We start from the raw sequence: 56,935 nt of genomic DNA, 5'->3' as shown, positions 1-56,935 counted from the left end.
AGCTGGCCCCCTTCTGGCGCCCCTTCCCCGTTCCGCAATGGCGGGGCGGGAGCCTGGCAGGCAAGCGCCTGCTGGTGTGGGGGGAACAGGGCCTGGGGGATGAGATCCTGTTCGCCAGCCTGCTGCCCGACCTGCACCGGCGGGTGGCGGCGGAGGGTGGGCAGCTGGTGGTGGAGTGCGCGCCGCGCCTGGTGGGCCTGATCGGCCGCGCCCTGCCGGGCGTGGTGGTGCGGGCCCCAACCTCCGCCCCCGGTGCACCCACGCTCACGGACATGGACCTGCACCTGCCCATGGGCAGCCTGGCTGGATTGCTGCGCCCCCGCCTGGCCGACTGGCACGGTGGCGCCCCCTTCCTGGCCCCGCGCCCGGATCTGGCCGCGCTGTGGCGGGACCGGCTGGACCAGCTGGGTCCCGGCCTGCGCGTGGGCATCAGCTGGCGCAGCGGCATCCGGCGCGGCGACCGCGACGGCGCCTACACCACCCTGGCCGACTACGCCCCGGTGCTGACCCTGCCCGGCATCATTCCCATCACCCTGCAATACAGCGCGCCGGAGGAGGAGCTGCGGCCGGTGGAGCAGGCCCTGGGCCTGACCCTGCACCGCTGGCCCGACCTGGATTTGCGCGAGGATATCGAGGGGGTGGCCGCCCTGACCGCCGCACTGGACCTGGTGATCACCGCGCCCACGGCGGTGGGGGAACTGGCGGGGGCGCTGGGTGTGCCCTGCTGGCGCCTGGGCACCGACCATGACTGGTCCATGTTTGGCGCCGGCGCGCGGCCGTGGTTCAACACCATGGCCGTCATCCCGGCGGCGCCGCAAGGGCCGGCGGCGGCGGGCTGCGTCGCCCTGGCGGCGCAACGTCTGCTGGCGCTGACGGGGATGCGGGCAGACCACCTTTTCCCTTGCCCCTCGGACGGCGTTCCTATATAAGCCCGCGCTTCAACCGCTCCTTGCCGGTGCCTTTGCCATGGCGCCGGCTAGGTCCGTGCGGCTGGCCCACCCCCTGGTCCCCGGAATGATCCGGCGCCCCGGGCGGGAACAGCGGCGGACCATGTAACAGCCATGAGGAGTATCAAATGGCTTTGTACGAGACCGTGCTGATCGCACGGCAGGACATCACGTCCGCCCAGGTGGAAGGCCTGACCGAAACCTTCACCGGTATCCTGAAGGAGAACGGTGGCCAAGTTGCCAAGGTCGAGCAGTGGGGTCTGAAGACCCTCACCTACAAGATCAAGAAGAACCGCAAGGGCCACTACGTCTACTTCGCCCACGATTCCGCCCCGGCCGCCGTCGCCGAGATGGAGCGTAACATGGGCCTGAACGAAGACGTCCTGCGCTTCATGACCACCCGCATCGAAAAGATCGAGGAAGGTCAGACCGCGATGCTGTCCAACAAGGGCGATCGCGGCGAGCGTGGTGAACGCGGCGAGCGTGGCGAGCGCGGTCCGCGCCGCTTCGAGGATCGTGGTGACCGCGGCGATCGCGGCCCCCGTCCGCCCCGCCGCATGGAAGCCTCTTCTGAAGGAGACCGGGCATGAGCTTCGGCACCCAGGGTAACGCCGGCGCCCCGCGTCCGGCCGGTGGCGGCGGTGGCCGTCGTCCGTTCTTCCGTCGTCGCAAGACCTGCCCCTTCTCCGGTCCGAACGCCCCGGCGATCGACTACAAGGACGTGAAGCTGCTGTCGCGCTTCATCTCCGAGCGGGGCAAGATCGTGCCCAGCCGCATCACCGCGGTTTCGGCCAAGAAGCAGCGTGAGCTGGCCCGCGCGATTAAGCGCGCCCGCTTCCTCGCCCTGCTGCCTTACATCGTGAAGTAAGGAGTAGGAACGATGGAAGTCATTCTGCTGGAGCGCGTCGAGAAGCTCGGCCGCATGGGCGAAGTGGTCACGGTGAAGCCCGGCTTCGCCCGCAACTACCTGCTGCCCCAGAAGAAGGCGCTGCGCGCCTCCAAGGACAACCTGGCTTTCTTCGAGAGCCAGAAGGCCAAGCTGGAAGCGCAGAACGCCGAGCGCAAGGTCGAGGCCGAGAAGGTCGCGTCCAAGATCAACGACCTGTCGGTCATCATCATCCGCCAGTCTGCCGAAACCGGCATCCTGTACGGTTCGGTGAGCGCCCGTGACGTTGCCGAGGCGGTCACCGCCGCCGGCACCGCCGTGGAGCGCAACCAGGTCGCCATCGACACCCCGATCAAGACCCTGGGCCTGTTCAAGGTCCGCCTGGTCCTGCATCCGGAAGTGTCGGTGAGCATCACCGTGAACGTCGCCCGCACCACCGAAGAGGCCGGCCTGCAGGCCGCCCGCGGTGGCATGGTCGCCGGCCAGCGTGATGACGAGGACGAGGAAGAGGTGGTGGAAGCCGCCGACGAGGCCACGGAAGAGACCGAGGCCTGATCCTTCGCCGGATCATCTGAATAACAGGACGGCGCGGTTCTTCGGGACCGCGCCGTTTTGCTTTTGCGCTTCCGCCAGTCGCCGTCTAGCCTGCGCTGAATTCTGATGGGGATGGGGATCATGGCAACGGAAGCGGGCGGATTGCGCCAGGCGGCCAAGTGGGTGGCCATCATCGGCTTGGCCGGCAACCACGTCCTGGCCTACCAGCAGGCGGTGGACCGCATCCGCGCCCCGTCCCGCGCCCTCGCCGACATGGCCGGCGCCATCGGCCAGATCTTCGGCCAGTCGCCCGACCGCTTCAAGGCCGGCGACCTCAGCCTCGGCGACAAGATCGACCTGTTCGTGAACCCCTACACCTCCGTGCGCGACATGGCGCATTGGGAGGGGTTGAACCACCTGCTGTTCTGGCCGGGCCTGGCGGCGTTGATCCTGTTCCTGATCCTGACCTTCGGTGGCAAGCGGGCGTAACGCATCCGGGCGTAACGGCCCTCAGCCCGCCCGCGCCCGCGCGAACAGCTCGCCCATGCGCCAGTGCAGGTTGGCATGGGCGGGGTCGCCTTCCCATTCGTTCCAGCCGGAATCGCGGCGGAACTGGCCCAACAGGCCGGACGCCATGATGGATGCCGCATCCACGGCCACCGGCTCATCGCAATTGGGCGCCACGTACAGGGCGTCGGCCTGGCAATACAGCTCACACAGGAAGCAGGTTTGACAATCCTCCTGCCGGGCGATGAGGGGCAGGCCATCTGTGCCGCGCTCGAAGACGTTCGTGGGACAGACCTGGACGCAGGTGTCGCAACGAGTGCAGCGGTCGTCGACCACCAGTTCGATCATGGTCGTTCCCCTCAGGCGACGTTACTGCGCCGGGCCGGGCTGCGCTGAGCTGGGCCATCGGCGCGCACCCAGACGGTGTCCAGGCCGCCCGACAGCAGGCGATGAGCCAGGTCGGGGTTGAGGCCGGGCGCATCCTCCCGCCGGTGCAGGCCGCGCGTCTCCCCCCGCGCCAGGGCCGTGGCGGTGCTCCAGCGGGCGCAGGCGACCAGGGCCGCCGCTTCGCGTGCCCGCACCCGGGCGGTGGCATCGGGTCCCGGTGCCAGGCGGTCACGGGCATCGCGCCACAGGCCATCCAAGGTCGCCAGCGACTGGGCCAGGACGGGCCCGCGCCGGAACAGGATCTTGTCATAGGGCAGCATCTCCGCCCGCACCCCCTCCGTCAGGTGGCGGGTCAGTGCCGCCGCGTCCTTCAGGGCGCCCGCGGTGGGGCGCAAGCCTGCGCCGCCAGCGGCTTCCACCCCCTGGTGGGCGCGGCGCCCCCGGGCGCTGGCCAGGCGGGCGGCGGCCTGGCCGGACCAGGTGCCCGACGACACCGCCCAGGCGGAGTTCTGCGCCCCGCCGCCGGAGGTGGCGCCGGCGATCAGTTCCCGCGTTGCGGCGTCGCCGGCGGCATAGAGGCCGGGCACGTCGGTCTGGCAGTCATCGTCCACCAGGCGCAGGCCGCCGGTGCCGCGCACCGTGCCCTCGCCATGCAGGGTAATGGGGAAACGCTGGGTGAAGGGGTCGATGCCCTGGCGTTGGAAGGGCAGCAGGATGGCGGGCTGGATCTGGGGCAGGATGGCCCGCAGATCCGCCGGCATGCGCGCCAGCGTGGCATAGACCGGGCCGGCCAGCAGGGCGCGGGCCAGCGGCAGCGTCACGTCGGGGTTGCCGCCGGTGTCGATCTGCCGGCCGTCGGCATCGAAATAGTCGGCGAAGGCATAGGAGGCGGAGCGGGTCTGGGTGGAATGCCGCTCCGCCACCGTGTGGTAGGTAGAGAACTCCATGCCCGACAGCCGGGCGCCCGCCTCCGCCGCCATCAGGTGGCCGTCGCCGGTGTTGGTGCGGCTGCCCAGCAGCTTGGACAGGAAGGCGCAGCCGCCGGTGGCCACCACCACGCCGGCGGCGCGCACCGTCCAGTTCCCGCCCTCCCCCTGCCGGCGCAGCCCGCGCGCGCCGGCGACGGAGCCGTCGGCATGCAGCAGCAGCTCCAGGGCTGGACTGTGGTCCAGGATGCGCACGCCCGAGGCCTCGGCATAACGGCGCAGGGCCCGCAGGTACTCCGGCCCGCGCAGCGACTGGTAGTGCGGCACACCACCGGCGGTGACCGAATGCCGGTAGTAGTCCGCCAGCGTGGGCAGCGTACGCCAGGTGGTGTCGATGATGCGCGCCATCCAGCGCGGGTCGGCCAATCCGAGGGCGCGTGCGTCCCGGTCCCGCACCGCCTGGGCGCGCTTCTCCGGGTCCGGCGGCACCCACCAGTGGTTGGGCCCAGCGGTGGCGGTGACGCCGCTGGTCCCGCAATAGCCCTTGTCGGCCAACACGACCTCGGCCCCGGCCCGCGCGGCGGCCACGGCGGCCCAGCATCCGGCCAGGCCGCCGCCGATGATCAGCACATCGGCTTCCAGATGAAGCGACATGCGGGCGGGTCTCAACGCAGGGGGCAGCCGAAATCCAGCAGCGTCTGGCGCAGGCGGTGACGCCCGGTCAAGGCGGCGGGTCCGCGCACGCGGTTCGTCACCGTCTCGCTCCAGTCCGGGGCGGCGATGCCCTGCTCTGCGTAATAGGCGCGCACCTGGCCGTCATAGTCGGCGATGGCGGCCTCGGCCCCGGTGGCGTCGTAGCGTTCGTGATGCAGTACCACGCTCTGCGGCAGGCGGGGCTTGATGCCCGTGGGCCGGGCGGGATCGGCATAGCCCACGCATAGGCCGAACAGGGGCAGCACCTTGGGCGGCAGGCCCAGCTCCTGCGCCACAGCCTCCGTCTCATTGCGCAAGGCTCCGATATAGACGGTGCCCAGGCCCAAAGATTCCGCCGCCACCACGGCGTTCTGCGCCGCCAGGGTGGCATCCGTGATGGCCACGATCAGGGTTTCCAGATAGTCGAGCCCCGCCGCCTCCCCCACCTTGGCCTTGGCCAGGGTGTCCAGGCGCGACAGGTCGGCCAGCCAGACCAGGAACAGGGGCGCCTGCTCGATATGCGCCTGGTTGGCCGCCCAGGCGGCGAAGCGGCCTTTACGCTCCGCATCGGTCACCGCCACCACGCTCCACGCCTGCAGGTTCGACGAGGTGGGGGCCGACTGCGCCGCCGCCACCAGGGTCTCCAGCGTGCCCTGGGGCAGCGGGTCGGGCCGGTAGGCCCGCACCGACTTGTGCGACAGCAGGCCGGTCAGCAGGTCGTTCCACTGGTCCGGGCCCAGCGCTTCCGCCTCCAGCGGCACAGCGCTGCCGTAGCGACGGCGGAGCAGATCGGCGACCGGGTGGTGGGTGCGGTCACGGCGCTGGGCGAAGGCCGGAACAAGGGTGACAACGCTCATGGGATCGGTCTCCGCGACGATTAGGGGTTCAGCGAGAAGCTGCGGTCGTAGGTGGGTGCCACGTTCACGGGACGGGGAATGACGCCGGCCTCGAAGTACAGGTCGGCCACGGCCTGGTGCACGGCAACGGCGTCGTCCGTCACGGCCGGCAGCACGATCACCTGCTGGCGGGAAAAGGTGAGGGTGGCCACCTCGATGGGCGTGCCGGTGTCCCGGGCATAGGCCTCCGCCTGTTCCTTGCGGTGGGCCTGCGCCCACTGATAGGCGCGGCGGACCCGGGCGATGAAGTCGGTCAGTTGGGCGCGCTTGGTGGCGATGGCGCTGTCGCTGGCGACGCCGCATTCCACCTCGCGCACGGTGCCCTGGCTGCCGACCAGGATGCGCATGTGGTCCTGCAGCTGGGCGGCGGCGACGTAAGGGTCCCAGATGGCCCAGGCGTCGATGGACCCGCTGGTCAGAGCCGCCTTGGCATCGGCCGCCGTCAGATAGACCAGGGTGACCTCGGCCAAAGGCACGCCCGCCTGCTTCAGTGCCGCCACCACCAGCAAATGCCCGGGCGAACCGCGCACTAGGCCGACGCGATGGCCGCGCAGGTCGGCGACCGTGTGGATGGGCGCCTTGTCCGGCACCACGATGGCGCTGCCCCCTTGCCCGAAGTCCCAGACATTGATGGTCTTCAGGCGGGCACCGGCCGCCAGCGCGAAGGTCGTGGTGGCATCGCCGACATAGCCGAAGTCGATGGCATCGGCGTTCAGCGCCTCCACCAGAGGCGCGCCCACGGGGAACAGCGCCCATTCGATGCGGTAGGGCACATGGTCCAGTTCCCCCGCCGCCTTCAGCAGCACCTGCACGGCGCCGCGCTGGTCGCCCACGCGCAAGGGCGCCAGCTCAGCCGCCGACGCCGGCACGGCGAAGGCGGCCAGCAGCGCCGCCAGGACCAGGCCCTTAAAGATCCGCATAATGAGCCTGGTCGGCGATCAGCACGCGCTCCACCACGCGGGGGAAGTCGCCGTAATTGCGCACGGCGTAGTGCACTGCGGCGCGGTTGTCCCAGAAGGCCACGGAATTGGGCCGCCAGGAGAAGCGCACCTGGTATTCCGGCCGCTTGTATTGGGCGAGGATCAGGTCCAGCAGCTCCCGGCTTTCCGCCAGCTCCACGCCCAGGATCTGCGGCTTTTGCGAGTAGTTGACCCACAGGATGGTGGCGCCCGTCTCGGGATGGCGGCGGGCCACGGGGTGGGCGACGATGGGATAGTCCTTGCCCGCGCGGTTCAGCGCCTCGCGGAAGTCGTGGGTGACATGCAGCCCTTCCAGCCGGCGCTTCACCGCCTCCGGCAGGCCGTTGTAGGCGGCCTCCGCATCCACCCAGATGGTGTCGCCGCCTACTTCCGGAATGGTCACACCGCGCAACACGGCACCCCAGGCGGGGACCAGGCGCCAGCTGGTGTCGGTGTGGTATTTGTCTTCGTACGGCGTCGCGACCTTGCCGGCCTTGGCCGCGGCGGCCGCCCGTTCCTGCTCGTACTTGGCGAAGTCCGCCGCCGTGATGCCGTGCACCTGCGGGTTCTTGTCCACGCCGGCGGTGGTGGGGTGGGTATAGATGGGGCCGAAGCGCGCGGCGAAGGCCACCTGCTGGTCGCGGGTGATGTCCTGGTCGCGGAAGAACACGACCTTGTGGCGCAGCACGGCCGCCTTGATGGCGTCGCGGGTGGCATCATCCAGAGGGCGGGACAGGTCCACGCCGCTGATCTCCGCCCCGATGGTGGGCTGCAGGCGGCGAATGACCAGGTCGCCCGCCTGGGTGCTGTCGGCTTGCTTCAACGATACTACGCCCATGTCATGCCTCCGGCTGGGCGGCGGCAATGGATCTGCCGCCGTCGATGGGAAATCGGGGTGAAGGGATGTCGTGAAGGGGAGTGTAGGACAGATCAGCCGGTGAGAAATTTTAGAAATGGTGCAGGCCGTCTTTCGATTTCTTAAATGCCCGTCTTGGGTTAAGGCTCTGCCGTCCCCAGGTGCTATCGGGATGCCATCTATGCCGCGACCCCGTTTTTCCTATGTCGTCCTACTGGCGCTGACGTTGCTTTTCAGTGGCCGGGCCGGGGCCGCGTCCAATGCTGCCTTCATCACCCTGGTTCCCGAGAGCGATGGGCTGACGGCCGCCTATCACCTGGACAGCCCCGTCACCAGCCTGATCCTGGGCCGGGGCCCGGTCGCCTGGCAGAACCCGGTATGGCGGGTCGAGACGCCGGGAATGGAAATACGGGGCCCGGAGGTGCGGGCGACCGACGGCCACGCCTTCAGCGACTTCACCCTGCGCATCCAGGAGGACCGCCGCTTCGTCGACCGCACCTATCCCGTGCTGCTGCGCCTGGGGGATCGCGGCTTCCTGGTCTACGGCCCCTTCCTGATGGCGCGCTCGGCCGGCATCGGCACGGGCCTGAAGCATGGCATCGTCACCACCCTGCCGACGGGCAGCCAAGCCCTGGGCGGCTATTTCTTCGCCGGCCCCGCCGACTATGTGACCCCCGTCGATGCCAAGCGGCCGGATCTGGGGCGCCTCATAGCCCGGCCCGATCTTCCTGACGCGTGGCGGGCGGAGGTGACGCCGGGCCTGTCCCGTGCGCTGGCCTATTACCGAGCACGCTTGGCGCCGCGCGACGCCGTATCCCCCATCATCGTCTACCAGGACCGGCCGGCCCCCTTCCTGCGGGGCAGTGTCACCGGCGGCGGCATGCTGCTGCTGCAGATCGGCGGCGTCTGGCGCGTGCCGCGCCTGGAACTGAAGCCGGAGCGGAACCGCCTGCTGGCGCACGAGGTCTTCCACCTGTTCCTGCGCCGCCACGATGCCGCCGACTTCCCCGACTGGATGAACGAGGGGGCGGCCGACTACGCCGCCGGCCTGGTCAGCCGCCATGGCGCCCTGCCCACCTTAGGCGAGGTGCAGATACAGCTGGACCTGTGCGTCACCAGCCTGGGCGACCGACCGCTGGACAGCCCGGCCACGGTGGCGCGCAACCGCATGCCCTACGCCTGCGGCTTCATCGCCCACTGGCTGGTGGACAGGGCCTTGCGGCAGGGACGGACGGACAGTGACGCCGCCCTGTTCGCCCTGTGGGCCGACATGGCGACGCGTGACGATGTCACCGCCGGCGACAGCCTGCGCCAGGCGGCGGCCGGGGTTCCCGCCGCCGCCCGGGCACTATCCCTGCTGTTGACAGGGTCTGGCGGCGGCCGCTGGGCCTTGTGGGCGGCCGCCGTGTCGGAAACGGGGGTCCCGGCCCGCTACACCGACGGCCCGGACCCCCGCGTTCTCCTATTGCCTTAGGCCGCCCGGATGCCCGCCAGGAAGCGGTCCACCGCGTCGCGCAGGCGGTCGGCGTCGCCGGTCAGGCCCTGCGCCGCGCCGTGCATGTCGGCCACGGTGCGGCCCGTCTCCCCCACCGCGGCCGAGACGTCGGCCACGTTGCGCGAGACATCGCGGGTAGCGTCAGCGGCCTGGCGGACGTTGCGGCTGATCTCACCCGTGGCGGCGGCCTGCTCCTCCACCGCGGCGGCAATGGCGGTCGATACCTCGCTCATGTTGCGGATGGAATGACCGATGGTGCCGATGGCGCCCACCGCCTGGTCCGTCGCCTTCTGGATGGCGGTGATCTGGGCGCCAATCTCATCGGTGGCCTTGGCCGTCTGGCCGGCCAGCTGCTTCACCTCGTGCGCCACCACGGCGAAGCCCTTGCCGGCCTCCCCCGCCCGGGCCGCCTCGATGGTGGCGTTCAGGGCCAGCAGGTTGGTCTGGCTGGCGATGTCGTTGATCATCTTCACCACGTCGCCGATGCGCTGCGCCGCTTCCGCCAGGCTGGCGACGGTGCCGTTGGTCTGCTCCGCCTCATCCACCGCCCTGGACGCCATGGAACTGGAATGGGCCACCTGCTGCCCGATCTCGCGGACGGAGCTTTCCATCTGTTCCGCCGCCGCCGAGACGGTCTGCACGTTGCCCGAGGTCTGCTCCGCCGCCTCGGCCGCCGCCGCGACCTGGGAGGAGGTGGCGTCCGCCATGCCGCCCAGGGCGCCGGCGATCTGGGTCAGCTGGTGGGACGAGGCCTCCACCGATCGCAGAACCTCGCGCACCTGGGCGTCGAACTCGCCCACCAGGGCGTCCACGGCGCGGGCGCGGCGCTCGCGCCCCGCCTGCTCCGCCCGCTGCGCGTCCTCAAGCCGCTGGCGCTCCAGCGCGTTGGCGCGGAAGGTGCCCAGGGCGCCGGCCAGGTCGCCGATCTCATCCTGGTTGTCGGCGTAGGGGATCTCCGCCTCCAGATCCCCCCGCGCCACGCGCAGCATGACGCCGGTCATGGCCGTCATGGGACGGGTCACGCGCCGGGCCACCATGACCACGCCGCCAGCCCCCAGGCCCAGGCACAGCACCAGCAGCACGCCATCGACGATCAGCCGCCGCAGGGCCGCCTGCCCCTCATCCCGGGCCAGGTCGCGGGCGGCGTCCAGCGCCGCCATGGGCACGGCAGCCAGCACCTCGAACGAGGCGTTGCTGCGCGCCATCCACTGGTCGAGCGAGACCGGTGAGGGCGTGCCCGCCAGCACCGCCTTCTCGATCTGCTCATGCAGCCCCATCACCTCCTTGAAATAGGCGGCTTCGGCCGCGGCCATGGCCTGACGCACGCCATCGGGCACGTCCTCCCGCAGGCTCAGCGCCTTGGTCAGGCGCCAGCCGGCCTCCAGCTGGCCGCGCAGGCCGGCGGACTGGGCCTGCATGGCCGGGGCATAGGTCTGCCCCTGCAGCACGAACATCAGGATGTTGCGCTCCAGCCCCGCCGCGTCGCGGGTGACGTAGGAGGCGTCCTTCAGCGCGATCAGGCTGGCGAAGGCCGGGCTTTCCCGGCTGATGCGGGCGCCCAAGGTGGTGCCCACCGCCTCCAGCTTGGCGACCAGGCCGTCGGAGGCGGCGTTCCAGGTTTTGAACAGGTCGGCGGGGCGCTGGTCCTGCGGCTGCAGGACCGCCTTGTCGGCGACGGCGCGCACGTCGTTCAGCGTCTGGCGCGCGGCCGTCAGATCGGCCACGCCAGCCCCGGCGCCGCAGTCCAGGTCCGCGCACGCCGCCAGCACCTTGTCCATGGCCGGGTTGGACTTGGCCCGCAGGCCCGCCACCTCGGCCAGGGCCGCGGGGGAAGCCGTCGTCTTTTCCGGAATCAGGCGTTTGAACGCGCCCCGTTCCAGCCGGGTATTCTGCAGGGCGCGGAAGACGTCACCCACGGCATCGCCCATGCGGGCCGTGCGCGCGGCGCGGCGATAGTCGGCGTACGCGCCCGTCGTGGCGATGCCCAGCACCACCACCAGCACGGCCAACAGAATGCCCAAAACGGCGTTCAACAGAACGGCGATGCGCACGGATTTCAGCATGCCAAACACCAGACCCCCCCCTGTCCCGCCGGCGCCGACACGGGCCGGGCCCTCCTCGCGGGACTACAGGGTTATGGTGGGCGTCGCCTCACCCTTGGAATAGATATCCTGATGTATTGCTATCAAAGGCGAAGCCCGGTTCGGAACGCGAGCGGTCGCATCCAGAACGGCATCCACCACGGCGCGCGACCAAGCCTGGCGCGGCTGTTTCCTTAGGCTCGGACGCCCGGGCGTGGAGCGTTTGGGGACGCGAATTTCCGGGCGTGGGACGGCCCGGTACACTGACGCGAGTGACCACCCGTAGTCACGGAGGAATATCTTGGCCGACACCGCGTCTTGCAAGCAGCCCCCAGGCATCATCGTCCCGCGCATCGACCGCAACCGCTGCGAGGGCAAGGACGACTGCGTGCGCGTCTGCCCCTATGACGTCTTCGAGATCGGCGTGCTGCCGGCGGCGGAAAGGGGGGAACTCAGCCTGGGTGGCCGGGTGAAGGGCTTCTTCCACGGCTATCGCCAGGCCTTTGCCGTGCGGGCGGACCAGTGCCGCGCCTGCGGCCTGTGTGTCAGCGCCTGCCCGGAACATGCGATCACCCTTATCCGCGCCGCGTGAGGTGGGGCGCCCTACCCCTCCAGCCGGTCGAACAGGGTGCGCAGCAAGGGCGAGAGGCGCCGGATCTCATCCCGGTGCACCCGCGACAGGCCGGCCAGCAGATCCTCCGCCGCTGGGGTCAGGCTGATGACCACCTGGCGCCGGTCCTCCGGCCCCGGGGCGCGGCGCACCCAGCCGTTGCCCTCCAGCCGGTCGATCAGGCCCACGGCGCTGTGCGGGCGCACGCACAACCGCTCCGCCAACTCCCCCACCGTGACATGGTCGCGGCCAGGATACCCCTTAATGGCCAGCAGCGCCTGGTGCTGCTGCGCCGTCAGGCCGGCGACGGCGGCCGCATCCTCGCTGAACGACAGGAAGCGGCGCAACACGTGGCGGAACTCCGCCAGCAACTCGTAATCCGCCTTCTCCAGCGGATCCGCCCGCTCGGGCACGGGGGGCGGGGTGGACATGGGGCGGTCGCTCCTTACAAGCCTTGGCACACCAAGAGAGCGCCCCTGGACCGGGAACGCAAGGCAGGGCTGAGGGAAGGCCTCTTCATAAATATCGTATTGCGATATATTAAGGCCACGGCCGCCTACCGGTGCTGTGACGCGACAGTAACCGGCTGGCACGGCGCGACCTGCTGGCGGTCCGCACCGTCAGCCACCTTCACGAGCAGCGGCGCGAGGCGCTGCTGCGCCTGGGTGGGCGGCAGGCAAGCTGACGCCGCCTCTCAGACCGTGAGTTCCACATGGTGGATCTCACCGTTCTGGGCCATCAGGGCCTGCAGATAGGTGGAAATCTTCCGGGCGCCGTCGCTGTGCACCGCCAGGCATTGCCGCAGGGCGTCGGCCAGACGGGCATTCTCCAGCCGTTCCGCGTCGCTGAGGTGGGCATGCTGGGGCGCCAGGTGGTCCACCACATGGTCCAGCTCCCGGCCGGCGGCCGGCGACGCCACTGGGGCCCCGCTGCGCACCAGCCCCCGCAGGTTCTGGCGCAGCCGTTCCTCATGGTCCGGTTCCAGCGCGCCGGTGGGGTCGACCTCATCCACGATATCGTCGAACAGGGAGCGGCCGTGACGCGCGCCCTCCTCCGGGGACTGACGACGGCGCCGGTCACGCTGCCGCGCCTCACGCTCCTGCACCGCGCCCACACGGTCGATATGAAGGGTCGCCGCCGGCGGCTGGGCGGGGGCAAGGTCCAGAACGGGCAAGGGTGCGACGATCATGATGCCTCCACGGTACAGCGAATCGGGCATGTCCACAAGAGAAGCACTTTTCATCGTTAGTAGAAGATGATGATTACGGCCAAAATTCGTCAATATCGCCGGCATGGTTACTGACCTCCGCCAAAGACATCGGCCTTGGCGCAGAAATCATCCCCGTGCTTTTTTAGGAGGCGGACCAAGCGGCGCCTATGCCCATTGGGGAACATAGACGGCGTTTCCCACCGCGCCGCGACCGGATCACCGGCCCTCCGGGAACCCGTCGCGCCAGCTGGAGGTTGCAAGCGCGCGGTATATCGCCCACGCGGTATATCGCCCACGACGGCTGCCCGCGGTGATTGATAGCCATTTTCCATCAAGGGGCTGTGCTGTACCGGACGAGGGCTTGCCCCGGTGGCCGGTGCCCAGTACGGTCGCGGGAAACGGCAGAAAAAGGACGTCCAGGATGGACATTACCGGCGAATACTTGGTCGCGGCCCCGCTGGATCTGGTGTGGGTGGCGTTGAACGACGCCGAGCTGCTGCGGCAGAGCGTGCCGCCGGGCTACGACAGCACCATCACCCTATCCGACCTGGACCCGCCGCAGGGGTGCGTCCTGCACGGCGATGGCCAGCAGGCCGCCGTCCGCCTGGTGGACGCGGGGGACGGTCAGACCCGGCTGGTGTTCAGCGCCACCGTCGATGCGGACGCCGAAGCGGACACCCGCGCCTTTTTCGCCCATCTGGCGAGCCTGCTGGCCACGGCCGCCACCACCAACCCCGCGCTGGTTGCCGATGTGGCCCTGGCCGAACCCGCCGTGGACGCCGCCGCCATCGCCGAGGCGGTGCCGGAGGAGGTGCCGGCGGATGCCAAACCCAAGCGCACCCGCACCAAAAAGGCGGTCGAGGTTCCCGCAGCCGGGCCAGCGACCGGACCTGAAACAGCGCCCAAACGCGCGCGCAAGCCCAAAGCGGAACCGGCGCCCGCCGAAGTACCAGCCGCCGACCAGCCCGCGCCCGCCGAGTCCATTCCCCTGGTGGAACTGGCCCCCTTGACCGAGGCCATGGCCCCCACCCTGGTCGCGGCGGCCCAGGATGGCGCCGCGCGCGACGAGCTGGCGGCGCAAACGCCCGAACCGGCCGCCTTGCCGCTGGAACCGGAAACCCACGCCCGCGCCATCGAGCACCAGGTGCGGCCCACGGAGGCCGAAGCCCTGGGTTCCGCCGGCATCTCCCTCCCGCCGGAGCCCGCGGCGCCCGAGCCCTCGGCGGACACGGCGCAGCCGGCCCCGACGATGGCCCATCCGGTCACCCACGCCGGCCTGCGGCCCATGATCTGGATCCCCCTCCTGGTGCTGGTCCTGCTGTTGCTGATCGTGCTGATCCGCTAAGCCGGCGTCATCAAGCCCCCCAGGCTGGTCCCGCAGGCTGGCAATCCTCGACCCCGCGTCCTATCTGGGAGGGGGCCCGGGCGCCCGCCCAAAACCGCGTCGGTATACCCATGACCTTCGATTCCACCATCCCCCCTTCCTCCCCGGATGCATCGCAGGATGCCGAGCGGGTCACCGCGCCGGTGGACGAGCTGTCCATCCTGCGCACGGTGGAGGGCTGGCTGGCCCAGGGCCAGGCGGCGGCCATCGCCACGGTCATCGCCACCTGGGGCTCTTCCCCCCGGCCGGTGGGCAGCAAGCTGGCCGTGGACGCCCGGGGCGGCATGATCGGCTCCGTCTCCGGCGGCTGTGTCGAGGGGGCGGTGGTGGAAGAGGCCTTGCGCGCCCTGGTGGATGGGGAGCCGCGGCTACTGACCTTCGGTGTACCCGATGAGCGGGCGTGGGAGGTTGGTTTGGCCTGCGGCGGTACCGTGCGCATCTATGTGGCCCCCATGGGCCCCGGCCACGGCGCCTCGCGCCGGCGGCTGCTGTCGGCCCTGCTGGCCGCGGCCGACGCCAAGCGACCGGCGGCCCTGGTCACCGACCTCGCCACCGGGCAGCAGACCCTGGTGGACGCGGAGCGGCAGCAGGGTGAAACCGCCTTGCCGGAGGCCGTGCGCGCCCAGGTGCTGGAGGCCCTGACCCAGGACCGGTCCGTCCTGATCGCACCGGAGGAGGCCGAGGGCGAATGGTTCGCCCAGGTATGGAACCCGCCCCTGCGGCTGATCCTGGTGGGTGCCGTGCACATCGCCCAGGCGCTGACCCCCATGGCGCGGCTGGCGGGTTATGAGGTGACCGTGGTCGATCCCCGCGCCGCCTTCGCCAGCGCCGCCCGCTTCCCCACGGGCGACGGCGTCACCCTGGTGCGGGAGTGGCCGGACGATGCCGTTGCCGCGCTGGCGCCCGACCGGCGCACTGCTGTCGTCACCCTGACCCATGACGCGAAGCTGGATGAGCCGGGCCTGCGCGCGGCCCTGGAAAGCGACGCCTTTTTCATCGGCGCCCTGGGCAGTCGCAAGACCCACCAGCGCCGCCTGGAACGCATGGCCGATTTCGGCCCCACCGCGCTGGAGCGCATCCACGGCCCGGTCGGCCTCGACATCGGCGCCCTGACGCCGGCGGAGATCGCCGTGTCCATCCTGGCGGAGATGACCCTGGCCCTGCGCGGCGCCAAGACCGCCCGGCGCCAATGCCAGGCGCCCCAGGCAACCGGACGCTGACACCATGCGCTTCGGCCCACTGCCCGTCGCAGATGCCGAGGGGGCCGTTTTGGCCCACAGCCTGAAGGCTGGCACGCTGCGCTATCCCAAGGGTCGCCGGCTGTCGGCGGCCGACCTGGCCGATCTCGCCGCCGCCGGCGTGACGGAGGTGGTCGCCGTACGGCTGGATCCCGACGATGTGGGGGAGGACGCCGCCGCCGCGCGTATCGCCCGCGCCGTCGCCGGCGCCGGCCTGGCCCTAACGCCCGCCACCACCGGCCGGGTGAACGTGATGGCGGAGACCGGTGGCCTGCTGCTCGTCGACGCCGCCCGCCTGAATCGCCTGAACCAGGTGGACGAGGCGGTGACCGTGGCCACGGCGGCGGCATTCTCTCCCCTGGCGCCGGGCGCCATGGCCGCCACCATCAAGATTATTCCCTTCGCCGTTCCCGACGGCCTGGCGGCCCGCGTGGAGCAGGCGGCCAGGGGCGACGTGCCGGCCCTGCGCCTGGCGCCGTGGCGCGGCGTCCGTGCCGGCCTGGTGCAGACCCGCCTGCCGGGCCTGAAGACGGTGACCCTGGACAAGACGGTGGCCGTCACCGAGGCGCGCCTAGCCCAGGTGGGCGGCACCCTGGTGGCGGAGCGGCGCCTGGCCCACGACCCCGCGGCCGTGGCCGGGGCGCTGGCGGAACTGTCGGCCCTGAACCTGGATCTGCTGCTGGTCATCGGCGCCTCGGCCATCACCGACCGGCGCGACGTGCTGCCCATGGGCATCGTCCAGGCGGGTGGCGAAGTGCTGCATTTCGGCATGCCGGTGGATCCGGGCAATCTCATGCTACTGGGGCGGTTGCGCAATGTGCCGGTGCTGGGCCTGCCGGGGTGCGCCCGGTCACCCCGCATCAACGGGTTCGACTGGATCCTGCAACGCGTGGCCGCCGGGCTGGAGGTCACGCCCGCCGATATCATGGGCATGGGGGTCGGCGGCCTGCTGACCGACATCCCCAGCCGCCCCATGCCTCGTCACCGCGCCATCCCCACACCGGGGCCGCAGGCCGCCCCGGCAGTGGCGGCGGAGTTTCCCGTCACCACGCTGGTGCTGGCGGCGGGATCGGCCCGCCGCATGGGCGCCAACAAGCTCTTGGCCGACTATGCCGGCCAACCCCTGGTGCGGCACGCGGTAACGGCGGCGCTGGCCGCCAACCCGAGCCGCGTGACCGTGGTGCTGGGCCACCAGGCGGCGGAGGTGCGCGCCGCCCTGCGCGGGCTGGACGTGCGCTTCATCGAGGCGGTGGACCATGCCCAGGGCCTCAGCGCCTCGCTCAAGGCCGGGCTTGGCGGCGTGGCCGGCGGCACGGGCGTGCTGGTCTGCCTGGGCGACATGCCGCGCGTCACGGCGGACACGCACCGCCGCCTGCTGGCCTGTTTCACTGCGGCGGCGGGCCGGGCCATCGTCGTCCCGGTGGCGGAGGGGCGCCGGGGCAACCCCGTGTTGTGGCCGGCCGACCTGGTTCCCGCCATGGCCGGCATCACCGGTGACCAGGGTGCGCGCAGCCTGCTGGCCGCTCATGCCGACCGGGTGGTGGACGTGCCGTCCGACGGCGGCGTGCTCCTGGATGTGGACACGCCCGACGCCCTGGCGGCCCTGCGCACGCTGGAACCGGTGGCCTGAGGCTCAGTTCAGGCGCCAGCCCAGGCGGAAGTCCTGCTCGAAGGGGTCGGCGTGGGCGATGGCCGCCGCGAGGATGGTCAAGCGGCCCAGCCGACGCTGAAGGGCCTCCCGCCCCGGGTCGCCCACCACCTTCAGCCAATCGGCAACCCGGGTGGCATCGACCACGTTGCAGGACAGGACGTGCAGGATGGCGCTGTCCGCGTCCATCGTGGTTTCAGGCGGCATGCGGTAGATCAGGCCGGCGCTCAGCAGGCGCAGCCGCTCATACTCCTCCCCCGTCAGGGTGCCGTTGCCGGAGCGCTGGGAAACCAGGCCGGCGAGGAAGGCGTCCACCGCCAGGATGCGCTCAACCCAGGGGGCCCGCAGCAGGGCGTGGCGCGCGGCCTCGTCCATGGGTTCCAGCAGATCCGACAGTTGCTGGTCCACCATCAGCGGCGCCTCGGCATAGTGGGAAAAGTCCAGCTTCTCCACCAGGTCGGCCGGCAAGCCCGCGTCCGCGTACTGCTTCCACGCCGCCGCCTTCCGGGCGTGGATCATGGGCAGATCGGTCAGCTTGTCGAAGGGCAGATCCTCCTGGCCCTCGCGCAGCAGGGTGACACGCAGGGGCGCCTGGCGCACCGGCACCATGGCCACCTTGTCCAGATACTGCCGCAGCGCCGCCTCCGGCTGGAACACCGCCCGGTCATGCCCCTCCATCCCCCGGGGCAGCCAGGTGGCGAAGGCGGCGTAAAGCCGCATGAAGGCGGGGCGGCCAAAGGCGAACTGGTCGTTGTAGCCATCCGCCGGCGTCCAGCTGTCCGGCGTGATCAGCCCGGGCGTGCGGAACCAGTCCTCGGGCAGCGTGTCGTCGAAGCGGCTGTCGTAGCGCACCCGCACGATGGCGTCGAAGGGGGCGGCCTTGCCGTCCGGACCCTTGTGCCCCAGCGCCAGGTTCAGGCAAAGCTGCACCGCGTGGAACATGTCGAAGACGGAAAAGGGCGGGCGGTAGTGCCAACGCTCCGCCATGCGCCGCTTCTCCGCCGCAAAGGGGGGACGCGCCGTCACCAGGTGTGCGGCGGGCTGGTAGGCGGCCAGCATCTCCACCCGTTCAGCCTCCGGCACCTCATCCCACAGATGCAGGAAGGTGGTGACCTCATGACCGGCCACCAGGCGACGCAGGCTGTCGATGCAATGACGCCAGGTCCGCGGCTGACCGCTCAGGCACAAGGCGACGCGCATACCCATCCCTTCCCTTGGAAACCGACGCCGCCAGCCTGTCGGGGCGGCGGCCGGACCTCAGAATGGATTTATCAACCGCCCCGAACAAGCATATTGACACAGGCCCCCCGTCCCTCTACAAACCGCCCCCACGACGGATGGGCGCGTAGCTCAGCGGGAGAGCATCGCCTTCACACGGCGGGGGTCGTAGGTTCAATCCCTACCGCGCCCACCATCCGTTTTCTCTAGGCTTATCAAGTGGTTAGCTTGATGTCCCGGCCCTAGGAAACTCCCTTGGCAACGTCAGCGCGTCACACTGGTGTCACACCCGTGAGGCGATCATGGCGACTATTCGTAAGCGCGGCGACGGCTGGCAAGCCCAGATTCGGCGACAGGACCAGCGTCCCCTTTCCAAAACCTTCAAGTTGAAATCGCATGCTGAGGCCTGGGCCCGGCAAATGGAAGTCAAGGCGGATGGCAACGACCTTCCCCAGGACCCCACACCGCTGACCACGGTGACCTTCGGGATGCTCATGCGGCGGTATCGTGAGGAAATCACCCCGGCCAAGCGTGGGGCCCCGCAGGAAGCCGCCCGGCTGAAGGCCCTGGAGGCCACGGCGCTGGGCAGGCTGACCCTGGTGAAGCTGTCCCACATCGACATTCGGAACTATGTGGAGGGCCGCCAGAAGGCCGTCAGCGCGTCCACCATCAACCGCGAACTGAACATCCTCAGCCACGTCCTGGAGGTTGCCCGGCGGGACTGGGACCACCCCATCACGGAAAATCCCGTGGCCCTCATCCGGCGCCCCAAGGTGGCCGATGCCCGGACACGACGCTTGGCGGGTGCGGGCGAAGCAAAGCGCCTGGAAGACGCCTTCGCGGGCTGTCGCAATCCCCTGATCCCCCAGGTCATCCGGTTCGCCATGGAAACCGGCATGCGTCGGTCGGAAATCCTGGCGGTCCGCTGGGAACACGTTCAAGGCCGCACGCTGCACATTCCGGTGACCAAGACCGGCATGCCCCGCACCATTCCCCTATCCGCTGGCGCCCTGCGCATCCTGAACGCCCTGAAGGCCAACGGCGGCCCTGGCCCCTTCCCCCTGTCCGCGAACGCCGTCCGGCTGGCCTGGGAACGTGTCCGCAAGCGCGCCAGGGTGAAGGACCTGCGGTTCCACGACCTGCGCCACGAGGCCATCTCCCGGTTCTTCGAGAAGGGCCTAACGATGCCCGAGGTTGCCGCCATCAGCGGTCACCGCGACCCGCGCATGCTGCTACGCTACACCCACCTACGGCCCGAAACGCTGGCCGACAAGCTCATGGGCCTGGAGACGACCGGAGGTGCCTGGTGATGCGCGGAACCTATCTGGCGGCCGCCGCAGCGGCGTTATGGGCATCCCTGGCAGCCTACCCCGCCCAAGCGGCAACGGTGATCGCCACCTGTGGACCGTCGAAGGGCACCGCCTACTTCTTTCCCAACCCCCAAATGAAGGGCCCAGACACCGGCTGGCACGATGACGGCATAGACGGCGGGACCGTGTCCCTAGTCATGCTGGGCGACAAACCAGGGGCCGTGGAGGATAAGCCGGACCTGATCTTTAAGGATAGTTACGGCACCCGCAGCGCCACCCAAGACGGGGCCACCGTCAGCATCCTTGCGGCCAACACCCTCAACCGCATTGTGATCGTCCAGGCCTTCTACAGCGGTTCTGAAACCGTCGAAGTCTACACCTTCCGGATCGGGCCGGATAAGCGGGGGGAAGTCCTATGGTCTGCGGCGCGGGCCGGTGGAACGTTTCAAAAGTCGGCCCTGATGCGTGCGGAATGCAGGTTTAACTAATAGCACTACCTGCCCCCAAAAGAGGATCGTACCTATCATCAACCCTTCCACAGCCGTGATCACACAATCTTTCCATCTTCAAATTTGACTACTCGGCGAATTACACCGGTCGTTCCCAATATTTCACCAGCAATGTCCTCAGATTTCAGGGCCCCACTCCGAAAATCAATTAGTATCTTCAAAAGGGAAAGGCCGGTCATCGCGCGAAATTTTTCTCTATTTATATCAACAACAACGTTATGGACAAAATCCTCACCGTCCCTAAGCCATGGCGGGGTATCTCTATATGTATTGAGAACGATCATGCCGTGCGGCTTATCGTCAAAAGAACATAAATCAATATCTAGTGAATCTAGGCACCTTCTGTATTTTTTGTCGACCTCCGTAACGTCGTCGCCTTCTGCCACTAGTGAATGGTACAGTTCGGAAACCCACTTGCTGCATTGTGCCACATTGGCGGACTTTGCCCCACCCACAAGTCCTTTAACCTCAATTGCAAACAAACTCCCACCAACCAGGGCAATGATGTCTGCGTGCGGATGTGGACCGTTTACAGATTTAATTCCAATTTCCTTAAACGCATCCATCACTATTTGAACAAAACTAGATCCGTAGCTAGTGAATAATCCCTTCCACTTAGCTTCGCTATGTTCTTTTTCAATAGTTAAAAACAATTCGCTCTCTAAATTTTCTATTTTTTTCTTTATTTGGAATGCCTTATTATGAAAATCAATCTCCCCAGGAATTATTGGGTCAATAGCCCAACTTGGAAATGGCAATTTTTCTTGAGAAATCTTATTTTTTATACCAACAGCGACATGCTTCAAAATATCAAGATATTCTAAATTAATATTAGCCGGCGGGAGAAACGTGACGACGCCACCATTCTCGAATTCAATCCAACCAGCGGATATTTCGTTGCTTCGCTTGGTAACAAGCAAAGGATTTATGTTGTCACCCATGATGACGTGTTGGTAATTCCAATTCCCGACCATATCCTTAAAATACTCTGCCAACTCACTAGCAATTACGAGGCCGCTAGCGCGCTTTCTAGAATATTCTATTGAGTTAAAATGAAATATATCTATGAGGTTTACAAAATCACCCACCCCATCTGGAATGAAAAAATTAGTATTGCAATGAACAAAAATTATACCACCACTATTTAAGTATCTATCGACTGCCTGCCGCAAGAGACTGAACCAGACCATGTTCCCAACATGACCTCCAGTATCTGGAACTGAGACAATAACAAGATCATAAGCCTCAAAATGGGCGTTACAATCAAGGCCACAAATTACATAATTTCCATTGATAACACGTTCCATTCCCCAGATTAAAACATTTTTAATATCATCAATCTTGGCCATTTTGATCTCGACGAGGATTTACTGTTCGAATTTGTTTATCATGGAACGTATCTTTGCATCATTCAACAAAAACAACGACGATAAACCCGAAAGGAAGTTTGAAAGAGGCTTCTCTAAAACCCCCTGGGGGTCGACTTCGGACTTTCCCGTAAAAATCAAGTTGCCAGCCTTCCCCGTACCGCCTTGACCTGAACGGCAGTCCATAGACATCCCCGAGCGGTCCTCAGCCCTCGGTCGTTCAAAGCTCGCGCGACACCCGACGCGGAACACACACCCTCAGCCTCCAGGTCCGCTAGCAAGGGCGCCAGACGGCGGGCATGGGCATCAGCGGCGGCGGAACGGGCTTTGGCACTGTTGGCGTTGCCTAGGGCTCGGACGGTGTTCAGGTTTCCCCGGCCCCCTCCCAGGCGCACCCCACGGGCTTTGGCAGCCTCCAGGGCGACCTTGGTCCGGGCGCTGATCGCTTCCCGCTCCGCTTCTGCCACCACGGCCAAGATGCCCACTGTCAGGCGGTTGGCGTTGGGCATGTCGGCGCAGATGAAGTCCACCCCGGAGTCTCGCAGGGACAACAGGAAGGCCGCGTTACGGGACAGGCGGTCCAGCTTGGCGATAACCAGCGTGACACCATAGAGCGCAGCGGTGCGGATGGCCGCCTCCAATTGTGGACGGGCGTTCACCTTACCCGACTCCACTTCCGTGAATTCCGCCACCAACGGCGCTTGCCCGACAAAGGTGCGGACGGCCGACATCTGCGCTTCCAGTCCAAGCCCACTTTCACCCTGACGGCGGGTGCTGACACGGTAGTAGGCGACATAGCGGGTCATGGGGCAGGTCCTTAAGATTGGTGCAACGACCGTTGCAGCAAACTTTACGGCACACACACGACAGCAACCCGCGCAGCTTCGGAATCCCGACGATTCCCAGGGCGCATGCCTAGCGCGACACCAACACCAGCCCATGGAACACGCGGCATAGGGCGGGATGCCACCGGAAGGGATCACCCACAGGCCAATCACACAGCCCCGTGAGCGGGTATGCTGGCGAAGCCGTGAGATACCATTCGATTTCGTCAAAGCCCCTTGGTGATGGCTCAGCGGCGTCGTCGGCCACCTATACACTTCTCATTAAGCGAAGCGGGAATCCCGATCCCGGAACTGGAACGGTTCTGGGGCAGCGAATGATATCTTAGAGATATCCCACAGTTTAGGTTACTCCGTAACCGCGGAATTAAGTAAATTATAATGAGGCCTCTATGGTCGCTAAGCTTAGCATTATGGTCTTCTTGTTGGAAATCTTCACGACTTATAGATTCAGCAACATGAAAATGCACAACTCAGCCCTCTTATATGAGGCGTGACCAAAAACACCAAGGCTTTTGATTTAACGTCACCGCCCCATAGAGCGCCCTAAATCGCGGGGTGTAAAAACACACCCCTATCCGGGACACCCAAAGGCCGCGTGGTGGGGGCGTTCAGCCATATGGTTTGTGGTCACGAAAGCCATGCTTGGTGTTCTGCCTCGCGCGCTTATCGAAGGCCCCATTTCGTAATATGTATTAGCCCGTTTCCGTGACACTTGGTATACGTCAGGGAACTCTGACATAACGTCTAGTTAAATTCGAAATGCGGCCCATAATTCCTCCTACCAAAGATAAAATTAAGGGCAATAGTGACAAAATCATCCCACCGATAGCTCCACGATAGGCTCACAGCAGAGCAACATCCCTTCGTAAGAGGGAGGATATACCCATTTTTCCTTAAAGATACTGGTTTATGGATACATCTATACTGACCACCGCCCGGGACACCCTGACCGATTCCCTGGCGACCCTGCGGACCACCTTGGATGCCCGGGGGCAAGTCCTGACTGCCCGCCAATGGGAAGCCCTGGAGGCCACCCTGGGCTGTATGGCAGGAATGATCAGCGGTGTCACACCAGCGCGCTACCATCTGGCGGCCCTGGACCCTGGCTTAGGGAAAACCACCGCCCTGGTCAGCTTCCTACAGGCGTTGTGTCGGCAGGACCGAACGGGGGCCGTGGGCGTCTTGGTGGGCCTCTCCCGGAAAGCCGAGATCAAAGATGTGGTGGAAGCAGCAAGGCTGCACACCGACGATTTCGCGGTGTTCACCGCTGACGAAGAACTGAACGCCCTTGGCGGCAGACACCCCACCAAAGCCCGGGTGCTGTTCACCACCCAAGCCATGATCGCCAGCCGCTGCCAGCAACACCTGTTCGCGGATACAGAGGTGTTCCATTACCAGGGCCATCCCCGGCGTGTCCGCATCTGGGATGAAACCTTCGAGCGGGCCCGGGGTGTGACCATCGAACGGGACCATATACCGAAGCTGTATTCCCACTTCCGCGTCCGGAACCCTGACTTGGTGTCCGTCTTGGAGACGATCCATAGGGACCTTGAAGCCGCTGAGGATGGCAACGTGTACCAAGTGCCGGACCTGGCATCCGCCTTCGGGTTGGACTTGGGGAGCGACTACCGGCGTGCCCAGGTGGACCTTTCGACGGTCGAAGACGAAGCCGCCCGCCGCCTTATTCTGCTGTCCAATAAACCCTGCTTGGTCCGCCATCACCAGGAAGGCCGCTATCTGATCAGCGTGGATGAACACCTCCCCCGTGACCTAGCCCCGCTGGTCATTCTCGATGCGTCCGGCCGCGTCCGCGACACCTACGCCCTATGGGAACACCACGGGAATACCCTGGTCCGCCTGCCGGACGCGCCCAAGAGCTACGAAGGCTTGATCATCCATCATTGGGCCCGAGGCGGGGGAAAGACCGCATTTCGCAGTGCTCCGGCCACGCTGACCGACGGCATCGCGGACACCATCAATTCGAAGCCCGATGAACCATGGTTGGTGATCCACCATAAGCGAACCAAGCGGGAAGACCCGGATATTGAGGCCCTGCTGAAGGACAAGATCACCGGCGACACCACGCGCGTGTCATTCCTGACTTGGGGCATGCATCACGGCACCAATGCCTATGCCAATGTCCCTAACGTGATCTTGGCGGGAAATCTGTACTACCGGGAAATGGATTACGAAGCCATCTGGTACGCGGCCACCGGCAAGCCCGTAGAAGCAGGTGGATGCCCCCCAGACGAACGCAGGCGGGTGGAGGCCGGGGAATTTCGCCACCAAGTGCTTCAGGCCCTCTGCCGGGCCGTCGTGCGCAAAAGCGTCGGCGGTAGTTGCCCGCCCTGCCACGCCTACGTGATCGCCAGCGCAAGGACCACGGCATCGGACCTGCGTGAGACGTTCCCCGGTTGCACCGTTGTCGATTGGGTGCCCCGGATCGAGGAACCCACCGGCCGCGTCGCGGAAGCCTTAAAAATCATTGCGCGGTGGTTCGCGGACAACCCCAGCCAGACACGGGTCAAGTTCAAGGTCATTTATGAGCCGCTGGGACTGACCACCCAGAAATTCCTGACCAACGTCCGACAGCACCGCGTGTTCATGGCGAAGTTGGAAGCCATGGGCATCCGCGAGTACGGCAAAAGCAAGATGGTGGGGTTCGAGCGGGTATCGTCCGATACGACCCCGGGCCAGGAGGCGGAATGAAGGCCGTTAACCCGGAACGACGCTTAGCGCCAGAAACCCCAGGCAGGCGGCCATCCAGGTGATTTCCTTAACTATCGGCCAGCGCTTCACTCTCCAGCCTCCAATCACCGCTATCGTGAACAGGGGCGTCCACGCGAAATCTCGCCATCCCTGAAGACGGGGCATATGGAAAACCCCGAACCAGAAGGCGCCATAGCCCGTCAAGTTCCACAAGGCCCCCAGGACCCACCTGACAATCAGTCGTGTAGGCCTCGGCTGCACGCTTGATATTTCGGTCATAATCGACCTGGACGGTTCAGAAGATCAAATGGCCGCACCCTTGGCACCACAAGCCTGCGTCAACCCCGCGCCACCAGCGTGAACACCATCAGGGTCAGGCATCCCAACACCCAAATCAGGTTGCCTAAACCAGACCACCGCCTTACGAGAAAACCGCCAATTGTCGCCAGGGCCAATAGGCCCCACCACCAGTTCCCGGCACTTCCTGAAAGACCCGGAAGAAAGACCACGGCGATAACCAGCGCTATCACGGCAAAGACGTGGGCGACCAGCCAAAGCATCCCCTTTGCTGTTGGCGCCCGTTTCGTTTCCGGCAGGTCGGTCATGGTATGGCGAGGTTCCTGCGGTTGAGTTCGTCGCGGTAGGCTTGGGACCGACGATCAAAGTAACTGTAGCCTGTCTTGAACATGTACCCAGCTTCAATGATCACCCACCCGACTACGGGCGTTCCGGCTTCAGCGGTGGCGGTCAAGCGGCTGAAAATATTTCTAAGCCATGGTGGCGGCCAGGGAGCGGCAGCGGCCTTCTTTGCATTGCCCAGTGCCGTTGAGGCAAAACCGAACCCTGCACCCATGGCGCCGAAGGCTGTCTTTGTGCGGGTACTCGCCGCATATGCCGCCTTAAGTTCATCATCGCTGAGCAAGCCCGGGAAATCTTCCGGCTGCTGTATGGCCTGATGACACCGCGCAATGAGCATCGCCGCCATCATGCCACCCACCTGGGGGCCATATGCTTCTGTCAGGCGATCCTTGATCCGTGTCAGCAAGGCTTGCAGCAGGGCTGGGCTTAGCCGCCGGACGGAAAGCATGTCCGTCATCACCGCCGTCACCTCGAACTGGTTGTAATCCAGCCCCCCGCCCACCCAATGGGCATAGGGGAAATCGACGTGCCAGAACTGTTCCAGCGTCTGCCCCGCTGGCACGCGGCCCACGGGGAAACTCATGCGGTCGGCAGGATGCCCGGTGGCATCCCTGACCACTTCATGAATGCCCTCCCTGAGGGCCTGGTCTAACTCCGCGTCTTCAGCGGTGTGGGCCGTGTCCAACACGATGCTTCCCCCTAGTGCCAGGGAACCAACTGCAAACCTGTAAAGCTACTTAGAGTAGCCCTCAAAAATAGCAAGCGGCCTGCACCACAGGGATATTCCATCCGACACTGAATGGCAGTTACGGGCTCAGCTTGATCCGTGCATCAGGTCGGCCCGTTACACCTCAATGAGCGACCATCGCCGCACATCTCGGGCCCGTTTGTCACAGTGAAGCCAGACGACACCTCCGCGCGGCCTCCCGAAAACACCCCTCCAAGGGCCATGGTGTCCACCCCTGCAAGGGCCCTGGCGCCTGCCTTTCCTGGTGTTCCAATGGCTTGCAAGGCGACGGTCGCAACGATGCCCCCAGCGCGTCACACCTATGTCACAGTGAACATCGAAAAACGCTTGTGTCGGCGGCCCGATCCCTCTATATCCCGCCCCGTAACGCATTGACGTTGCTTACAGTTGGACGGATGGGCGCGTAGCTCAGCGGGAGAGCATCGCCTTCACACGGCGGGGGTCGTAGGTTCAATCCCTACCGCGCCCACCATCCGTTCCCCTTCCCCAAATATAACGCCCCCAGACATACCGGCTCAGTGGTCGGCTGCCCTCAAGCCATGCCCACGTCGCGCGCCAGGTTCAGGAAGCGCAGGCCGCAGTCGACCGCGATGTCCTGGTCGGTGATGGTGTCGTGGTTCAGCAGGAAGACCACGGTGTCGGCAACCTGCTGCGCGTCGGGCGCGCGGTCCAGGGGGTTGCGGCGGCTCAGGCGCTGGAACTCCGCCTCGTTCTGGCCGGGGGCCGGCAGGACGTAGCCGGGGGAGACGGTGTTGACCCGAACGGCGGGTGCCAAGGATCGCGCGAGCAGCCGCGAGGCGCCGGCCAGGGCGTATTTGGACAGGGTGTAGGACAGGTGGTCCGGGTTGGGGTTGGCCAGCTTGAAGTCCAGGATGTTGACAACGGTCCCACGCTGGCCTGGGCCCAGCCCCTGGTGCAGGGCGCGGGTCAGCAGCACCGGCGCCAGGGTGTTGACCGTCTGGTGCACCAGGAAGCCCTGCGCCGTCAGGCTGGCGGCATCATCCCATTCGAAGAGCGAGGCGGAGTTGACCAGGCCCGCCAGCGGCTGGCCGGCGGCGGCGGCCGTGCGCGCCACCAGGGTTTCCACCTGGGCGGGGTCGGCCAGGTCGGCCCGCACCACCAGGGCCTGACGGCCCAGCGCCCGCACCTCCTCCGCCGTGGCCGTCGCGGCGTCCACCGAGGCGTTGCAATGCAAGGCCACATCCCAGCCCGCCCCGGCCGCCGTCAACGCGATCAGGCGCCCCAGGCGCTTGGCCCCGCCCGTCACCAGCAGCCAGCGGCTCATGACCGGGCTCCGGCATGGGGGATGGCGGCCAGGGGACAAGGCAGGCGACACGGCATGGGCGGGAACGGCTTTCCGGCTGAGGGCTGAAACGGCTCCTTTGAGTCTTATAGGTCCGCCTTCCCCGCGCGCAACATCCATCGCCGCCGGCCCCGCTTCCGTCGCCCCGGCACAGTGGGTATGCTCTGCAGCCGTTAACCAGTCGCAGAAGATGAGGGAACCTCCATGCCTGCCCGTCCCGTCCGCCGCGCCTTCCTGAAGGCCGGCCTGGCGCTGGCCGCCCTGCTGTCCGCCTCTGTCCCCGGCCATCCGGCCCGCGCGGCGGAAAAGCTGGTGTTCATGCTGGACTGGCAGGCGGAGGCGGAGCACGGCGGCTATTTCCAGGCAGTGGCGGAGGGCCTGTACCAGAAGGCCGGGCTGGACGTGACCATCGTGCCCGGCGGCCCTGGGATGAGCGCGCAGCAGATGCTGGCCGCCGGCAAGATCGACGGCACCATCGGCTCCAACGCCTTCTACGTGCTGAACCTGGTGGAGGCCGGCGCCAAGGTGAAGGCGGTGGCGTCCATGTTCCAGAAGGACCCCACCATCCTGATGACCCATGCCCAGAACACCACCAGCCTGGCGGATCTGAAAGGCCGGCCCATCTTCCTGGGCGATCCCAGCATCAACACCCTGTGGCGCTGGCTGAAGAGCAAGTACCCGTTCGAGGACAGCCAGATTCGCCGCTACACCGGCAACCTGGCGCCTTTCCTCACCACCCCCACGGCGGCGGCCCAGGGCTATGCCACCAGCGAGCCGCTGATTGCGAAGAAGGCCGGGGCGGACGTGAAGGTCTTCCTGCTGGCCGACCAGGGCTATGACGGCTACAGCGGCCTGGTGATGTTCAACGACGCCTATATCCAGGCCCATCCGGCGGCGGTGAAGGCCTTCGTCGCCGCCACGGCGGAAGGCTGGCGCCATTACCTGCACGGCGACGCGGCGCCCGCCGACGCCCTGATCCGCAAATCCAACCCCGACATGGCCGCCGAAACCCTGGCCTATGGCCGCAAAGCCCTGCTGGACGACGGCATCGTGGAGGGCACCCCGGCGGCTCCCGACGCCATCGGCCGCATGACCGCCGCCCGCTGGGACAGCTTCACCAATGAGATGAAGCGCCTGGGCATCTACAAGGCGGGCACCGACTGGAAGGCGGGCGTGGACCTCGCGAATTAGGCCGGCACCGCCACCGGCCCCAGCAGGGCCATGAGCTGCGCCTCCGGCATGGGGCGGCCCAGCAAGTAGCCTTGGATGATGTCGCAGCCGAGCTCGCGCAGGCAATCCAGCTGCGCTTCGGTCTCGATGCCTTCGGCGATGGTTTCCAGGCCCAGGTGATGGGCCATGGCGATGACGGCCGCCACGATCTGGCGGCTGGCGTCATCGCCCGGCAGGCCGTCGACGAAGGACTTGTCGATCTTCACATAGGCGGCCGCGAACTTACGCAGGTAGGCCAGCGAGGAATAGCCCGTGCCGAAATCGTCGATGGCGAAGCGGAAGCCGTTGGCGCGCAGGTCATGCACCGCCTGGAGATTGCCCTCGGCATCGCCCATCAGGGCGCTTTCCGTGATCTCCAGCGCGATGTCGCCGGGGCTGCAGCCCTCCTCCGTCAGGATCTGCAGCAGGCGGTCGCCGCAGCCCTTGTCGCGCAGCTGCACGGCCGAGAGGTTGACCGCCATCTTGAAGCCCACCACGCCCCGTTCGCGCACCTTGCGCGCCGTGCGGCAGGCGGTGCGAAATACCCAGTCGCCCAGCGGCACGATCAGGCCCGTCTCCTCCGCCACCGGGATGAAGCGGGCGGGTGAGACGGGGCTGAGGTCCTCCGGATGGTTCCAGCGCACCAGCGCCTCCGCCCCCATCAGGGTGCCCCCCACGCCGGTGGCGGCCGGGCGGTATTGCGGCTGGTAGGCCAGGGTGAAGCCATCCACCACGCCATCGCCCCCCGCACCCGTGGCCATGCCCAGGCCAACGCGCAAGCCCTCCTCGATCCAGGTGCGGTCGCGCACCCGGTCGCCGATCTCCGGCGTGAAGAAATGAAAGCGGTCGCGGCCGGCATGCTTGGCGGCATAGAGCGCCACGTCGGCATGGCGCAGCAGCGCTTCCCACGTGTCGCCGTCGCCGGGGGCCACGGCCACGCCGACGGAGCAGGCCAGGCGCACCTCGCCCCCGCCCGTCCCCTCCAGCGCCAGCGGGTACTGGAAGGCGGTCACCAGCCGCTCCGCCACCTGGGCCACGGCGGCCAGCGCCTCTTGGCGCTTGTCGGCCCCGGTGAGCGACGGGCCGGCGAGGGAGGCGCCCGTCAGGATGATGGCGAACTCATCCCCGCCCAGCCGGGCCACGGTGTCGCCCGGCCGCACGGTGCGGCGGATACGCTCCCCCGCCGCGACGATGGCGGCATCGCCGGTGGGATGGCCACGGGTGTCGTTCAGCAGCTTGAAATGATCGAGATCCAGCAGCAGCAGGGCCACCGGCTCCCCCGTCCGCTTGGCATTGGCCAGGGCCAGGCGCACCCGGCCGATCAGCAGCGCGCGGTTGGCCAGGCCCGTCAGCGCGTCGTGGAAGGCCAGGTGGCGGTTGCGCTCCTCCGCCTCCTTCTTGGCGGTCAGGTCGCTGAAGACGGCGATGTGGTGGCTGATGGCGCCGTCCTCATCCCGCAGCAGGGTGATGCGCAGCCATTCCGGATAGACGGTGCCGTCCTTGCGGCGATTCCAGATCTCCCCCGCCCAGGCGCCTTCGTCCCGCAGGGCCCGCCACATGACGCGATAAAATTCCGGGCCCTGGCGGCCGGAATTCAGCAGGCGCGGATCCTGGCCCAGCACCTCGTCGGCGCTGTAGCCGGAAATGTCGGTGAAGGCGCGGTTGACCAGCACGATGCGGTTGTCGGCGTCGGTCACCATGATGCCGTCGACGCTGTGCTCGATCACGCGGGCAGCCACGCGCAGGTCGCGGTTGCTGAGCGCCAGGGCGGCCGCCTGCTCCTCCGCCAGGGTGCGCGCCTGCTCCAGCTCCCACGTGCGCTGGCGCACCAGGCTGCGCAGCGTCTCATGCCGGCGCACACGGCCGTGGACCAACGCCGCCAGCGTCAGGCCGGCGACTATACCCAGGGCGCCCAGCCCCATGACCATGGGCATGCCCATGCCGGATTCCCGGCCGAGGCCGGCGGCGAACAGGCCGGCGAACGACAGGCTGGCCAGGGTGACCACCAGCACCAGCGGCCCCCAGCGACGCTCCACGGCGAAGGTGCCCGAACCCGGTGGGGCCGGCACGTCGCCGGTGGACTCATCGCCTGGAAACAACATGGGATAAGGCATCCTGATCAGTAAGGCCCCGATTCTGCGCGTCAGCAGCCCGAAATCAACGTCACGATTCGCTGGGGCAACAATGTTGTTTCCGGACGATACGCGCCAGGCATCATGCGCCAGGCGGCAGGCAGGGGGGATTGATCCAGCGCAAACCTTGATGCACTGGCCCCTGATGCACTGGCCCTGTCCATCGGCGCAGCTGCGCGCCCACCCCGGCCCCCTACACCCTGGCCCCACACCATGGATTGCCATTCCGCCTAGAATTACGCAACCGTTCAGCCAATCGCCTTGATCCGATTGTCTATTCCGGCCAGCCGTCTTGTTACCGCCCGTGCCAATCGGGCATGATCACCATGAGGGGGCCGTATACGCGGCCGGGGCGTGAGGGACGGCGGGGCGCCGACCGGACGGGGTATCATGGCGGCGGCAGACAGAGAGTTCCCGGTTCCCGACCTGGGCCCCATCGATCTGGGCGGCCGGGCGGAGATACAGCCCAGTGCACCGCTGCCCGCCTTCGACACGCCCGGTGGCCGCGCCTACCTGGCCCACCGCATGCGCGAGAAGAAGACGGAGTTGTTCGCCATCGTCTGTGAACAGCCCGTGCCGCCCCGCATCGAGGCGATGAGCAGCTTCCGCGCCATCGAGAACAATAACCTGCTGCACCTCATGGACTGGGGGGTGGTCGACTGGTCGCCGGAGCACCGGCGCCGCTTCGTCTGTATCTTCGAACGCCCGTCCGGCCGCCGCATCATGGAACGGCTGGACGACGTCATTGAGGGCATCGCCGATGACGCCCTGGTGCGGGTGGTGCTGCCACAGCTGACCTCGGTACTGCGCGACATCGCCCAGCGCAGCCTCAGCTGCGGCGCCCTCAACCCCACCAACCTGTTCATCCGCGAATCCGCCGCCGCGGCCGTGGTGCTGGGCGATTGCGTCAGCCTGCCGCCCGGCTATGCCCAGCCCCTGGTGTACGAACCGCTGGACCGCGCCCTCGCCGACCGTTCGGGCCGTGGCAACGGCACCATCGCCGACGACCTCTACGCCCTGGGCGTCACCCTGCTGTCCCTCTATTTGGGCCGCACGCCCGGCCGGGGGCTGGATGAACAGACGCTGCTGCAGGCCCGCATGGACAGGGGCACCTATTCGGCCCTGACCAGCGGTACCCGCATCCCTCAGTCGCTGGTGGAACCGTTGCGCGGCCTGATCACCGACGACGCCCGCCAGCGCTGGACCCTGAACGACCTGGACATGTGGATGCAGGGCCGGCGCCTCAGCCCCAAGCAGGCGCAGCTGCCCAAGCGCGCGCCCCGGCCCATGGAGTTCCAGGGCCGGGAGATCTGGCACGTGCGCGGGGCCGCCTGGGCCTTTTCCAAGTCCCCCATCGCCGCCGCCCAGGTGATCGAGCGGGGGGAGCTGGACCGCTGGCTGCGCCGCTCCTTGAATGATGAGCCCCGGGCGGAGGCGGTGGCCAACGCCGTGCGCAGCGCCACGGCCGGTGGCCGCGCCTCCAACGTGGAGGAGCGCCTGGTGGCGCGCGTCTGCACCGCGCTCGATCCCCCCGGCCCCCTGCGCTACAAGGGCCGCGCCATCATGCCCGACGGCTTCGGCACCGCCTTGGCCGAGGCGCTGGCCACCGGCGAGGGCGGCCAGGCCCTGGCCGAAATGATCGTGGGCCAGTTGCCGGCCTTCTGGATCAGCGTGCAGGCCGAATACAAGGCCGAGCAGGTGCTGATGATCCAGCAGTTCGACGCCGTGCGCGCCGTGCTGGAGAATACCAGCCCCGGATTCGGCATCGAACGCGCACTTTATGGCCTCAGCCCGGTGGCGCCCTGCCTCAGCCCGGCGGTGGCCGACTATTATCCCCTGACCCTGGGCGACCTGATGGCGGCGCTGGATGCGGCCGGTGCCGGCGCCGGGCCGGGCCGCGACCCCATGGACCGCCATGTCGCCGCCTTCATCGCCACCCGCAATCCCAAGCTGAACGAGCGCCTGCTGGCCACGCTGGCGGCGGAAACGGCACGGCGGCCGGTGGGCGTACTGGCCATCCTGGCCGACACCCAGCGCCGGGCGGGACCGCCCAAGGTACCGGGCCTGGCCTTGTGGATGACCAGCATCCTGGATCCGTCGTTCAAGCGCTTCCGCAACCTGAAGAAGCGGGAGGAGGTGCGGGCCGCGGCGCAGAAGGCGGCGCGCGAGGGCGTGCTGGACGCCCTGCTCAGCATCGTCGACGACCCCAAGGCCCTGACCCAGGACCATCACGGTTTCCTGGACGCCATGCGCCGCCATGAAAGCCTGACGGCCCGCATCAACAAGATCGAGGAATCGCTGGGCGACCGCAGCGACGTGGCGGTGACGCGGGGCAAGCGGGTGGCCGCCATGGTGGCCAGCGGCATCTCCCTGGCCGGCCTGGCCGTGATCGTCACCTTGATGGCGGGCGTGAAGTGAGCCAGGGTGGTGTCATGAACAGCGCCTCATCCCCCCGTCGCCGCAGCTATGGCGGCCTGCTGGCCGCCGCCGTGCTGCTGCTGCCTTTGGGCGCGCTGGTCATGCCCACCTCGGTGCTGACCGTCATCGGGATGGTGCCGACCCTGGTGGCCTGGATCGTCGACCGCGATCCGGACAAGCCAGCGGCCGTGACGGTGGGCGGCCTGAACCTCTGCGGCGTCATGCCCTTCTGCATCCAGCTTTGGCAGCATGGCCATACCATGGACTATGCCGCCGGCCTGTTGGTGCAGCCGGTGACCTGGCTGGTCATGTATTCCGCCGCCGGCGTGGGCTGGCTGCTCTACTTCGGCATCCCGCCCCTGGTGGCCGGCTGGGCCGTGGCCCGCGACCAGGCCAAGATCAGGGAACTGGACGAACAGCGCCAGGCGCTGGTGGAGGAATGGGGCATCGAGGTCACGGGCCAAGGCCTGAAGGCCGAGATGCCGGCCGAGGGCGAGGCGGCGTCGGAAGAGCCGCCGGATCCGCTGGCCGAGTCGACCCAATCCGGCGAGCCCGCGACGCCGTGACCGCCCCTGCCCGCGGCCCGACCGCCTATAAAGCTCTCCCGCCCGCCGCCTGAGCCCGAGCCCCATGCCCCTGCCCCCCGTCCGCGCTCCTGCCCACACCCATGTCCGGGCCCTGCTGCTGGCCCTCGCCCTGGCCATCCTGCCATTCACCGCGCACGCCCAGGAGGCGCCCCGGAAATACGGCGTGGAAGTGGTGCACACCTACCCGCACGACCCCCAGGCCTTCACCGAGGGCCTCTTCTACCTGGACGGTTTCCTGTACGAGAGCACGGGGCTGGAGCAGCACTCCACCATCCGCAAGGTGGATCTGGCGACCGGCACGGTGCTGCAGAGCCGGGAGCTGGATCCCCGGTATTTCGGTGAGGGTATCGTCAACTGGAAGGATCGGCTGGTGCAGCTGACCTACCGGACCGAAGTCGGCTTCGTCTACGGCCTGGGGGATTTCAAGGCGCGGCGGGAATTCCACTATCGTGGCGAGGGCTGGGCTCTGACCCAGGACGGCCATCGCCTGATCATGAGCGACGGTACGCCGGAACTGCGCTTCCTGGATCCGGAAACGCAGGCCGAAACGGGACGCATCACCGTCACCGACAACGGCTATCCCATCCGCAACCTGAATGAGCTGGAGTTCGTGAAGGGCGAGATTCTAGCCAACATCTGGCAGACCAACCTGATCGCCCGCATCAACCCCGCCACCGGCGCCGTCACCGGATGGATCGACCTGACGCCGCTGGAGGCGCTGTCGGGCCGGACGCAGAACATCGACAACGTGCTGAACGGCATCGCCTACGACCCTAAGGGCGACCGGCTGTTCGTGACCGGCAAGCGCTGGCCCAAGCTGTTCGAGATCAAGCTGGTACCGGTGAAGTAGCCGTTCAGCCCTCGCCCAACGCCGCCGCCAGCTGGTGCAAGCGGTCGCGCAGGTCCGCCACCTCGTCCAGCGGCACGGGGAAACGGCACAGCATGGCGCCAGGAATGGCCAGCGCCTTGTCACGCAGCGCCCAGGCGGCGGGGGTCAGGTCGACCAGCACGCGGCGCTCGTCCGCCGGGTCGCGCCGCCGCGCCACCAAGCCCGCCGCCTCCATGCGCTTCAACAGGGGCGTCAGGGTTCCGGAGTCGAGGTCCAGGCGGCTCCCCAGGTCACCAACCGTCAGGGGCGCCCCCTCCCACAGCGCCATCAGCGCCAGGTATTGCGGATAGGTCAGGCCCAGCGCGTCCAGCAGGGGGCGGTAGGCGCGGGTGATGCGATTGGTCGCCTGGTAGAGGGCGAAGCACAGCTGCCGGTCCAGCGCCAGCGGGTTGTCCACCCCCAGGGGGCCGGCCACGGGCTGGGCCAGGGACTCGGTATCAGGGACGGGGGACGGAACGTTCGCGGGTTTTGCCATCGGGACCTCAATCTATCCCGGAATAGGGGCAGACCTTAAGGGCGATGGCAATGGGGGACGCGGCGGCCCAGCCCGGAAGAATTCACGCCTGCAGAACCTCGACCTTCACGCCGTTGGCGCCGGTGACGCCCTCCACCCCCGTCTTGAGTTTGGACAGGAAGGTGAAATTGATGCCATCCCGGCCCGCCAGCAGGGTGGTCAGCTTGTGGCGCGGCAGGTCGATGCGCTTGGCCAGATCTTCCATGTAGCCGCCGCCGCGCAGGGACTTCACCGCGTCCGACGACAGCTCAGGATCGACGTAAAGCTTTCCTTCCTTGCGGGTCAAGTACAGCGTGCCGGTGGCCGGCCCGCCCGTGGGCGCGGGCAACGCGCCGGCATCACCGGGGCCACGCAGGTAGGCCCTGACCGTCTGTTCCTGCCGGTCGTTGGTGAAGTCGCGCAGGGCGGGGGCCGACTGCACGATGATCTGGGCCAGCGCGCGGGACCGGGCGACGGCGCCGGTCAGGCGGCCATAGCCGGCCATGGCAGCCTCATACGAGGCCTCGACGGCGTCCAGTTTCAGCAAGGGGGCCGCCGCCTCCCCCGCTGGAACGGTCTCGGCCAGTTCGGCGGCGTGGCGGACATCGACGTGCAGGCGTTCCAGGTCGGCCATGGACTGCGCCACCTCCTGCGCCGTCACGTCCATGTGGGTGACCCACTTTTCCATGACGTAGCCAGTACCCAGGCCCATGGGCTCCGCCTTGTCCACCATGGCTTGCAGGACCGGTTCGACCGACCGGATGTGCAGTTCCGTCACCGTCTGGCGCAGTTGGGACAGACGGATCAGGGTGGCCGGCCGCTTGCTCTCATCCAGGCTTTCGCCGCGCGAAGCCAGCACGGTGATGAAGGACAGGGTGTCGCCGACCTCGACCCACAGCTTGCGGAAGGCGCTCAGCTCCTTGGTCTGGGCCACCATCTGGCAGGTGCGCTGCAGCGCTGCCACCGACTGTTCCAGCTGGCGGATGTCCCCGATGATACGGGTGTAAAGCTGGCCCTTGTCGGGCTGCTTCTTCCAAGGATTGGGCGCGTCGGCACGCAAGGTGGGGAAACTCCAGAAGGCCGGGCCCGGAACGCCGTCCGGCACCAGGGATGGTATCAGGCGTACCCAGGCCTTCCCAAACCTATAAGGCGCGCATCCGCATAGGGTCAGGGGTGTGCCCCATCCGCGGTGGACTCGGAGGCCGAGCGACGGGGGGCGGGCAACCACCGGGCACGGCGCGCGGATCGGTACAGGCGTGGGTTGATCTTCCGGCGGCGGGGACCCGGGTGTCAATTCGCCGGTATTGTTTCGAAACCGATCCCATCCTGGCGGGCCGCCGATGCGCACGAAATGACTAGGCCACCTGGACAGGCAATACCGATCCGGTCCGACGGGGCCGGCAGCACGCATAAATCTGTCGCCGCCGGGCCGGTTCCGGAAAAGCTTAGCCCATCAACATTTTTGGTCGCCGTTTAAGGTGACAGCGCCCCCGACAGCGGGTACATCGACATCCAAGCAATGCGCGACAAGCGACGCGCGGGCAAGCAATACGCGGGGCATCACATCGTGCCGGTCGTGCCTGGGCGCCAGCAAGCGTCCGCCGGCCGGTTGGGCAGAGATACGGGAGAGGTGGTTTTGAGCCTTTGGACGAAAAAGACTATCGAGGAGGCCAGCGCCGACGGTGACGGCGATGAAAGCCGCCCGACCCTGGCACGCAGCCTGAACGCCTGGAACCTGACCGCGCTGGGCATCGGCGCCATCATCGGCGCCGGCATCTTCGTCCTGACGGGTTCGGCCGCCGCCCAGTACGCCGGCCCCGGCATCGTCCTTTCCTTTGTGCTGGCGGCCACCGCCTGCCTGTTCGCCGGCCTATGCTATGCCGAATTCTCGGCCATGGTGCCGGTGGCGGGCAGCGCCTACACCTACGCCTACGTCACCGTGGGCCAATTCCTGGCCTGGATCATCGGCTGGGACCTGGCGCTGGAATACCTGTTCGCCTCGGGCACCGTGGCCGTGGGCTGGTCGGGCTATTTCGTCAACCTGCTGAAACAGGTGGGCATCGTCATCCCCGCTGCCCTGACCTCCGCCCCGCTGACGGTGAAGGACGGCTTCCACTTCCAGACCACGGGCGCGGTGCTGAACCTGCCGGCCGTGCTGATGGTCGGCCTCATCACCCTGCTGCTCTACGTCGGCATCCGCAATTCCGCCCGCGTGAACGGCATCATCGTCCTGCTGAAGCTGCTGGTGGTGTTCCTGGTCATCGGTTTCGGCCTGTTCTACGTGGTGCCGGCCCATTGGTCGCCCCTGATCCCGGCCGAGGTGGTGGACGACAAGGGCTCCCACTACGGCTGGGGCGGCGTGCTGCGCGGCGCCGGCGTCATCTTCTTCGCCTACATCGGTTTCGACGCCGTCTCCACCACCGCGCAGGAGGCGGTGAAGCCCCAGCGCGACATGCCCATCGGCATCCTCGGCTCGCTGGTATTCTGCACCGTGCTGTACATCCTGATGTCGCTGGTGCTGACCGGCCTGGTTTCCTACACCGAGCTGAACGTGCCCCACCCGGTGGTGGTCGCCATCGAGGCGGTGCGGCAGCTGCACTGGCTGGCCTTGCCGGTGGACATCGGCGCCGTCGCCGGCCTGACCACCGTCATGCTGGTCATGATGCTGGGCCAGAGCCGCGTGCTGTACGCCATGTCGCGCGACAAGCTGCTGCCGCCGGTGCTGAGCAAGGTGCACCCCACCTACCGCACGCCCCACGTGGCCACGTTGGTCACCGGCGTCCTGGCCGCCCTGCTGGCCGGCCTGTTCCCCATCGACATCCTGGGTGAGCTGGTCTCCATCGGCACGCTGCTGGCCTTCGCCATCGTCTGCGGCTGCGTCCTGGTGCTGCGCATCACCCAGCCGGCCATGGAGCGTCCGTTCAAGACGCCGCTGTTCTGGCTGGTCTGCCCCCTGGGCGTGCTGGTCTGCGGCTATCTGATGTGGGGTCTGCCGGGCGATACCTGGCTGCGTCTGATCATCTGGATGGTCATCGGCTTCTTCGTCTACTTCGGCTACAGCCGCCGCCGCGCCGCCTAAGTTCGGCGACCGGTGTGACAAAAGGGGCCGGGCGACACGTTTGCCCGGCCCTTCTTGCGCCCGGCCCTTCTTATTTTCAGGCCGTCGTAGACCAAGATCGCGGCCACCCGGCGCCTGGGGTGCCTTACCTCCGGGCGAAGCTGCCCAGGGGGCCGCCGCTCGCGGCGGGCCAGCCGAAGCCCAGCACGGCCATCAGGTCGGCGGCGACGGCGTCGTTCACCAGGCCCTCGGCCAAGGCGGTCACCATGGCGGTGCGCACGGCCGCCATCATGCGGGGGCCGGCATCGGCCGGCGCGGGGTCATCCGGCGGGCGCTTCAGGGCAGCCAGCACAGCCGCGGCCCCCTCCTCCCCCACCAGGTCGGTCACGGTGGCGTAGCCCAGCCGGCGGGCCAGGGCCCAGGGGCCCTCCGCCAGGCCGGCGGCGCGGGCGGCGGCGTCAACGTCGGCGGCCCCCAAGGTGGGGCCCAGATCCAGCGCGGCGCGGAAATAGGCGGCGGTCAGCCGGGCCAGGAAGCGGCCCTCGCCATCCTCCACCCGGAAGGGCGTGCGGCCCAGGCGCCGCGCGGCGTCCACGGCGATGGACAGGGCGGGTGCCGAGGTCCCAGGCCCCGCCACCACCTCCGCCACCCCGCCATCGGCTGGCAAGTACAGGCCCACCAGCCGATCGGCCCAGGCCAGCCCCTGCGCCACCGCGCCAACGCGCAGGCGCGGCCCCGTCAGCACCAGCAGCACATCCTCGCCCAGCGCCGCCTCGGCCGTCGCCAGCAGGGCGCGCTTGGCCGCCACATCCTCGCGGCTGGCGTCGAACAGGATCTCGACTTTGCGCTCACCCAGCTTGACGGGCGTCAGCTCGTCCAAGCCATCGGCATCGGCCACGGCATACACGTCCAGTCCGGCGCGGCGGGCCGCCAGGGCCACGGCGTCGGCCGCGGGTCCCCGGCCCAGGACGGCCACGCGCGACAATTCCGCCGCCGGCAGGGCCGGCCGCCAGGCGGCCTTGTCCGCCTCCCCCTTCGCCACCACCAGGGTGCGGACCAGCGCCGCCACCTCCCCCCGGCGCAGCAGGCCGGCGGCCAGCGCCCGCTCCAGGGCCAGGCCCTCGTCGAACGACAGGCCCAGGCCCTGGCTGACCGCCGTCTCTATGGCGGCGGTGGCGGAGGCCACGGCGATGGGGCGGCGCTTCTGCCCGACGATGAAGGGCGCCTCCACCGTGTTGCCCAGCCGGGCGCGCACCCACGCCTTGGCGGCGCTGCGCACGTGGCTGGCCGGAACCACCTCGTTCACCAGCTTCAGCTCCAGCGCCGCCGACGCCGTCACCATGTGGCCGCCCGACAGCAGGTCATGCGCCCCCACCCAGCCCAGCAGGCGGGGCAGGCGCTGGGTGCCGCCGGCCATGGGCATCAGGCCCAGGCGCTGGTCGGGAAAGCCGAATCGCGCGGCGGGGTGGTCGGTGGACACGCGGTAGCCGCAGGCCAGCGCCAGTTCCAGCCCCGGCCCCAGGGCGGAGCCGCTGAGCGCCGCCGCGATGGGCTTGGCCGTCCCCTCCAGCCGGCGCAGCGCGTCGCCGTAGGGAGCGATCGCGGCCAGCAGCGCGTCGTCGGACAGGCCAGGGGCCGCATCCGCCAGGGCGAGCAGGCCCAGGGGCTCCCGCCCCAGCAGGAAATGCCCCTTGGCCGAGGCGATGACCAGGCCCCGCACCTCCTCCCGGTCCTCCAGGATGGCAGCCAGCTCGTCCAGCGCCGCGATCAGGGCGTCGTCCAGCAGGTTGGCGCGCCCGGGCGCGTCCAGCGTGGCATAGGCGATGCCGTCGTCGTCGAGCGTCAGGTGCAGGGGGGACGGATGGTCGGTCATGCCCGCACTGTGCCGGGCGTCCGGTGCGGCGGCAAGTGTCCCCGATGCCGCAAAGCCACCCCGCGCGAAGGGAAAAGGGCGCCGGCGGTTGCCCGCCGACGCCCCTCATGAACCCAACTGCCAGGTTGGTTCCAGTTTTTTAGAACTCGCAGGTCACGCCCCACAGGAAGGTGCGGCCGCTGGAGGTGTTCACCTCGATGCGGTGCGCGGTCAGGTCGGTGAACTGCACGATGTGCTCATCGGTCAGGTTCAGGCCTTCCAGCGTTACCTTGATGTGCGGGGTGACGTTGTAGTGGGCGGAGAAGTCGACGTTGTTGGTCGGCTCATAGGCCTCACCCACGTTGCCGTTGCCGCCGATGCTGTCCAGGTACTGGCTGCGGTAGGCCTCCGAGATGCGCACGCCCCAGGTTTCGGTCTCGTAGTACAGCGTGGCGTTGGCCGAGAAGCGCGACAGGTTCACCAGCGGCAGGTCGTAGGACTTGCCGTTGATGATGGCGGGGGAGCTGCCGTCGGCGAAGGTGCCGTTGGCGACCATGCCCAGGTGGTTGAAGGGGGCCGGCAGGAAGTCGAAGTCGCGCTGCACGGCCACTTCCACGCCCTTGATGCTGGCGCCGGAGACGTTCACCGGCTGGGAAACGTTGTAGGGCGTGGCGCCCGTCTGCCCCGGCAGCAGGAAGGACAGCGGATAGCCGGTGGCGGAATACGGCTCCGTCACCGTGGTGGCGCTGATGAAGGAGTTCAGCTTCTTGTAAAAGGCGCCGATGGATACGAAGCCGACCTTGCCGTCGTAGTACTCCAGCGAGCCTTCCACCGCGTCCGCCGTGAAGGGCTTCAGGTCGGGGTTGCCGATGGTCAGGCTGCCGCCGAAGGGGGCGGTGGTGATGGTGCCGGCGGCCTGCAGATCGGACAGGGCGGGGCGGCTGATGTTGCGGTTGGCGCTAAGGCGCGCCACCAGGTCGGGCTCAACGAAATAGGCCAGGTTGGCCGCCGGCAGCACGCCGCTGTAGGTGTGCGGCACCGTCACCGGCTTCAGCACGCCGCCGGAGTTGACCGAACCGGCGGATGTCAGGTCGGTGGAGTAGTAGCGCAAGCCGACATTGGCCTTCAGCCGCCGCTCCATGACGTCCGTATCCAGGTCGTACTGGATATAGCCGCCCTTGGTGTCTTCCGTGACATGATAGTCCGAACCCGGCGACAGGAACTTGGCGTTTTCGATGTCCCGCGTCTGACCGATCAGCTTGTAGATGGCGTCCACGTCGCCGACGATGTAGGGCACCAGGGTGTCGTAGGGCACCGTATACTTGGTGCTGGCCGGGATCGCCCTGTCCGCCGGGACGTTGTAGAAGACCTTGTTGTTGTACTGCGCGCCTTCATCCTCGAAGCGCTTGTATTCGAAGCCGGTCTTGATGGTGGAGCTGTCGGTCAGCGCGTATTCGAAGTCCAGCTTGGCGTTCTTGTAGGAATTGATGATCTTGTTGGCCTGGGTGTCCAGGCGCATCAGGTTCCACAGCGACGGGTCGGTGGTGTTGAAGCTGTAGGTGTTGACCGGCATGGTAGTGCGGTCGTCAAAGCCGATGCCCTGGTTCTTCGCCTCCAGGAACACCTTGTCGAAGTAGGGCAGCTCGTAGTCGGAGCGGGAGTAGCCCACCATTCCCTTCACCAGCAGCCGGTCCGTGATTTGGTCGGACCCGTGCAGCACCGTCTGGTAGAAGTCGGTGCTGTCGCTTTCGGTGTTGTACTCGTTGCGCATGTCCACGCCGGTGTAGTTGGCGGCCACCAGGGTGTTGCCCTGGATGACGGCCGACTGCAGCACCTGGGTACCCGACACATTACCGGTCAGGGCGTTGGTGCCGCCCGCCGCCATGGCGTAGTCCTTGCGGTCGTTGGTCAGGCGGCTGTACAGGGCGTCGAAGCCCAGCTTCAGGCCGTTCTCCGGCTCATACTGCAGGGCCAGCGTGCTGCCCAAGCGGGTGCGGTGATCGAACCAGGTGGAATAGGTGTCGGCCTGCGGGGCATAGATGGTGCCGGATTCCATCTTGGCGGCGTCGGCGGCGCTGACACCCGGGCCGATGTTGGCCGGGTTCACCTTGATCTGGCTCCAGCCCCAGTTGCGATAGCCGTACTCGTTGCTGTCGTTGGTGCTGTAGGCGACCGACACCAAGGCGCCGAAGTCGCCCCAGCGGTTGGACAGCAGGCCCACCATACGGGGCGTCACGCTGTCGGTGTTGCTGTTGTTCTGGCCCTTGGCGGAAAACACGGCCTTGAAGCCGTCGTAGTCGAAGGGCTTGGCGGTGCTGAGCCCCACCGTGCCGCCGATGCCGCCCTCATCCTGTTCGGCGGCATAGGACTTCTCGACGGTCACGCGGTCGAACAGCTCGGAGGCGAACAGGCTGTAATCGAAGCTGCGGGTGCGGCTGACGGCGCCGCGGTTGTCCATGCCTGAGGCCGTGTTGCCCAGCACCTCCATACCGTTCAGCTGGGTGCGGGTGAAGTCCGGGCCCAGGCCGCGCAGGGTGATCTGCCGGCCTTCGCCGGAATCGCGGTTGATGGTGACGCCGGGCACGCGCTGCAGCGATTCCGCCAGGTTCAGGTCGGGAAACGCGGCGATGTCTTCCGCGACGATCACCTCCTCCGATCCCACGGCCTCGCGCTTCAGGGCCTTGGCCTGCGCCAGGCTTTCCCGGAAACTGGTGACCACCACCTCTTCCAGCGGATCGTCATTGACGCGCGCCTGCGGCTTGGGCGCGGCGGCCGGGGCCTTGGCCGGCGTTCCCACCTGCAGGACCACCACGGCACCGTCGTCGGACGACACCACCAGGGGCGTGCCCTGCAACAGGGTGGCCAGGGCCTTCTTGCGGTCCAGCTCGCCATGGATGGCCTGGGTGCTGATGCCGTCCAGCTGGCCCGCCGGCGCCACGATCTGGATGCCGGCCTGCTTGGCGAAGGCCGGGATGGCGCTGACCGCCGGCTGGGCCGGCAGGTCGAAGCTGCGCGTCTGGGCCACGGCGGGCGCGCTGAACGCGATGACGGCGGACGCCGCGCCGCACAGCAGCATCGGGCGCAAAGATTTGAACATTCTCACTGACTCCCCCAGCAATATCAGTGTCTGACTGCCATTCGCGGGGCGTTCATCGCCCTCACGCCCCTTAGATTATTTTGGGGAGCCAATCAAGCCATCCGTAATGAAACTTTTATATTTTGTTGCTCTCATTGTTTAATTTGGATGACGTGGGCATTTCGACTTCGCGTCATAACCGTTCATCTGGATGCCGGTCTTATTTATAAAGGGTGATGATGTCCCCTTCCCGCTTGCTTTTGATGCGCAGGCCCAGGGCGATGGCGCGGGCGAAGCCGGCGGGATCGGTGGCGGCAAACAGGCCGGAGATGCGCTCATGCGCCGGTGCCCCCTTCACCACGATCTTCTGGACGGAATAACGGGCGAATTCGGCCGCCGCCTCGGCCAGGGTGACGCCCTCGAAGGACAACAGGCCCTCGCGCCACATCAGGCTGCGTCCCAGGGCGCCCGGCGCCACGTCGCGCAGGGAGACCTGCACCTCCTCCACGCCGGCGGCGTTCAGGCCGATGCGCACCTCCGCCTCCTGGTTGGCGGTGACGTGGGTGCCGTTGGTGGCGCCGGCCGATGGCGTCCACAGCCGTTCCAGCGCCTGCCAGGCCGTGGCAGGCGGGGCGGGCGGCGGCAGTTCCACCGCCACCCGGCCACTGGTCACCTGCACGCGCATACTGCCCTTGTCATCCTCCAGCCGCACGGCATAGGCGGTGCCGACGGCCCGCGCCTGGGCCTTGGGGCCCTGGACGATGAAGGGGCGATCAGGGTTCTTGGCCACCTCGAAATAGGCCTCACCCTTCAGCAGGCGGATGGTGCGGCTGTCCTCGCGGTAGTCGACCTCCAGCACGCTGTCGGTGTTCAGAGTGATCCTGGACCCATCGGGCAGCGGGATGCGCCGCACCTCGCCCACCTCGGAGGCATAGCGGCGGCCGGCGGTCGGCGCCGGGCGGCGGACGAGAACGGCGGCACCCAGGACCGACGCGGCCGCGCCCATCAGTACGGCGCGGCGCGGCAACGTGCCCCACTGGGCCACGGACGGCGCCGGCGGCCGGCGCAGCATGCGCATGGCCAATTCCATACGTGGGCTGATGAAATAGGCCTGGGCGCGGGCCAACGCGCCGACGCAGCGGATGTCGCTGTCCAGCCAGGCCGACAGGTCCGCTTCCTCGGCCGGGGTCAACTCACCGGCGTCCTGGCGGGCGACCCAGCGGGCCGCCGCCTCATCAATGGACTTTGCGCTTTGCCGCTGCGTGATCACGCTCTACCGACCTTGTCTTCTTCTTTTGATCCGCCACGCCGTCCTCATCGGCCTCTTCCCGGCCCAATTGGGCCAGCAGCAGCTTGATGCCCCGCGCCACCTGCTTCTGGATGGTGTGCTGCGACAGGTTCATGCGCCGGGCGATCTCCTGCTGCGACAACCCCTCCACCCGGCGCATGACGAAAGCGGCGCGCGTCTTGCGCGGCAGAGCCTCGATGGCGCGCCGCACATGCTCCAGCTCGGACCGGGCCAGCACCGTGTCCTCCGGCGATGGCTGATCCATCACCGCCTCCAGCGCGCCGATGTCGGACACGGCAGTGATGGGCACCACGCGGGCATGCCGCAACTGCTGCAGGATGACGGAATGGGCGACCTGGAAAGTGTAGGTCTTGGGATCGAGGATGGCGTCCACCGAAGCCTTGGTGGCCAGGATGGCGTAGGTTTCCTGCACGACGTCGTCGACATCGCAGTGCAGGCCCCCCTTGCGCTTCAGCCAGGCGCGCAGCGCCGGCTCATGCGGCACGACGTGCAGCGCCAGCCACTGCGCCCGCTCAATCGTGATCTGCTTGGTGGATTTCAATGTCGCCCCGCATCTAAGCACTGCTCCCTAGATGCGCGGACTTTGTGACAGACGCCATTTGTCATGAAAATTTAGGAATTGGCGTCTGACAATGTGGGTGCATAATCTATGTATATTGTTTCCATATCAGAACAACGGATGCCGTCATGGATTTGAACGCGGTCGCGATGTTCGTTGCCGTCATCAAAGCCCAAAGTTTTTCCAAGGCGGCCACGGAACTGGGCGTCACCAAGTCCACCATCTCCAAGAAGATCAGCGAGTTGGAGGCCTTCCTCGGCACCACCCTGATCCGGCGGACGACGCGCAGCCTGCAACTGACCCAGATGGGGGCGGAGTTCTACGAACAATGCGCCACCTCCCTCACCGCGCTGCGGGACGCGGCGGAAAACGCCCAGGCGGCGGGGACGGAACCGCGGGGGCATTTGCGCGTGACCTGCCCGGCGGACTTCGTGCCCGCCATCATGGGACCGGTCTTTGCCGGCTTCATGCAGGCCTACCCCAAGATCACGCTTGAGGTCATCCTGACGGACAAGCCGCTGGACCTCGTCATGGACAACATCGACGTGGCGATCCGGATTGGAAACCTGAGCGATTCCGCGCTCATGTCCCGCCGCATCGGGCGTGAGGTTTTCCAGTTGCTGGCCAGCCCGGCCTATTTCGACCACGCCCCGCCATTGCGCGAGCCGGGCGACCTGCGGGATCACGAATGCCTGATCTTCGCGCCCAAGCCCGAATTGCGGATCTGGCACCTGCAGGATGGTGAGCGCCGGCTGCGGATAGAACCGGGCATCAAGTTCATCTCGAACAACATCTCGATGATCAAGACTTTGGCCGTCCTGGGCGCCGGCATCACGCTGCTGCCCGTCTCAAGCTGCCAGGAGGAGATCGCCGCCGGGCGGCTGTCGGTCCTTCTCCCCGAACTGTCGATGGGCGCCACGCCCATCCACCTCGTCTACCAAAAGCAGCCCTTCAAGTCGCCCAAGATCCAGACCTTCGTCTCATACGTCGAAACGCACGTCCGGAGTCAATTTCCGTAAACATCAATAGTTTCTTATAAGAAACAATGTTTTCATGCTTTCGTTCATTATCAAACAATCCTCGCCGGGGTACGGTTTGCCCGGATCGAAACGGGCACCGACCCGTTACCCGTTGCCCCCGCGAAGGATAAAGGCGATGAAGCCCCCCTCGAAATTCGGCCTACTGATGCTGGCCCTCTTCTCCACGGCCGCCGCCCGTGGCACCCATGCCGCCCCGGCCCAAACGCAGGTGCTGGATACCGCGCCGGCGACGAATGAGCAGATCGCGGCTGCGCAGACGCTGATCGACAAGCATTTCGCGCTGTGGAACAGCAACGACATGTCGAAATACCGGCAGGCCTACGACGCGATCTACGCCAAGAATTTCCTGATGGCGGATTACAGCGGCGTGGCCCGGAACTACGACGATGTCGTGGCGCTGATCCAAAAGGTGCAGGCGGCGCATCCCGGTTTCCATTTCACGCCCAAGCCCGTCGCCATCAACCATGGCCTGGGCCGCGTCACCTGGGGCTACGGCCCCGCCGACGACCCCACCCTCATCACCGGCGAAGACATCTTCACCATCGAAGACGGCAAGATCACCAGCCTTCGCGTCTTCCTGAACAAATAAGCCCCCAAGAGAGACATCATGAAATTCATCAACGCCTACCTGGTGGCCGGGCTGCTGGCCATCGGCGCCCCCGCCCATGCACAGGACGTGAAGGTCGCCGGCATCGACCATGTCGGCATCACCGTGCCGGACCTGCAGCAGGCGGAGGAGTTCTTCTCCAGCACCTTCGGCTGCGTGCCCGTCACCCACATCGGCCCCTTCCCGATGGCCACCTCCCTGTCGCCGGACCGCAAGCAGACCGTGGCCCCCCGCGCCACCAGCCTGTCGCTGGCCATGCTCCGCTGCGGCACCGGGTCCAACATCGAACTGTTCGCCTACAAGGACTCGACCGGTTCGACCATCATCCCCAATAACGAGGATCTGGGGCAGTCGCACATCGCCTTCTACACCGACGACGTCAAAGCCGGCGCCGCCAAGCTGAAGGCCAAGGGCCTGCAGATCATCGGGGAACCCATCACCATGCCCAGCGGCGACACCGCGGGGGAGACCTGGGTGCACTTCCTGTCGCCCTGGGGGTCGGAGATGGAACTGGTCGGCTATCCCAACGGCAAGGGATATGAAAAGACCGCCAAGGTTAAACTGTGGAGCGCCAAGCACCCGGCCGACTGACCCTGCAACAAAAAACGCCCCGACCGGTGTTCAAACCGATCGGGGCGCTTGTTCGGTAAAACGCTCACCTGCCCAGGGCCGACGCCTCGCGCGCCAGCTTGGTGATGCCGGCCCAATCCTTGGCCGCCACCAAGTCCGCCGGGGTCAGCCAAGAGCCGCCAACGCAGGCGACGTTGGGCTGGGCCAGATAGTCGGGTGCCGTCTTCACGGTGATGCCGCCCGTGGGGCAGAAGGTGATCCCCGGCAGGGGCGAGGCCAGCGACTTGATCAGCTTCAGGCCGCCCACGGCCTCGGCCGGGAACAGCTTCACATGGCGCAGGCCGCGGGCCTGCAGGGCCATGACCTCCGACGGGGTGGCGGTGCCGGGCAGGAAGGGCACACCCTGGGCCAACACCTCATCCAGCAGGGCGGGGTAGCAGCCTGGGCTGACGATGAACTGCGATCCGGCGTCGCGCACGCGGCCCACCTGGTCCGGCGTCACCACCGTGCCGGCACCGACCACGGCGTCCGGCACCTTGGCGGCGATGATCTCGATGGCGGCCAGGGCGGCCTCGGTCCGCAGGGTCACTTCCAGCACCCGCACGCCACCCTCGACCAGGGCCTCGGCCAGCGGTAGGGCGTCCTCGACCTTCTCGATGATCAGGACGGGAACGACGGGGCCCAGCGCCAGGATTTCGCCCACGCCGTACTTGCTCTGCGAACTCATGCGAAATCCTCTCCGAAGCTATGGGCGCCGTCCTCGGCGCCGGTCACATGGGCGCGCATGGCCCCGAACAGGTTGCGGCCCGTGCCCCAGGTGTTGGCGCTCAGGTCGGGCGTGGCGGCCGGGCGGGCGGCAAACTCGGCCGCGTCCACCAGGATGTCCAGCGTGCCGGCCTCACCATCCAGGCGCACCACGTCGCCGGTCTGGATGCGGGCCAGCGAACCGCCCTTCAGCGCCTCCGGCGTCAGGTGGATGGCGGCGGGCACCTTGCCCGACGCACCGGACATGCGCCCATCGGTGACCAGCGCCACCTTGAAGCCCTTGTCCTGCAGCACGCCCAGGGGCGGCGTCAGCTTATGCAGTTCCGGCATGCCGTTGGCGGCGGGGCCCTGGAAGCGGACCACGGCAATGAAGTCGCGCTCCAACTCACCGCGCTTGAAGGCGGCCAGCATCTCATCCTGGCTTTCGAAGACGATGGCCGGCGCCTCGACGACGCGGTGCTGCGGCTTCACGGCCGACACCTTGATGATGGCGCGGCCGGCGTTGCCGGTCAGCAGGCGGATGCCGCCCGACGGGTCGAAGGGGTCGCTGGCCGGGCGCAGGATGCTGGTGTCGGCGCTGGTGGCCGTGCCGGGCCGCCAGGCGGCCTTGCCATCCTTCAGCCATGCCTCATGGCGGTAGGCGTCCAGGCCGCTGCCCTGTTCCGTGCCGTCCACAACGGTGGCGACGTCGCCGTGCAACAGGCCGGCGTCCAGCAGGCTGCTGATCAGGAACTGCAGGCCGCCGGCGGCGTGGAAATGGTTCACGTCCGAGACGCCGTTGGGATAGACCCGCGCCAGCAGGGGCACGGCCCCCGACAAATCACTGAAATCCTGCCAGTCGATATGGATGCCCGCGGCGCGCGCGATGGCCACCAGGTGCAGGGTATGGTTCGTCGACCCGCCCGTGGCCAGCAGGCCCACGATGGCGTTGACGATGCTGCGCTCATCCACCAGGCGGCCGATGGGCGTGTAGTTGCCCGCCTGCTCCGTCAACTGGGCCGCGCGCTGGGTGGCCGCCACGGTCAGGGCATCGCGCAGCTCCGTGTTCGGGTTGATGAAGGAGGATCCGGGCAGATGCAGGCCCATGATCTCCATCAGCATCTGGTTGGAGTTGGCGGTGCCGTAGAAGGTGCAGGTGCCGGGGGAGTGGTAGGACTTTGACTCCGCCTCCAGCAGGTCGTCACGGGTGGCCTTGCCCTCCGCGTACAGCTGGCGGATGCGCGCCTTCTCCGGATTCGACAGGCCCGACGGCATCGGGCCGCCCGGCACGAAGATGGCCGGCAGATGGCCGAAGGACAAAGCGCCGATCAGCAGGCCGGGGACGATCTTGTCGCAGATGCCCAGGTACAGCGCCGCGTCGAACATATCGTGCGACAGGGCGATGGCCGTGGCCTGGGCGATGACATCGCGGGAGAACAGCGACAGCTCCATGCCGTCGCGGCCCTGGGTCACACCATCGCACATGGCGGGGACGCCGCCGGCGAACTGGGCCACCACGCCCGCCTCATGCGCCGCCTTCTTGATGATGGCGGGGAAGCGCTCGAACGGCTGGTGGGCCGACAGCATGTCGTTGTAGGCCGACACGATGGCGATGTTGGATTTGCGGTTGCCGGCCAGCGCCGCCTTGTCGTCGGCGGCACAGCCGGCGAAGCCGTGGGCCAGGTTGCCGCAGCCCAGCGCGCCGCGCCGGGGGCTCTGGCCCTTCTGCGCGTCCAGGCGCTGCAGGTAACGGGCGCGGCTGTCCGCGCTGCGCTGGATGACGCGGTCGGTAACCCGCCGCAGGGTGTCGTGTAGCGCCATGGGGTCCTCCCTGGCTGATGAGCCATGAACGTGGATACGCCGGCGGGACCGGCGATGCGGCGCCGGCCCCGGGGGCTGAAGTCGAATAAACGCCCGCGAACCCTTAGAGTTCGGGGTCGTGCCAACGGCGACCGTCGCGGTCCAGCAGCAGGGCCGCGCTGATAGGGCCCCAGCCGCCGGCGGCGTAGGGGTCCGGGCGCATGTCCGTCTGCTCCCAGCCGGCCAGGATGGTGTCGATCCAGGACCAGGCGGCGTCCACCTCGTCGCGGCGCATGAACAGCGACGGATTGCCCCGCACCACGTCCATCAGCAGCCGCTCATAGGCCTCGGGATACCGGTCCTTGAACGCCTCGGCATAGGAGAGGTTCAGCGGCACGGAGCGCAGGCGCAGGCCGCCCGGGCCCGGCACCTTGGTCATGATGTTCAGCTGCACGCCCTCGTCCGGCTGCAGGCGAATGACCAGGCGGTTGGCCATCAGCTCGCCCGAGCCTTTGGGGAAGACGCTGTGCGGCACGTCCTTGAACTGGACGACGATCTCGGAATAGCGGACTGGCAGGCGTTTCCCCGTGCGCAGGTAGAAGGGCACGCCGCTCCAGCGCCAGTTCTCGATCTCAGCCTTGATGGCGACCAGGGTCTCGGTGTTGCTGGACCGCGTCAGCTCATCGGCGTACCCCGGGACCGGCTGGCCGTCGATGGAGCCGGCGCGGTACTGGCCACGCACGGTCTTGACCTTCACATCGGCCTGGGTGATGGGGCGCAGGGCCCGCAGCACCTTGATCTTCTCATTGCGGATCTGGTCGCCCGACAGGTGGGCCGGCGGCTCCATCGCCACCAGGCACAGCAACTGCAGGAAGTGGTTCTGCACCATGTCGCGCAGGGCGCCGGCCTTGTCGTAGTACTCGGCCCGGCCTTCCACACCCACGCTTTCGGCGACGGTGATCTGGATATGATCGATCCAGCTGCTGTTCCACAGCGGCTCGAACAGGGCATTGCCGAAGCGCAGGACCATCAGGTTCTGCACCGACTCCTTACCCAGGTAATGGTCGATGCGGTAGATGCGATCTTCGGGGAAGACGGCACCCACCTCCTCATTCACCGCATTGGCCGACTTGCCGTCATGACCAATGGGCTTCTCCAGCACCACGCGGCAGGTATCGGTCACCAGGCCGGCGCTGGCCAGGTTACGGCAGATGGCGCCGAACAGGCTGGGGGCCGTCGCCAGGTAGCAGACGCGGGCCTTGTCCTCATGCCCCTTCAGCAGGGTCTGCAAGGGTTCCCAGCCGGCCGACTTGGTCGCGTCCAGCGACACATAGCCCAGGCGGGCGGCGAACCGCTCCCACACCGCCGTCTCCAGGTCGGCGGCGGGGACGTGGCGCTGCAGCGCCGCCCACACCGTGGCCCGGAAATCCTCCACCGTCTGGTCGGTGCGGCTGACGGCGATGATGCGGCTTTCGTCCGTCATCTGCCGGTCGCGCTCCCGGTAGTAGAGGCCGGGCAGCAGCTTGCGCATGGCAAGATCGCCGGTACCGCCGAAAACGACGAAATCGAAGGGATTGACTTGCAGCACTTCAGCCATGATGGCGCCTTGGCTTGGTTTCCCAGGGATGGCAGGGCCATCCGCCCGTTATCGATTATGCGGTTATTTCACTACCACAATTCCCTGGAAGCGCCACCGGAAAATCACCTCCTATGTAATCAGGGCGGCGATTTTCCGGTAATTCCGTAACATGACAGCTATTCCGTAAGGCTTTCGGTCGGGATCGATCGAAAGCCCCCTCATGCGCCGGGCGCGGCCATCCGGCCGCTTGGCTTCCTCGCTTTCCAGTCTGCTGACGCTTCCCGGAAAGCTGCGGCGGCCCCGGTCGGGGCCTAGGCGGCATGAGGGAACCTCACGCCGCAGCCCGCCACCTGCTCGTGGGGGCTTAGGCCTTCAGGCCGCCCATCAGCAGGTATTTCACCACCAGGTAATCCTCGATGCCGTACTTGGAGCCCTCGCGGCCCAGGCCGCTCTGCTTCACGCCGCCGAAGGGCGCCACCTCGGTGGAGATGATGCCCTCGTTGATGCCAACCATGCCGTATTCGAGGGCCTCCGCCACCCGCCAGATGCGGCCGATGTCGCGGCTGTAGAAGTAGGCGGCCAAGCCAAACTCGGTGTCGTTGGCCATGTGGATGGCCTCGGCCTCGTCCTTGAAGCGGAACAGCGGCGCCACCGGGCCAAAGGTTTCCTCGCGCGCCAGGATCATGTCCGGCGTGGCGTCCAGCAGCAGGGTGGGCTCGAAGAAATTTCCGCCTAGGGCGTGCCGGCGGCCGCCCATGGCCACGCGGGCGCCCTTGGACACCGCGTCGGCGATGTGGCGCTCCGCCTTTTCCACCGCGGCGGCATTGATCAGGGGGCCGGTGGTCACGTCCTTGTCGGCGCCGTTGCCCACGCGCAGGCGGCCCACGGCCTCCGCCAGGCGGGCGGCGAACGCCTCGTAGACGCCATCCTGCACCAGGATGCGGTTGGCGCAGACGCAGGTCTGGCCGGCGTTGCGGTATTTGGAGGCCATGGCCCCCTCCACCGCCGCGTCCAGGTCGGCGTCGTCGAAGACGATGAAGGGCGCGTTGCCGCCCAGTTCCAGGCTCAGCTTCTTCAGCGTGTCGGCGCTCTGCTTCATCAGCAGCTTGCCCACGGGCGTGGACCCGGTGAAGGACAGTTTGCGCACCAGCGGGTTGGACGTCATCTCCCCGCCGATGGGCTTGGGATGGCCGGTGATCACACTCAGCACACCCGGCGGCACGCCCGCCCGCTCCGCGAGCACGGCCAGCGCCAGGGCGCTGTAGGGCGTCACCTCCGATGGGCGCACCACGATGGGGCAGCCCGCGGCCAGGGCCGGTCCCACCTTGCGGGTGATCATGGCGATGGGGAAGTTCCAGGGGGTGATGGCGGCGGCCACGCCGATGGGCTCCTTCACCACCACGATGCGCTTGTCACCGGCGAAGCTGGGGACGGTGTCGCCGTAGGCGCGCTTCCCTTCCTCCGCGAACCATTCGATGAAGCTGGCGCCGTAGGCGACCTCGCCCCGCGATTCAGCCAGGGACTTGCCCTGCTCCGCCGTCATGATGCGGGCCAGATCCTCCTGCGCCGCCATGATCATCTCGAACCAGCGGCGCATGACGGCGGCACGGTCCTTGGCGGTGCGGGCGCGCCAGCCGGCCCAGGCGGCGTTGGCGGCCTTGATGGCCAGCGCCGTCTCGGCGGCCCCCATGGCGGGGATGGTGCCGATGACCTCACCCGTCGCCGGGTTGTCGACGTCGATGGTGCCGCCGTCATCGGCATCCACCCAGGACCCGCCGATGTAGGCCTGGTCCCGCAGCAGGCCGGGGTCCTTCAGCCCAAGGGCCTGAGCCGTGCGGATGAGGGGCCCGTGGGGGGCGCGAACGGGGGTATCCATGGCAAACCTCTTGTAACAACCGCCTTGGGGGTACGGGTCTTACGTAAGCGGGACCCGGGGGCGTTGCAATGCAGGGGGCCGCTACAGGCGGGCACAGCTGCCCGCCCGGCCGGGTCACAACCACCCACCCCCAGCCCGCGTTCCCAGCTGGGATGAAATCCGGATCTTGTGTCTTCCAAATCTTGGGTTTCAGGCCGCTTCGTGATCCGTGTCCGGCTGGTCCCCCGGCCGGCCCAAGGCACGGCGGACTCGAACCAGGGCCTGGTCCAGGGTACGGCCGACATGAACCCGTGGCGGCTTCAGGCCTTGGGTCAGCAGCAGGCGCCGCGCCTCCGGATCGGCCAGGGCGATGGCCACGACCGCCCCCTGCTTGCGCGCCTTGGCAGCCAGCCCGTCGATGACGGTGACGGCCGTGGAGTCCAGCAGCGGTACCGCCGTCAGGTCCAGCACGTAAGCCCGCGGCCGGGCGGCGATGCGGTCGAACAGGGCGGACACGCCGGCCGCCGCCCCGAAAAAGAACGCACCGGACAGGCGGAACACCAGGATGTCGTCGTCGCGCGTCTGGGGTTGGTCCGGCAGCGGGCCGGCGTGATCGGCCACGTCGGGGGCCACCAGGGGGGCGTCCCCCTCAATCCGCAGGGTCCCGGCCATGCGGTGGATGAACAGCAGCGACCCGGTGGCGAAGCCCACGACGATGCCCAGCGTCAGGTCCCGCAGGATCGTCAGCAGGAAGGTGGACAACAGCACCGCGGCATCCCCCCAGGACGCCCTCAGCAACAGGCCGAAGGCATGCTTCTCCGCCATGTTCCAGGCGACGATCGCCAGCACCGCCGCCAGCGCCGGCAGGGGGATATAGCTGGCCAGCGGGGCGGCCACGGCCATGAACAGCGCCAGGAACACGGCGTGCGCCATGCCCGACACCGGCCCGCGCGCACCGGCCCGCACATTGGTGGCCGTGCGGGCGATGGTGCCAGTGACGCAAATGCCGCCGCAGAGCGCACTGGCGATGTTGGCGACACCCTGCGCCACCAGCTCGGCATTGGCGCGGTGGCGCCGGCCGGTCATGCCGTCGGCCACCACGGCGGACAGCAGGCTTTCGATGGCGCCCAGCAGCGCGAAGGACACCGCGTCCGGCAAAACCGCCAACACCAGGTCCGGCGACAGGGGCGGCAGATGGGGGGCCGGCAGGCTGCGCGGGATGCCGCCGAAGCGCGTGCCGATGGTCTCGACGGGCAGGTGGGCAACCGCCGCGGCCACACTGGCCGCCGCCACCGCGATCAGCAGGACGGGCCATTGCGGGCGCCAGCGCCGCAGCAGCACGATCAGGGCGATGGTCGCCACTGCCGTGCCCAGGGCGGCGGGGTTCAGCGTGGGCAGGGCCTGCCCCAAAGCCAGCAGCTTGGGCACGAGCGGCCCCGGCTCCTTGCCCGGCAGCGTCAGGCCCAGCAGGTCACGCGCCTGGCTGGCCGCAATGATGACGGCAATGCCGGCGGTGAAGCCCACTGTGACGGGATAGGGGATGTACTTGATGAAGGTCCCCAGGCGCAGGGCACCGATGGCCATCAGGATCAGGCCGGACAGGATCACGGCCAGCGCCATGCCCTCCACCCCCAGCCGCTCCACCGACGCGGCGACCAGCACGATGAAGGCCCCCGCCGGACCGCCGATCTGGAAGCGGCTGCCGCCCAGCAGCGAAACCAGGAAACCGCCGACGATGGCGGTGTACAGCCCCCGATCCGGTGTGACGCCCGAGGCGATGGCGATGGCCATGGACAGCGGCAAGGCCACGATGGCCACGGTCAGGCCAGCCACCAGGTCGGCCCGCAGGTCGCGCAGGCCGTACCCCTCACGCAGTACCGTGACCAGTTTGGGCTTATAAAGCTCCCGCCAGCCTGGCTCCGCCATCGTCCTGTGCATGACGCCCCCTGTCGTTAACGCGCCGCACCCATCCTTCGTCCCATACCATCATCGCCCAGCCGGGCCATCCCGGCCTAACCCTTTCCCGCTCAGCCCTTCTTCTGCGCCGCCTTGCGCGCCTTCTGAGATGCGGCGAAGGCGGCGGCCCAGCCTTCCTTCACCACTTGGCGGCCTCGGCCGATGGCCAGGGCGTCGGCGGGCACTGGCTCGGTGATGGTGCTGCCGCCGGCGATGAAGGCGCCGTCGCCCACCTTCACCGGGGCCACCAGGGTGGCGTTGGTGCCGACGAAGACGTTGCGGCCCACCTGGGTGCGGTACTTGAAGGTGCCGTCATAGTTGCAGGTGATGGCACCGGCGCCGATGTTGGTCCCCTCCCCTATGTCGGCGTCGCCGACATAGGCCAGGTGGTTGGCCTTGGCGCCCTGCCCGAGGGTGGAGGCCTTGACCTCGACGAAGTTGCCGACGTGGGCGCCGGCGCCGATGTCGGACCCCGGGCGCAGGCGGGAATAAGGACCGATGATGGCGTCGCGCCGTACCACCACACCTTCCAGGTGGCAGAAGGGACGGATGGTCACGCCATCCTCCACCACCACGCCGGGCCCGAACACCACGTTCTGGCCCACGGTGACATCGCGGCCCAGCACCGTGTCGGCGGAGAACCACACCGTATCCGGATCGGCCAGGGTGGCGCCATTCAGCATGGCCTGGCGGCGCAGGCGGGCCTGCATCAGCTTTTCCAGCTTGGCCAGCTCGACACGGGAATTGACGCCCTCCACATCCGCCGGATCCCCCTCGGCCACGGCGCAGGCATGGCCCTGGGCGCGGGCCACGGCCACGGCGTCGGTCAGGTAGTATTCACCCTTGGCGTTGGCGCTGCCGATGGCGTCCAGGATGGCCCACAGGCGGCGGCCATCGAAGGCCATCAGCCCGGCGTTGCACAGGCCGATGGCCCGCTCCGCCGGCGTGGCGTCCAGGTATTCCACGATCTTGGTCAGGCCGCCGGCCTCGTCCTGCACCAACCGGCCGTAGGCGGCGGGATCGCTTGGACGCATGCCCAGCACCGCCACAGCCGGATCGCCGGCGCCGCGCCGCGCTTGGACCAGCAGGGACAGCGTCTCCGGTCGCACCAGGGGCGTGTCGCCGAACAGCACCAGCACGTCGCCATCGAAATCCCCCAGGCTCGCCCGCGCCGCTTTCACCGCGTCGGCCGTGCCCAGCTGCTGGGGCTGCAGCACGGTGGCGTGCGGCGCGACGGCCTTGGCCACGTCCTCCTGCCCGGGGCCCACCACCACGATGATCCGGTCGGGGTTCAGCG

General features: G+C 67.5%; 48 protein-coding genes and 2 tRNA genes (2 of these 50 only partly in view). 23 read left to right on the top strand and 27 right to left on the bottom strand.

Annotated elements, in window-relative coordinates:
* The 5 genes from FBZ87_RS08460 to FBZ87_RS08440 form a co-directional block, all read left to right on the top strand.
* A protein-coding gene (locus tag FBZ87_RS08460; RefSeq protein WP_145609916.1) for a tetratricopeptide repeat protein crosses the window boundary here: on the top strand, positions 1-929 show its 3' end. 1,192 nt of this gene lie to the left of the window's left edge; only the last 929 of its 2,121 coding nucleotides appear in the window; its start codon lies beyond the left edge, outside the window; the stop codon is at positions 927-929.
* A 146-nt stretch (positions 930-1,075) separates the two neighbouring features.
* A complete protein-coding gene (gene rpsF / locus FBZ87_RS08455; RefSeq protein WP_145609915.1) occupies positions 1,076-1,537 on the top strand; it encodes a 30S ribosomal protein S6 in 462 nt (153 codons plus the stop codon).
* The gene (gene rpsR, locus FBZ87_RS08450; protein ID WP_044561423.1) at positions 1,534-1,815 is read left to right on the top strand and encodes a 30S ribosomal protein S18; all 282 of its coding nucleotides are present in this window, start codon (positions 1,534-1,536) and stop codon (positions 1,813-1,815) included. The genes rpsF and rpsR overlap by 4 nt, the downstream gene beginning before the upstream one ends.
* A gap of 12 nt (positions 1,816-1,827) precedes the next feature.
* Positions 1,828-2,388 carry a 50S ribosomal protein L9 gene (rplI, locus tag FBZ87_RS08445; RefSeq protein ID WP_145609914.1) on the top strand — a complete coding sequence of 187 codons (561 nt, stop codon included), beginning with the start codon at positions 1,828-1,830 and terminating at the stop codon, positions 2,386-2,388.
* A gap of 120 nt (positions 2,389-2,508) precedes the next feature.
* Positions 2,509-2,856, top strand: coding sequence for a hypothetical protein (locus FBZ87_RS08440; RefSeq protein ID WP_145609913.1), 348 nt, complete (start codon positions 2,509-2,511; stop codon positions 2,854-2,856).
* A gap of 21 nt (positions 2,857-2,877) precedes the next feature.
* Here the strand turns inward: FBZ87_RS08440 and FBZ87_RS08435 are convergent, their stop codons facing one another.
* The 5 genes from FBZ87_RS08435 to FBZ87_RS08415 are packed head-to-tail and all read right to left on the bottom strand — an operon-like array spanning position 2,878 to position 7,573.
* Positions 2,878-3,222, bottom strand: coding sequence for a 4Fe-4S dicluster domain-containing protein (locus tag FBZ87_RS08435; protein ID WP_145609912.1), 345 nt, complete (start codon positions 3,220-3,222; stop codon positions 2,878-2,880).
* Between the two features lie 11 nt (positions 3,223-3,233).
* A complete protein-coding gene (locus FBZ87_RS08430) occupies positions 3,234-4,841 on the bottom strand; it encodes an FAD-binding protein (protein WP_145609911.1) in 1,608 nt (535 codons plus the stop codon).
* An 11-nt stretch (positions 4,842-4,852) separates the two neighbouring features.
* Positions 4,853-5,737 carry an NADPH-dependent oxidoreductase gene (locus FBZ87_RS08425; protein ID WP_145609910.1) on the bottom strand — a complete coding sequence of 295 codons (885 nt, stop codon included), beginning with the start codon at positions 5,735-5,737 and terminating at the stop codon, positions 4,853-4,855.
* Positions 5,738-5,757: 20 nt separating this feature from the next.
* Entirely contained in the window at positions 5,758-6,696 is a 939-nt protein-coding gene (locus FBZ87_RS08420; RefSeq protein WP_145609909.1) for an ABC transporter substrate-binding protein, read from the bottom strand.
* On the bottom strand, positions 6,683-7,573 hold the full coding sequence (locus FBZ87_RS08415; protein ID WP_145609908.1) for a TauD/TfdA dioxygenase family protein: 891 nt from the start codon (positions 7,571-7,573) through the stop codon (positions 6,683-6,685). Before FBZ87_RS08415 ends, FBZ87_RS08420 begins: the two co-directional genes overlap by 14 nt.
* A gap of 199 nt (positions 7,574-7,772) precedes the next feature.
* On the opposite strand from FBZ87_RS08415, the gene FBZ87_RS08410 reads away from it, so the two are divergent.
* The gene (locus FBZ87_RS08410; RefSeq protein WP_145609907.1) at positions 7,773-9,065 is read left to right on the top strand and encodes a hypothetical protein; all 1,293 of its coding nucleotides are present in this window, start codon (positions 7,773-7,775) and stop codon (positions 9,063-9,065) included.
* Here FBZ87_RS08410 and FBZ87_RS08405 read toward each other — a convergent pair.
* Complete coding sequence (locus FBZ87_RS08405; protein ID WP_145609906.1) at positions 9,062-11,149, bottom strand: methyl-accepting chemotaxis protein; 2,088 nt, start codon at positions 11,147-11,149, stop codon at positions 9,062-9,064. The genes FBZ87_RS08410 and FBZ87_RS08405 overlap by 4 nt on opposite strands.
* A 319-nt stretch (positions 11,150-11,468) precedes the next feature.
* Here FBZ87_RS08405 and FBZ87_RS08400 point away from each other — a divergent pair, with 319 nt between their 5' ends.
* Positions 11,469-11,759 (top strand): 4Fe-4S dicluster domain-containing protein, encoded by a 291-nt coding sequence (locus FBZ87_RS08400; RefSeq protein WP_211106895.1) that lies wholly within the window; start codon positions 11,469-11,471, stop codon positions 11,757-11,759.
* 11 nt (positions 11,760-11,770) lie between these two features.
* Here the strand turns inward: FBZ87_RS08400 and FBZ87_RS08395 are convergent, their stop codons facing one another.
* Both FBZ87_RS08395 and FBZ87_RS08390 read right to left on the bottom strand, forming a co-directional pair.
* The gene (locus FBZ87_RS08395) at positions 11,771-12,208 is read right to left on the bottom strand and encodes a MarR family winged helix-turn-helix transcriptional regulator (protein ID WP_145609904.1); all 438 of its coding nucleotides are present in this window, start codon (positions 12,206-12,208) and stop codon (positions 11,771-11,773) included.
* Positions 12,209-12,471: 263 nt separating this feature from the next.
* On the bottom strand, positions 12,472-12,966 hold the full coding sequence (locus tag FBZ87_RS08390; RefSeq protein ID WP_145609903.1) for a hypothetical protein: 495 nt from the start codon (positions 12,964-12,966) through the stop codon (positions 12,472-12,474).
* Positions 12,967-13,408: 442 nt separating this feature from the next.
* Between FBZ87_RS08390 and FBZ87_RS08385 the strand changes: the two genes are divergently transcribed.
* The 3 genes from FBZ87_RS08385 to FBZ87_RS08375 all read left to right on the top strand — a co-directional run bounded on the left by FBZ87_RS08385 (position 13,409) and on the right by FBZ87_RS08375 (position 17,239).
* Positions 13,409-14,332 (top strand): hypothetical protein, encoded by a 924-nt coding sequence (locus FBZ87_RS08385; RefSeq protein ID WP_145609902.1) that lies wholly within the window; start codon positions 13,409-13,411, stop codon positions 14,330-14,332.
* A gap of 110 nt (positions 14,333-14,442) precedes the next feature.
* Entirely contained in the window at positions 14,443-15,591 is a 1,149-nt protein-coding gene (locus tag FBZ87_RS08380) for an XdhC family protein (protein WP_145609901.1), read from the top strand.
* A 4-nt stretch (positions 15,592-15,595) separates the two neighbouring features.
* Complete coding sequence (locus tag FBZ87_RS08375) at positions 15,596-17,239, top strand: NTP transferase domain-containing protein (protein ID WP_145609900.1); 1,644 nt, start codon at positions 15,596-15,598, stop codon at positions 17,237-17,239.
* A gap of 3 nt (positions 17,240-17,242) precedes the next feature.
* Here the strand turns inward: FBZ87_RS08375 and FBZ87_RS08370 are convergent, their stop codons facing one another.
* Complete coding sequence (locus FBZ87_RS08370; protein ID WP_145609899.1) at positions 17,243-18,457, bottom strand: hypothetical protein; 1,215 nt, start codon at positions 18,455-18,457, stop codon at positions 17,243-17,245.
* Positions 18,458-18,596: 139 nt separating this feature from the next.
* Between FBZ87_RS08370 and FBZ87_RS08365 the strand changes: the two genes are divergently transcribed.
* The 3 genes from FBZ87_RS08365 to FBZ87_RS08355 all read left to right on the top strand — a co-directional run bounded on the left by FBZ87_RS08365 (position 18,597) and on the right by FBZ87_RS08355 (position 20,273).
* Positions 18,597-18,671 (top strand) — tRNA-Val (locus FBZ87_RS08365).
* A 223-nt stretch (positions 18,672-18,894) separates the two neighbouring features.
* Positions 18,895-19,785: a tyrosine-type recombinase/integrase gene (locus FBZ87_RS08360; RefSeq protein WP_186454654.1), complete on the top strand. Its 891-nt coding sequence runs from the start codon at positions 18,895-18,897 to the stop codon at positions 19,783-19,785.
* Entirely contained in the window at positions 19,785-20,273 is a 489-nt protein-coding gene (locus tag FBZ87_RS08355) for a hypothetical protein (RefSeq protein ID WP_145609897.1), read from the top strand. The genes FBZ87_RS08360 and FBZ87_RS08355 overlap by 1 nt, the downstream gene beginning before the upstream one ends.
* 59 nt (positions 20,274-20,332) lie before the next feature.
* Here FBZ87_RS08355 and FBZ87_RS08350 read toward each other — a convergent pair whose 3' ends face one another.
* Together FBZ87_RS08350 and FBZ87_RS08345 are read right to left on the bottom strand one after the other, a co-directional pair.
* The gene (locus tag FBZ87_RS08350) at positions 20,333-21,643 is read right to left on the bottom strand and encodes a hypothetical protein (protein ID WP_145609896.1); all 1,311 of its coding nucleotides are present in this window, start codon (positions 21,641-21,643) and stop codon (positions 20,333-20,335) included.
* A gap of 155 nt (positions 21,644-21,798) precedes the next feature.
* A complete protein-coding gene (locus tag FBZ87_RS08345; RefSeq protein ID WP_145609895.1) occupies positions 21,799-22,467 on the bottom strand; it encodes a recombinase family protein in 669 nt (222 codons plus the stop codon).
* Between the two features lie 948 nt (positions 22,468-23,415).
* Here FBZ87_RS08345 and FBZ87_RS08340 point away from each other — a divergent pair.
* The gene (locus FBZ87_RS08340) at positions 23,416-25,215 is read left to right on the top strand and encodes a hypothetical protein (protein WP_145609894.1); all 1,800 of its coding nucleotides are present in this window, start codon (positions 23,416-23,418) and stop codon (positions 25,213-25,215) included.
* A 338-nt stretch (positions 25,216-25,553) separates the two neighbouring features.
* On the opposite strand, the gene FBZ87_RS08335 is transcribed toward FBZ87_RS08340, so the two are convergent.
* Positions 25,554-25,820, bottom strand: a complete 267-nt coding sequence (locus FBZ87_RS08335; protein ID WP_145609893.1) for a hypothetical protein — start codon at positions 25,818-25,820, stop codon at positions 25,554-25,556.
* Positions 25,817-26,542: a hypothetical protein gene (locus tag FBZ87_RS08330; RefSeq protein ID WP_211106894.1), complete on the bottom strand. Its 726-nt coding sequence runs from the start codon at positions 26,540-26,542 to the stop codon at positions 25,817-25,819. Before FBZ87_RS08330 ends, FBZ87_RS08335 begins: the two co-directional genes overlap by 4 nt.
* Positions 26,543-26,999: 457 nt before the next feature.
* On the opposite strand from FBZ87_RS08330, the gene FBZ87_RS08325 reads away from it, so the two are divergent.
* Positions 27,000-27,074, top strand: a tRNA-Val gene (locus FBZ87_RS08325).
* A gap of 60 nt (positions 27,075-27,134) precedes the next feature.
* Here the strand turns inward: FBZ87_RS08325 and FBZ87_RS08320 are convergent.
* Positions 27,135-27,887, bottom strand: a complete 753-nt coding sequence (locus FBZ87_RS08320) for an SDR family oxidoreductase (RefSeq protein ID WP_186454653.1) — start codon at positions 27,885-27,887, stop codon at positions 27,135-27,137.
* Positions 27,888-28,109: 222 nt separating this feature from the next.
* Here FBZ87_RS08320 and FBZ87_RS08315 point away from each other — a divergent pair, with 222 nt between their 5' ends.
* Positions 28,110-29,096, top strand: coding sequence for an ABC transporter substrate-binding protein (locus FBZ87_RS08315; protein WP_145609890.1), 987 nt, complete (start codon positions 28,110-28,112; stop codon positions 29,094-29,096).
* Here the strand turns inward: FBZ87_RS08315 and FBZ87_RS08310 are convergent.
* The gene (locus FBZ87_RS08310; RefSeq protein ID WP_186454652.1) at positions 29,093-31,216 is read right to left on the bottom strand and encodes a putative bifunctional diguanylate cyclase/phosphodiesterase; all 2,124 of its coding nucleotides are present in this window, start codon (positions 31,214-31,216) and stop codon (positions 29,093-29,095) included. The two genes, FBZ87_RS08315 and FBZ87_RS08310, sit on opposite strands and share 4 nt — an antisense overlap.
* A 420-nt stretch (positions 31,217-31,636) precedes the next feature.
* Here FBZ87_RS08310 and FBZ87_RS08305 point away from each other — a divergent pair, with 420 nt between their 5' ends.
* The 3 genes from FBZ87_RS08305 (at position 31,637) to FBZ87_RS08295 (ending at position 35,101) form a co-directional block, all read left to right on the top strand.
* Positions 31,637-33,664, top strand: coding sequence for a serine/threonine-protein kinase (locus FBZ87_RS08305; RefSeq protein WP_145609888.1), 2,028 nt, complete (start codon positions 31,637-31,639; stop codon positions 33,662-33,664).
* A gap of 14 nt (positions 33,665-33,678) precedes the next feature.
* Entirely contained in the window at positions 33,679-34,230 is a 552-nt protein-coding gene (locus FBZ87_RS08300) for a hypothetical protein (RefSeq protein ID WP_186291339.1), read from the top strand.
* Positions 34,231-34,294: 64 nt separating this feature from the next.
* A complete protein-coding gene (locus FBZ87_RS08295; protein WP_145609887.1) occupies positions 34,295-35,101 on the top strand; it encodes a glutaminyl-peptide cyclotransferase in 807 nt (268 codons plus the stop codon).
* Between the two features lie 4 nt (positions 35,102-35,105).
* On the opposite strand, the gene FBZ87_RS08290 is transcribed toward FBZ87_RS08295, so the two are convergent.
* Together FBZ87_RS08290 and FBZ87_RS08285 are read right to left on the bottom strand one after the other, a co-directional pair.
* Positions 35,106-35,615 carry a MarR family winged helix-turn-helix transcriptional regulator gene (locus FBZ87_RS08290; RefSeq protein WP_145609886.1) on the bottom strand — a complete coding sequence of 170 codons (510 nt, stop codon included), beginning with the start codon at positions 35,613-35,615 and terminating at the stop codon, positions 35,106-35,108.
* Positions 35,616-35,697: 82 nt separating this feature from the next.
* The gene (locus FBZ87_RS08285; RefSeq protein ID WP_145609885.1) at positions 35,698-36,738 is read right to left on the bottom strand and encodes a hypothetical protein; all 1,041 of its coding nucleotides are present in this window, start codon (positions 36,736-36,738) and stop codon (positions 35,698-35,700) included.
* 525 nt (positions 36,739-37,263) lie between these two features.
* On the opposite strand from FBZ87_RS08285, the gene FBZ87_RS08280 reads away from it, so the two are divergent.
* Positions 37,264-38,712: an amino acid permease gene (locus FBZ87_RS08280; protein ID WP_145609884.1), complete on the top strand. Its 1,449-nt coding sequence runs from the start codon at positions 37,264-37,266 to the stop codon at positions 38,710-38,712.
* A 124-nt stretch (positions 38,713-38,836) separates the two neighbouring features.
* On the opposite strand, the gene FBZ87_RS30030 is transcribed toward FBZ87_RS08280, so the two are convergent.
* The 4 genes from FBZ87_RS30030 to FBZ87_RS08260 form a co-directional block, all read right to left on the bottom strand.
* Complete coding sequence (locus FBZ87_RS30030) at positions 38,837-40,564, bottom strand: enoyl-CoA hydratase-related protein (protein ID WP_145609883.1); 1,728 nt, start codon at positions 40,562-40,564, stop codon at positions 38,837-38,839.
* Positions 40,565-40,703: 139 nt separating this feature from the next.
* Positions 40,704-43,640, bottom strand: a complete 2,937-nt coding sequence (locus FBZ87_RS08270) for a TonB-dependent receptor (protein ID WP_246134305.1) — start codon at positions 43,638-43,640, stop codon at positions 40,704-40,706.
* A 199-nt stretch (positions 43,641-43,839) separates the two neighbouring features.
* The gene (locus FBZ87_RS08265; RefSeq protein WP_145609882.1) at positions 43,840-44,889 is read right to left on the bottom strand and encodes a FecR family protein; all 1,050 of its coding nucleotides are present in this window, start codon (positions 44,887-44,889) and stop codon (positions 43,840-43,842) included.
* Positions 44,855-45,469 carry an RNA polymerase sigma factor gene (locus tag FBZ87_RS08260; protein WP_186454651.1) on the bottom strand — a complete coding sequence of 205 codons (615 nt, stop codon included), beginning with the start codon at positions 45,467-45,469 and terminating at the stop codon, positions 44,855-44,857. The genes FBZ87_RS08265 and FBZ87_RS08260 overlap by 35 nt, the downstream gene beginning before the upstream one ends.
* 146 nt (positions 45,470-45,615) lie before the next feature.
* On the opposite strand from FBZ87_RS08260, the gene FBZ87_RS08255 reads away from it, so the two are divergent.
* The 3 genes from FBZ87_RS08255 to FBZ87_RS08245 all read left to right on the top strand — a co-directional run bounded on the left by FBZ87_RS08255 (position 45,616) and on the right by FBZ87_RS08245 (position 47,725).
* Entirely contained in the window at positions 45,616-46,506 is an 891-nt protein-coding gene (locus FBZ87_RS08255) for a LysR family transcriptional regulator (protein WP_145609880.1), read from the top strand.
* Positions 46,507-46,642: 136 nt separating this feature from the next.
* Complete coding sequence (locus FBZ87_RS08250; protein WP_211106893.1) at positions 46,643-47,116, top strand: nuclear transport factor 2 family protein; 474 nt, start codon at positions 46,643-46,645, stop codon at positions 47,114-47,116.
* 18 nt (positions 47,117-47,134) lie between these two features.
* Positions 47,135-47,725: a VOC family protein gene (locus tag FBZ87_RS08245; protein ID WP_145609879.1), complete on the top strand. Its 591-nt coding sequence runs from the start codon at positions 47,135-47,137 to the stop codon at positions 47,723-47,725.
* Between the two features lie 64 nt (positions 47,726-47,789).
* Here FBZ87_RS08245 and eda read toward each other — a convergent pair whose 3' ends face one another.
* From eda to glmU, 6 genes are all read right to left on the bottom strand, one after another.
* On the bottom strand, positions 47,790-48,431 hold the full coding sequence (gene eda, locus FBZ87_RS08240) for a bifunctional 4-hydroxy-2-oxoglutarate aldolase/2-dehydro-3-deoxy-phosphogluconate aldolase (protein WP_145609878.1): 642 nt from the start codon (positions 48,429-48,431) through the stop codon (positions 47,790-47,792).
* Positions 48,428-50,269 carry a phosphogluconate dehydratase gene (gene edd, locus FBZ87_RS08235; protein WP_145609877.1) on the bottom strand — a complete coding sequence of 614 codons (1,842 nt, stop codon included), beginning with the start codon at positions 50,267-50,269 and terminating at the stop codon, positions 48,428-48,430. The genes eda and edd overlap by 4 nt, the downstream gene beginning before the upstream one ends.
* Positions 50,270-50,372: 103 nt before the next feature.
* Positions 50,373-51,845 (bottom strand): glucose-6-phosphate dehydrogenase, encoded by a 1,473-nt coding sequence (zwf, locus tag FBZ87_RS08230; protein ID WP_145609876.1) that lies wholly within the window; start codon positions 51,843-51,845, stop codon positions 50,373-50,375.
* A gap of 346 nt (positions 51,846-52,191) precedes the next feature.
* A complete protein-coding gene (locus FBZ87_RS08225) occupies positions 52,192-53,703 on the bottom strand; it encodes an NAD-dependent succinate-semialdehyde dehydrogenase (RefSeq protein ID WP_145609875.1) in 1,512 nt (503 codons plus the stop codon).
* 189 nt (positions 53,704-53,892) lie between these two features.
* A complete protein-coding gene (locus FBZ87_RS08220) occupies positions 53,893-55,620 on the bottom strand; it encodes a SulP family inorganic anion transporter (protein WP_145609874.1) in 1,728 nt (575 codons plus the stop codon).
* Between the two features lie 89 nt (positions 55,621-55,709).
* Positions 55,710-56,935, bottom strand: the 3' portion of a protein-coding gene (gene glmU, locus FBZ87_RS08215; RefSeq protein WP_145609873.1) for a bifunctional UDP-N-acetylglucosamine diphosphorylase/glucosamine-1-phosphate N-acetyltransferase GlmU. The gene runs 142 nt beyond the window's last position; the window shows 1,226 of its 1,368 coding nt (coding positions 143-1,368); its start codon lies off the right edge, out of view; the stop codon is at positions 55,710-55,712.

This window comes from Nitrospirillum amazonense, assembly GCF_007828035.1.
In the GTDB taxonomy this organism is placed as follows: Bacteria; Pseudomonadota; Alphaproteobacteria; order Azospirillales; family Azospirillaceae; genus Nitrospirillum; species Nitrospirillum amazonense.
Note: the sequence above shows the minus strand (reverse complement) of the source record. Positions and strands in the feature narration are given on the sequence as shown.

Bases quoted from the DNA above. Each gene is read 5' to 3' on its own strand.
- FBZ87_RS08310 (WP_186454652.1), bottom strand. From the start codon at position 31,216: ATGTTGTTTCCAGGCGATGAGTCCACCGGCGACGTGCCGGCCCCACCG.
- FBZ87_RS08290 (WP_145609886.1), bottom strand. From the start codon at position 35,615: ATGGCAAAACCCGCGAACGTTCCGTCCCCCGTCCCTGATACCGAGTCC.
- FBZ87_RS08220 (WP_145609874.1), bottom strand. From the start codon at position 55,620: ATGCACAGGACGATGGCGGAGCCAGGCTGGCGGGAGCTTTATAAGCCC.
- FBZ87_RS08300 (WP_186291339.1), top strand. From the start codon at position 33,679: ATGAACAGCGCCTCATCCCCCCGTCGCCGCAGCTATGGCGGCCTGCTG.
- FBZ87_RS08355 (WP_145609897.1), top strand. From the start codon at position 19,785: ATGCGCGGAACCTATCTGGCGGCCGCCGCAGCGGCGTTATGGGCATCC.
- FBZ87_RS08335 (WP_145609893.1), bottom strand. From the start codon at position 25,820: ATGACCGACCTGCCGGAAACGAAACGGGCGCCAACAGCAAAGGGGATG.
- FBZ87_RS08350 (WP_145609896.1), bottom strand. From the start codon at position 21,643: ATGGCCAAGATTGATGATATTAAAAATGTTTTAATCTGGGGAATGGAA.
- FBZ87_RS08305 (WP_145609888.1), top strand. From the start codon at position 31,637: ATGGCGGCGGCAGACAGAGAGTTCCCGGTTCCCGACCTGGGCCCCATC.
- FBZ87_RS08440 (WP_145609913.1), top strand. From the start codon at position 2,509: ATGGCAACGGAAGCGGGCGGATTGCGCCAGGCGGCCAAGTGGGTGGCC.
- FBZ87_RS08340 (WP_145609894.1), top strand. From the start codon at position 23,416: ATGGATACATCTATACTGACCACCGCCCGGGACACCCTGACCGATTCC.
- FBZ87_RS08375 (WP_145609900.1), top strand. From the start codon at position 15,596: ATGCGCTTCGGCCCACTGCCCGTCGCAGATGCCGAGGGGGCCGTTTTG.
- FBZ87_RS08425 (WP_145609910.1), bottom strand. From the start codon at position 5,737: ATGAGCGTTGTCACCCTTGTTCCGGCCTTCGCCCAGCGCCGTGACCGC.
- FBZ87_RS08345 (WP_145609895.1), bottom strand. From the start codon at position 22,467: ATGACCCGCTATGTCGCCTACTACCGTGTCAGCACCCGCCGTCAGGGT.
- FBZ87_RS08315 (WP_145609890.1), top strand. From the start codon at position 28,110: ATGCCTGCCCGTCCCGTCCGCCGCGCCTTCCTGAAGGCCGGCCTGGCG.
- FBZ87_RS08430 (WP_145609911.1), bottom strand. From the start codon at position 4,841: ATGTCGCTTCATCTGGAAGCCGATGTGCTGATCATCGGCGGCGGCCTG.
- edd (WP_145609877.1), bottom strand. From the start codon at position 50,269: ATGGCGCTACACGACACCCTGCGGCGGGTTACCGACCGCGTCATCCAG.
- FBZ87_RS08320 (WP_186454653.1), bottom strand. From the start codon at position 27,887: ATGAGCCGCTGGCTGCTGGTGACGGGCGGGGCCAAGCGCCTGGGGCGC.
- FBZ87_RS08385 (WP_145609902.1), top strand. From the start codon at position 13,409: ATGGACATTACCGGCGAATACTTGGTCGCGGCCCCGCTGGATCTGGTG.
- FBZ87_RS08295 (WP_145609887.1), top strand. From the start codon at position 34,295: ATGCCCCTGCCCCCCGTCCGCGCTCCTGCCCACACCCATGTCCGGGCC.
- FBZ87_RS08225 (WP_145609875.1), bottom strand. From the start codon at position 53,703: ATGGATACCCCCGTTCGCGCCCCCCACGGGCCCCTCATCCGCACGGCT.
- FBZ87_RS08245 (WP_145609879.1), top strand. From the start codon at position 47,135: ATGAAATTCATCAACGCCTACCTGGTGGCCGGGCTGCTGGCCATCGGC.
- FBZ87_RS08380 (WP_145609901.1), top strand. From the start codon at position 14,443: ATGACCTTCGATTCCACCATCCCCCCTTCCTCCCCGGATGCATCGCAG.
- eda (WP_145609878.1), bottom strand. From the start codon at position 48,431: ATGAGTTCGCAGAGCAAGTACGGCGTGGGCGAAATCCTGGCGCTGGGC.
- FBZ87_RS08250 (WP_211106893.1), top strand. From the start codon at position 46,643: ATGAAGCCCCCCTCGAAATTCGGCCTACTGATGCTGGCCCTCTTCTCC.
- FBZ87_RS08270 (WP_246134305.1), bottom strand. From the start codon at position 43,640: ATGTTCAAATCTTTGCGCCCGATGCTGCTGTGCGGCGCGGCGTCCGCC.
- FBZ87_RS08415 (WP_145609908.1), bottom strand. From the start codon at position 7,573: ATGGGCGTAGTATCGTTGAAGCAAGCCGACAGCACCCAGGCGGGCGAC.
- FBZ87_RS08410 (WP_145609907.1), top strand. From the start codon at position 7,773: ATGCCGCGACCCCGTTTTTCCTATGTCGTCCTACTGGCGCTGACGTTG.
- FBZ87_RS30030 (WP_145609883.1), bottom strand. From the start codon at position 40,564: ATGACCGACCATCCGTCCCCCCTGCACCTGACGCTCGACGACGACGGC.
- rpsF (WP_145609915.1), top strand. From the start codon at position 1,076: ATGGCTTTGTACGAGACCGTGCTGATCGCACGGCAGGACATCACGTCC.
- rplI (WP_145609914.1), top strand. From the start codon at position 1,828: ATGGAAGTCATTCTGCTGGAGCGCGTCGAGAAGCTCGGCCGCATGGGC.
- FBZ87_RS08420 (WP_145609909.1), bottom strand. From the start codon at position 6,696: ATGCGGATCTTTAAGGGCCTGGTCCTGGCGGCGCTGCTGGCCGCCTTC.
- FBZ87_RS08405 (WP_145609906.1), bottom strand. From the start codon at position 11,149: ATGCTGAAATCCGTGCGCATCGCCGTTCTGTTGAACGCCGTTTTGGGC.
- FBZ87_RS08390 (WP_145609903.1), bottom strand. From the start codon at position 12,966: ATGATCGTCGCACCCTTGCCCGTTCTGGACCTTGCCCCCGCCCAGCCG.
- rpsR (WP_044561423.1), top strand. From the start codon at position 1,534: ATGAGCTTCGGCACCCAGGGTAACGCCGGCGCCCCGCGTCCGGCCGGT.
- FBZ87_RS08435 (WP_145609912.1), bottom strand. From the start codon at position 3,222: ATGATCGAACTGGTGGTCGACGACCGCTGCACTCGTTGCGACACCTGC.
- FBZ87_RS08370 (WP_145609899.1), bottom strand. From the start codon at position 18,457: ATGCGCGTCGCCTTGTGCCTGAGCGGTCAGCCGCGGACCTGGCGTCAT.
- zwf (WP_145609876.1), bottom strand. From the start codon at position 51,845: ATGGCTGAAGTGCTGCAAGTCAATCCCTTCGATTTCGTCGTTTTCGGC.
- FBZ87_RS08255 (WP_145609880.1), top strand. From the start codon at position 45,616: ATGGATTTGAACGCGGTCGCGATGTTCGTTGCCGTCATCAAAGCCCAA.
- FBZ87_RS08360 (WP_186454654.1), top strand. From the start codon at position 18,895: ATGGAAGTCAAGGCGGATGGCAACGACCTTCCCCAGGACCCCACACCG.
- FBZ87_RS08395 (WP_145609904.1), bottom strand. From the start codon at position 12,208: ATGTCCACCCCGCCCCCCGTGCCCGAGCGGGCGGATCCGCTGGAGAAG.